The organism is Bradyrhizobium sp. SZCCT0231, from assembly GCF_018130245.1.
GTDB lineage: Bacteria > Pseudomonadota > Alphaproteobacteria > Rhizobiales > Xanthobacteraceae > Bradyrhizobium > Bradyrhizobium japonicum_F.
The window spans coordinates 1-54,486 of sequence record NZ_JAFCKP010000013.1; the positions used below are offsets into that span (position 1 = coordinate 1).

A 54,486-nucleotide genomic window follows, 5' to 3' on the forward strand; every position below is an offset into this window, starting at 1 on the left:
CTGGAATTTGGCGCCGCCGCACGAAAGCCTTCGTCTGGCGCGCACTCGTCTCAAGCTGCTCAGCTCCACCCAGCTGCGCAACCACTCTCGTCCAGTCCTCGTTCAGAAGCGATTCGTCTGCCATGCCCCTTGGAATCACGTGTGATTCCAACACTCAAGAATAAACTTAACGCCTATGCGGTCTTCCCTGCGCCCTCTGTTTCGAGAGGGAGCAAGACGGAAGCAAAGCTCGGGCGACATGCGCCGCGAGGATGCGGAGCTGTGTCTGGCTGTCATTGCGAGCCCAGCGAAGCAATCCAGAGTCTTTCCGCGGAGGGATTCTGGATTGCGTCGCTGCGCTCGCAATGATGATGGAGAGGCAGAGTGGTGCCTAAGACCCGTCATCCTGAGGTGCGAGCCTCTTCGGCGAGCCTCGAAGGACGACGGCCCGGCTGCCGCAGCGCGGGTGTCGAGGCATCTCGGCCGTGCATCCTTCGAGGCTCCCGATGGGGCGCTCCGCGCCCCATCACTCGCGCCTCAGGATGACGGGATTGGGAGTTGCGCCCACCCGCCGCCCTCTCGCCCGACGGAATATTTCCGCGCTTGCCAATCAGCCCGGTGCGGTTCAGAAAAACGGGGCAATAAGAAACGCGAGCGGAGACCTGAAGTTTGACCATCAAGGGCAAGGCCTACATTGCCGGGATCTACGAACACCCGACCCGGCACGCGCCGGACAAATCCACCGCCCAGCTCCATGCCGAGGTCGCCAAGGGCGCGATCGAGGATGCCGGGATCAGCAAGGACGATGTCGACGGCTATTTCTGCGCGGGCGATGCCCCGGGCGGTGCCTGGCCGATGGTCGATTATCTCGGCCTGAACACCAAGAAGCTCCGCCACGTCGATTCCACCGAGACCGGCGGCTGCTCCTACATCATTCATCTCGGCCACGCGGCTGAGGCGATCGCCGCGGGCAAGTGCTCGATCGCGCTTGTCACGCTCGCCGGCAAGCCGCGTACCGGCGCGATGCCGCCGCGCGCGGCCGGCGCCGAGGCCGATTTCGAGTCCGCTTACGGCGCGACCACGCACAATGCCTACGGCATGTGTGCCATGCGCCACATGCACGACTATGGCACCACCTCCGAGCAACTCGCCTGGATCAAGGTCGCGGCCTCGCATCACGCGCAGTACAATTCACATGCGATGCTCAAGGACGTCGTCACCGTCGAGGACGTCCTGAACTCGCCGATGATCTCCGATCCCCTGCATCGCATGGATTGCTGCGTCGTCTCCGACGGTGGTGGCGCGCTGATCGTGACGACGCCGGAGATCGCGAAGAGCCTGAAGAAGCCTCTCGTGCGCCTGATCGGCCATGGCGAGGCCATGAAGGGTCCGCGCGGCGGCAAGGATCTCGACCTCACGTACTCCGCCGGCGTCTGGTCCGGCCCGCGCGCGTTCGAGGAAGCCGGCATCACGCCGAAGGACATCAAATACGCTTCGATCTATGACAGCTTCACCATCACCGTGCTGATGCAGCTCGAGGACCTCGGCTTCTGCAAGAAGGGCGAGGGCGGCAAGTTCGTCGCCGACGGCAATCTGATCTCGGGTGTCGGCAAGCTGCCGTTCAACACCGACGGCGGCGGCCTCTGCAGCAACCATCCGGTCAACCGCGGCGGCATGACCAAGATCATCGAGGCTGTGCGGCAGCTGCGCGGCGAGGCGCATCCGAAGGTGCAGGTCAAGAATTGCGATCTCGCCATCGCCCACGGCACCGGGGGCCTTTTGGGAGTTCGCCACGCCGCCTCGACGGCCATTCTGGAGCGCGTGTGATGAGCGAAGTGAAGAAGTATCCGGCCCCGGTGACGAACCCCGAGACCGCAGCGTTCTGGGATGCGGCGAAAGAGGGCAAGTTCATGATCAAGCGCTGCACCGCGTGCGGCGAGGCGCATTACTTCCCGCGCTCGATCTGCCCGTTCTGCTACTCCGACAAGACGGTGTGGGAGCAGGCCTCCGGTGAGGGCACGATCTACACCTACAGCCTGATGCGGAAATCGCCGACCGGGCCTTATGCGATCGGCTACGTCACGCTGAAGGAAGGCCCGTCGGTGCAGACCAATTTCGTCGACTGCGATTTCGAGAAGCTGAAGATCGGCCAGAAGGTGAAGGTGGTGTTCAAGCCGACCGATGGCGCACCGCTGCCGTTCTTCACGCCGGCTTAGGACGGTCCTCATCCTGAGGAGCTTGCGAAGCAAGCGTCTCGAAGGATGGCCACAACAAAGAAGCGTTTCGGGCATCCTCATGGTTCGAGACGGCGCAAGAGCGCCTCCTCACCATGAGGATGAGAACCAGGGGAACCCAGAAAAATGTCCGCCAGATACGAAGAACTCAAAGCTCTCAAAAACATCTGCCAGAAATATGCCTACACTGACCGCGAGGTGATGCTCTACGCCTACGGTATCGGCCTCGGCGCCGATCCCATGGACGAGAAGGAGCTCGCCTTCGTCAACGAGGGCACGCTGACGCCGCGGCCGCTGAAGGTGGTGCCGACCTTTGCGTCCGTGGCCGCCTGGGGCTCGGGCCCGGGTGAGATGAACCTCAACCGCGTGATGGTGGTGGACGGCGAGCGCGACATCACATTTCACCAGCCGCTGCCGGTGGCCGCGCACATCACCGCCGACTCCTCTGTCCTCGAGGTCTACGACAAGGGCAAGGACAAGGGCGTCGTCATCGTTCACCAGACCGTGCTGAAGAACGAGAAGGGCGAAAAGCTCGCAACGCTCGTTGCTTCGCGCTTCGCTCGCGGCGATGGCGGCTTCGGTGGGCCGAACCTGACCCAGCCCGATCCGCACAAGATCCCCGCGCGCGCGCCCGACAAGACCATCGACATCACCACGCGTCCCGACCAGGCGCTGGTCTATCGGCTCTGCGGCGACCGCAACCCGCTGCACTCCGATCCCGAGTTCGCCAAGAAGGCCGGCTTCCCGCGCCCGATCCTGCACGGCATGTGCACCTACGGCATCACCTGCCGCGGCGTGCTCCAGACCTATGCCGACTACGACGCCAGCGCGTTCCGCCAGCACGTCGCGCGGTTCTCCTCGCCGGTCTATCCCGGCGAGACCGTGACCATGGATCTCTGGAAGGACGGCAACGTGATCTCGTTCGAAGCCAAGGTGAAGGCGCGCGGCGTCACCGTGATCAAGAACGGCAAGACGGTGCTGGGGTGACAGGGCCGCTTGCGCGGCTCTGAGTTATTTCGTCATGCCCGGGCTTGTCCCGGGCATCCACGTTCTTTGGTGCAGTTGGCGATCAAGTTCGTGGATGGCCGGGACAAGCCCGGCCATGACGGAGCAAGAAAACAAGAACAGGGAGAAGCCACCATGGGACTACTCGACGGCAAGGTTGCGCTGATCACCGGCGCGGGCGGCGGGCTCGGCGAGGCCTATGCAAAGCTGTTCGCGCGGGAAGGGGCCTCGGTCGTCGTCAACGACCTCGGCGGCCCCCGTGACGGCTCCGGCGCCGACAAGTCCATGGCGCAGCAGGTGGTGGACGCGATCAAGGCCGAGGGCGGCAAGGCCGTCGCCAACGGCGCCGACATCTCCACCATGGAAGGCGGCCAGTCGGTGTTCGACGATGCCATCAAGCATTTTGGCCGCGCCGACATCCTGGTCAACAACGCCGGCATCCTGCGCGACCAGACCTTCGCCAAGGCCTCCGAGGCCGACTGGGACAAGGTGATCAAGGTCCATCTGAAGGGCACCTTTTGTTGCACCCTGCCGGTGTTTCGCTGGATGCGGGAAAATGGCGGCGGCGTCATCGTCAACACCTCCTCGACCTCGGGCCTGATCGGCAATTTCGGCCAGGCCAATTACGGCGCGGCCAAGGGCGGCATCTGGGGCCTGTCCAACGTGCTGGCGATCGAGGGCCGCAAGTACAACATCCGGATCTGGACGCTGGCCCCGGGCGCCCTGACCCGCATGACCGCAGACCTGCCCCGCTATAAGGAGAACCCCTCGGCGGCGCTCGGGCCGGACGGCATCGCGCCGGCCGTGCTATACATGGTCAGCGATTTGTCGGGCGACCAGACCGGCAAGGTGCTGGGCGTGTCCGGGCCCCGCGGCGTGCGCGAGATGCGGATGATGGAAATGGAAGGCTGGAAACCGCCGCATTCGGGCTGGAAGGCCCAGGACATCGTCGATCACGCCAAGGAGATCTTCTTCTCCGAGGAGCAGATCAAAATGGGGGCGCGGCGATTCTAATTAAAAAGTGCAGAATGGATCGTCCCGGCCGGATCATTGGCTTTCTCGCTTTGGCAGCGCTCGCGATCTTATTCGTACTTTACTGGCGGTCGATTGTTTTTGTGACCATGGTTCTGCTCTATACCGCGTGGCACCGATTGTTTGGCTGACACGGCCAGAGCGGAACTAGGTCACTTGCAAGGAGAGATAGGGAAAGACGATGAAACTCACCGCCGACGCCAAGGGCACCTTCGCAATCGCGCCGACGCCGTTCCACGACGACGGCCGGATCGACGAGCGCTCGATCGACCGCTTGACCGACTTCTACGAGGAGGTCGGCTGCGACGGCGTCACGGTGCTCGGCATCATGGGTGAGGCCCCCAAGCTCGATGCCGCCGAGGCCGAGCAGGTGGCGGTGCGCTTCGTCAAGCGCGCCAAGAAGATGCAGGTGATCGTCGGCGTCTCCGCGCCGGGCTTTGCCACCATGCGCTCGCTGGCGAAGGCCTCGATGGATGCGGGCGCGGCCGGCGTGATGATCGCGCCGCCGCCCTCGCTTCGCACCGACGATCAGATCGTCGGCTATTTCAAGCAGGCGGCGGAAGCGATCGGCCCCGACGTGCCCTGGGTGCTCCAGGATTATCCGCTGACCCTGTCGGTGGTGTTCACGCCTGCCGTGATCCGCAAGATCGTCATGGACAATCCGAACTGCGTGATGCTCAAGCATGAGGACTGGCCGGGCCTGGAGAAGATCTCGGCGCTGCGCAACTTCCAGAAAGACGGCTCGCTGCGACCGCTCTCGATCCTCTGCGGCAATGGCGGGCTCTTTTTGGATTTCGAGATGGAGCGCGGCGCCGATGGTGCCATGACCGGTTACGCCTTCCCCGAGCTTCTGATCGACGTCGTGCGCCTGTCGAAGCAAGGCAAGCGCGATGCCGCGCATGATCTGTTCGACGCGCATCTGCCGCTGATCCGCTACGAGCAGCAGCCCGGCGCCGGCCTTGCCGTGCGCAAATACGTGCTGCAGAAGCGCGGCGTCATCGCCTCCAGCGCCCAGCGCAAGCCCGGCGCGACCATCACCGCGGCGGCGAAGGCCGAGGTCGAGTACCTGCTGTCGCGCGTCGCCCGTGTCGACAAGCGCGCCAATCTCGGCCCGCAATCCAGCGCCGCAGGTTAGTTGCATGGCCGAGACATCAGCATCACGCCCGGCGTCGACGATCCTCCTGCTGCGTGACGGCGCAGCACGGGAGATCGAGGTCTTCATGATGGTTCGCCATCATCAGATCGAGTTCAACTCGGGCGCGCTGGTGTTTCCCGGCGGCAGCGTCGATGCCGACGACAACGAGATCGTCGCCCGCGCCGACCTCTATTCGGGCGGCGCGGCCTTGAGCGAAGCGGACCGCGGCTTTCGGATCGCCGCGATCCGCGAGACCTTTGAGGAAAGCGGCATTTTGCTGGCGCGGTCGAAGGAGACGGGCACGCCAATCGACGCCGGACGCGCCGGCGAGATCGCCGACGCGCACCGCGTTGCGCTCAACGAGCACAAGATCAGCTTCCTCGACATTCTGGCCGACAACGGTCTCCAGCTCGCGCTCGACACGCTCGTGCCCTACGCGCACTGGATTACGCCGGAGGGCATGCCCAAGCGCTTCGACACCTGGTTCTTCCTGGCCGCCGCACCGCCGGACCAGCTCGGCGCGCATGACGGGCGGGAATCCACCGATTCGATCTGGGTCTCGCCGCGCGAGGCGGTGGAGGGCGGCGAGAGCGGTCGCTTCAAGCTGCCGTTCCCGACTACGCGCAATTTGATCCGGCTCGCCAAGCAGGCAAACGTGAGCGCGGCGCTGGCGCACGCCCGCAGTCTGTCGATCGTCACCGTGATGCCGGTCATGACCAAGACCGAAACCGGCCGCCAGCTCCGCATTCCCCGCGAGGCCGGCTATGACGGGGAGGTGTTCGAGGTCGGCGCAGTCGGCTAGTACACTTCGATAGGAAACGAAGTATTTGCGATTGCGAACGCGCTAGATTCCGTCCACCGAGAAGGACGGAATGCGCTTCATGGACAACCGGCAGAACACCAACATCGCCGTCGAGCTGGCGCTGCTGGTTGCGCTCGCAGCGCTCTGGGGCGGCTCCTACACCTTCATCAAGCTCGGCGTTGCCACCATCCCGCCGATCACGCTGATCGCGGCGCGCACTGCGATTGCCGGCCTGCTGCTGCTCGTCGTCATGCGGGCGCGGGGCATCAGGATGCCGACGGATGCCGCAACCTGGCAGCGCTTCGCGTTCCAGGCCGTGCTCAACAGCGTGATCCCCTGGACGCTGATCGCCTGGGGCGAGCGCCATGTCGATGCCGCCCTCGCCACCATCCTCAACTCGGCCGGGCCGATCTTCACCTTCCTGCTCACCGCAATCGTCACCCGCCACGAGGCGACGACACCGCGGAAGCTGTTCGGGGTCGTGGCGGGAATGGCCGGCATCCTGCTGATCGTCGGCGTCGATGCCTTTCATGACGTCGACAGCGGCCTCATTGCCGAGGCCGCCATCGTCGCCGCCACCATCTGCTATGCCTGCGCCGCGATCTTCGGCCGCAGCTTCAAGGGCCTCGATCCCATGGCGCCGGCGGCCGGCTCGCTGCTGGCGGGCGCCGCGGTCCTGATCCCGGCTTCGCTGGTCGTCGAGCAGCCCTGGACGCTGTCGCCTTCGCTGAGCTCCGTGCTGGCACTGGCAGCGCTCGCGGTGTTCTCGACCGCGGCAGCGTTCGCGATCTATTTCCGCCTGATCCAGACCCTGGGCTCGGTCGGCACCACCGCGCAGGCTTACCTGCGCGTCCCCATCGGGGTCGCCATCAGCGTCGCTTTCCTCGGCGAGACCTTGAGCCGGACCGCCTGGACCGGCTTGGCCTGCGTCGTCCTGGGCGTCGCCGCCATGACCATCCCGGCCCGCAGGGCAGCCAGCGTCAAACTGTCGTAAAGCTGAAGCGGGCCGGCAGGTCCCGATATTAACGATATTCCGCGTCCTGAGGCATGTTCCCCCCGGGCGGCAATACGTCGTATATTGGGTCTCCAGCAGCCCGGTCCTCAAGCCACCAATGTCCGCCGAATTGACGCCGCCCCCTGAGAAAAGGCGAACATTCTCGCTCTCCATCGGCCAGCTCACCTTCGGCAGCTTTCTGTTGGTGCTGGCGGTGATCATCGTCACCTCGACCGCGAGCGTGATTGCGATCCGCCATATCGACACGACCTTCGCCGAGTTGCAGCGGCTGCAGAGCGTCGGCGACCTTGCCGAGGACATCGACCGCCGCATGAACGAGCTGCGGCTCGCCGCGCGCGACTTCGTCACAGACCCCGGCGCCGGCATCCAGTTCCAGCAAGTGGGCGAGGCGGCCTCGACCCTGAGTGACATCCTGAAGAAGACCCGCATCGAGCTCGCGCCCGAGCAGCAGGACATGATCGACGGGGTCACCGAGCGGCTTGCGACCTATCGCAGTGGCCTCGAGCGAATCTCCACCCTGATCGACCGCCGCGCCCAGCTGCTCGCCGGCCTGCCGCCGCTGCGCGAACAGTTCGATGCGGCGGTCTCCGGGACCGCAGACCGCGAGCTCGCCTCGCGCCTGTCCGAGGCGCAGAGCCGGATCGCGCTCGGATTGCTCGCGCGCAACCCGTCGGCGGCCGAGCAGGCCGCACAGGGCATGCGTGCGATGGATATCACCGATCCCAAGCTCAAGGTGGCGGTGAATGATTATGCCGAGGCGATCATGGCGGTCGCCGTCCGCGAGCGTCAGATCGCCGACATCGACCGCGAGGTGCTCGGCACCGAGGGCCGGCTGATCGGTCGCGTCACCGAATTGTTGCGCGAGGTCAGCGCCCGCCGCGGGCACGTGCTGTCGCGCGATTTTGCCCGCACGCTGACGGAGGCGCGATGGCAGAGCATCGTGCTCGGTACGGTCGGCGTGCTGATCGGCATCGGCGCTGCGTTGTTCGTGGTGCGCAGGACGGTGCGTCCGCTCGCCCAGATCGCGCGATCCATTCGCGCGCTCGCGGCCGGCCGGAAAGACGCGTCGATTCCGTCCGCCGACCTCGACAACGAGATCGGCGACATCGCGCGGGCGGCCGAAGTGTTCCGCCGCGCGCTGGAGGAGGCCGACACCGCGCGCGAGGCGGCGGTGCGCGCGCTCACCGAGCAGCGGCTCGCCGAGGAGAGCTACCGAAAACTGTTCGAGGGCTCGGTCGACGGCATCTATGTGACGACACCGGCCGGCGATCTCCTCAACGCCAATCCGGCGCTGGCGCGGATGATGGGCTATGACAGCCCGCAGCACCTGATCGACAGCATCAACGACATCGCCCACACGATCTACGTCCATCCCGAGGCGCGCGCCGAATACCAGCGGCTGATGGCGCGCGACGGCATGGTGCGCGAGTTCGAGTATCAGGTGCGCCAGCGCAACGGCAACATCCTCTGGCTCTCCGACAGCGCCACGGGCGTGCGGGACGAGCAGGGCAACATCGTTCGCTACGAGGGCACGCTGCGCGACATCACCGACCAGAAGCGCGCGGAAGACGCCATCGCCGAAGGCCGGCGCCTGCTCCAGCAAGTCATCGACACCGTGCCCGCGGTGATCAACGTCAAGGACCGCAATCTGCGCTACGTGCTGATGAACCGCTACATGGCGGGCATCTTCGGCATCGAGCCCGGCGATGCGCTCGGCCGCACCACGGCCGACCTGATGTCGCGCTATGGCGCGGCCAAGTCCGACGAGAGCGACAAGAGGGTGCTCAAGCTCCGCAAAGGGCTCGGCTTCTACGAGGAGGAGTACAAGGACGCGGCAGGCAACATGCGGCAATGGCTGGTCAACAAGCTGCCGCTGCTCGATGCCGAGGGCGAGATCGAGCGGATCGTGACCGTCGCGCTCGACATCGGCGAGCGCAAGCGCGGCGAGCAGGAGATGCGCAAGGCCAAGGAAGCCGCCGAAACCGCGTTGCGCAATCTGCGCGAAACCCAGGCCTCGCTGATCGAGGCGGAGAAGCTCGCCGCGCTTGGGCGCCTGGTCGCCGGTGTCGCCCATGAGGTCAACAATCCCGTCGGCATCAGCCTCACGGTCGCCTCCGCGCTGGAGCGCAAGACCGCAATGTTCACCGCCGATGTCGAGCGCGGCGAGCTACGCCGCTCCACGCTCAACGACTTCCTCAGTACCAGTCGCGATGCGTCCTCGCAGCTCGTCTCCAATCTCAACCGCGCCGCTGAGCTGATTCAGTCGTTCAAGCAGGTCGCCGCCGACCGCAATTATTCGGATCAGCGTACTTTCGATCTCGGCGACCTCACCGAGCAGGTGGTGATGAGCCTGCGGCCGGGCCTGCGCAAGCACAATCTGACGCTCAACGTCGAGTGCCAGCCGGATCTGACCATGAACAGCTATCCCGGCCCGTACGGCCAGGTGCTGACCAACCTGTTTCTCAATTCGGTGGCGCACGCCTTCCCGGACGGCCGGCCGGGGACCATCGAGATCCAGGCGCGCGAGTCCGGCAAGGACAATGTCGAGATCATCTTCTCTGACAATGGCTGCGGCATGTCGCTCGACGTCCGCCGCCGTGCCTTCGATCCGTTCTTCACGACACGGCGCGACCAGGGCGGCACCGGCCTCGGGCTGCACATCGTCTACAGCATCGTCACCAACCGGCTCGGCGGGCGGCTCGATCTCGATTCCGAACCGGGCGGCGGCACCCGTATCCAGATCATCCTGCCGCGCGTAGCGCCGCTCGAGCAGGCCGCGGAATAGCTAATCGACCTCTGCGAGCTTGTGCAGGGTGGCGCCGAAAATCAGGCTGGCCTTGCCGACCAGCGCTGTGCCCGTCATCTCCGCGCGCGTGTCCGTGTAGGTGCCGCTGACGCCGATGCCGACTGGGGCAGGGCCGCCGAACAGCGGATTGTCATCGCCCCGAGGCGACGTGTGCCGTTGCACCAGCACCTCGCCTTTGAAGGTGTTGTTGTCCTTCACCGTGTAGCTGCCGGTGTAATAGAGGTAGGCATCGCCGCCAAGAATCTTGCCGTCGCGGAAGAGAATCACACCGCTGCCCTTGCCGACTCGACCATCGAGCAGGGTCACGTGGATTGAATAGAGGCCGTTCTTCATAACGTCCCGTAGGCCGGCCGCCATCGCCCAATGGCGTAGCCGGTCCGCTTTTATGCCAAAGCCCATCCCCTCGCGCAACGCGGCAGTTTGCCGGCCGGTCGCGGGAGCCCGCAGTGGCAAGCCGTAGTTGTCCCGGCTTGTGCGTGACGCCGTCATGACGCTCTGATGGTGAGGCGAGGCCCGCCGTTACGAATCAGAGTTGGCCCGCGAAATGCATAATCATCATTGCACTGGCCGCGGGGTGCTGGAGCAAGACGAACGTGACCAACTGGATCGATTCCGGCGGCGATGAGCCGTGTCTGTACAGTGTGCGTCCCACGAATTGCAGAAGCGTACAACGGCGGATTGGCAGTGCGATCCGCCGGCGAAACCTGACAAGGCTGGCGTGCGCCCTGGCCTTGATTGCGTTCGCAGTCCCCTTTGGCCACGCGCGCGACCGCGGGCAGTTTGCCAACACCAATGCCGAATTGAAGGCATGGTTCGACAGTCTGCGCAGCGGCAAGGGGCCTTGCTGCTCCGATGCCGACGGCTCGGCGCTCTCGGACTCCGACTGGGACAGCAAGGACGGGCACTATCGCGTCCGCATCCCGCGCCATGGCTACGTGCTCGATGGGCAGCAGCAGGAGTTCGTCTGGGTCGACGTGCCCGAGGAGGCCGTTATCTCGGAGCCGAACCGGGTGGGGCGCACCATGGTCTGGCCGATCTACGGCTACATGGGCGTCACCATCCGCTGCTTTATGCCCGGTAGCATGACTTAGCCGCACGGGGCGTCACGTCGCCCCGGTGGGATGCCTGAGACGGCCAACGCCGCGTCACGTCAGGTGTATTTCTTGTCGCGCTCGAGCAGCTCGATGGAGATGCCTTCGGGGCCGCGGATGAAGCAGATGCGCACGCCCGGCCGGATGGTCGTCGGCTCGCGCGTGAACGTGACGCCTTTGGCCTTGATCTCGGCGGCGACGGCGTCGATGTCCTTCACCGTCAGGCCGAAATGGTCGAGACCCTGATGCGGGTGCGGGGGCGGCGGGTTGACGGCGCTGTCGCCCTCGAGCGGTGCGATGAAGATCCTCGCGCCGCCGAGGTTCACGTCGATCCGTCCTGGCGCGCGCACGATCTCGCCACCAAGGATGTCCCGCAGCCAGGCCGCCGTGGCCTCCGGATCGGGGCTGCGCAGATGGACGTGATCCCAAGTGACGGCGATTGGCATTTCATATTCTCCCAACGGGGGTCTTTCGATGTTGCGGCGCATGTTAGCGGCCTCGGCGGGTGGTCGCCACCGCCCTTGCCGACTCGCATGAAGCGCGGGAACCTTAGTTCCTCTGCCGGATTAAGGTAAGCAGCGACCGAATCCACCGTTGATGGTGCTTCGGCCGCGATCGGTGATGCAACCATGAATGCCAGGCTCGACCGGATTGGATCGGGGCGCTTCGCCGGGGCCAGCGAACGACTGGCGCGCGCCGTAACGATCGCGAGCGTCTCGTTTGGCCGTAGCCTTCTGTGGCTGCTGGCGGCAATTATCGTCGGCTGCGGCGTCTGGATGCTGCTGCCTTTTACCAAAGGCAATAGTGCTGAGCCGGTGAGGGCGGAGCTGGCGGCTGTTGAGGCGGTTCCCTTGGGCGATGCGTCCGCAGTGGCGTTGCCGGCGTCTGAAGCCCAGGTGCCGGTCGCAGCAGAACTCGGTCGTCTCAGGATTTCATCGCAGACCTGGCGCCGCGGCGGCCTTGGCTCCAAAGCCCTGGTGACGTTTACGCTGCGAAACGACAATGACTATGCCGTAAAAGATGTCGAGATCGTCTGCGCCTTCACGCGGCGCGACGGCAGTCATCTTACCGATCGCAGCCGCGTGCTGGCGGATTCGGTCAGCATGAAGAGCCGCAAGACATTTGCGCATATCCCCGTCGGCTTCGTTAACGTGAATGCCGACCAGGCAAAATGTTCGCTGGTTGCAGCACGCCGCGCTTAAAGACGGCGTGTTCCGGTAGCGGAAAAGTTACTCTCATGGTCCTTGGCCAAAAAACCATGCATCGCCATTTGAACCGAAGGGCTGGGCCAGGAACCAATTGAAAGACCGCCTGTTGAGGCGGAGAGAGCCCATGCGGGGATGCGGGGAGCGCGGCCAATGCCCATCCTTAGGTACTTCATTTTTGTCGGTGGAGCCTTGCTCGCACTGCTGCTTGTGGCGGATTTCGTTTCCCCGGCGGCGCCCGTAGCGCAAGCCGTCGCGACCGCAGGCAACGACCAGCCTCTGATCCGAATCCGGTCCGATCGTCATCTGCCTGAGCGCGTCGTGCTCGATACCAGCCAGCCGACGATTGCCGCACCTGCGGTGAAGACTGCTGCCGTCGTTGCGCCTCAGCCGCCGGTGCAGGACGCAACGTCGGCGGCTCTCGCCGAGATGTCAGCCAAGGCGCGGGTGCGCGAGACGTTCGCCCAGTTCACACCGGGCCCGAAGGCCGATTCCAAGGCTCAGGCGGAGGTACCGGCTGCTTCTCCGACCCGGGTCCAGCCCAAGCGCAAGATAGTCAGGGCGCATCCGGCGCCGCAGTATTATGGTGGGCCGCAGTATGGCCGGCCGATGATGGTGGCACAGCAGCCGCATTTCGGCCTCTTCAATACGACTTGGTGACGGCGTCTTCGACCCGCCTCGATGGGAGGCGGGAAGGGCTTTTTATTGGCCGGCCTCTCTGCTAATTCGAACCGATCCGAACGCCGTCTGGTGTGCTGGTTCGTCGCCAGCGCCGGTCGGGCGAATCTCGGTGGCCCGTTGCCCGGGCCAGGGCGCTCGTAGCTCAGCTGGATAGAGCATCGGATTTCGATTCCGAGGGTCGGAGGTTCGAATCCTTCCGAGCGCGCCAATCCTCCGTTGTTCCAGCTATGTTCCGGAACGGCGCTGACGCCGGGGCGGGGTCGCGAGGGCCTGCGGTGTCAATCAGCCTGCCCGGACACCGCCTTGCCGGCCGCGTGCCAGCGTGTCGGACGGCGCCTCGTGGAAGGTCGCGCGGTAGGCTGCGGCAAATTCACCGAGGTGATGGAAGCCCTGGGCGCGTGCGCAGGTGGCAACGGTGACGCCGCCGCCTTTGAGGAGGCGGACGCGGGTCGCCCACAGCCTCTTCAGGCGAATGTACTGGTGCAGGCTCATGCCACGCACCTTGCTGACGGCGCCGCCGAGGGTCCGGATCGAGACGTCAAACTCGCGGGCGAGATCGGCCGTATAGATCGGAGCGGTCGGATAGGTCGCGACGTAATCGTCGATGCCCTGCACGAGCTTGATTGCGCGCTCGCTCTGGACCGAGGCGCTCCGATCCGACATCGAATCGATCCGAAATAAATCGTCGAGCGCGAGCAGCAGGCCTTCCTGGAGATGGGCCGCAACTTCGGTGGTTTCGAACAGGCGCGGCTGCACTGATGCGGTGCGCAGGATGTCGAGCAGGAGCTGCCGCGTGTGGAGCAGGGCGGGCCGGTTCGCGACGTGGGCCCGCAAATGGTTGGCGTGGTCGAACCAGCCCCGGTCTCCCAGCGCGGGGGAGAAGATGATCATGGCATGATGATTGGTCCGGGGCTCGACGAATTGGCACTCATCGTTGCCGCGGAGCGCAACGAAGAAGCGGGCGTCGAGATCCACTCCCTTGAAACTGGCCTGAAGATCGTCGGTCATCGACAGGATCACCATCCCGCCCGGCATCCGATAGGCGGTGTCGAGGATGCGCGCGAACGATCTCATCACGATGATGCGGCACGCCGGCAGGGAGACGACGGCGCGGGCCGCCGCGAAGTTCGGGATGTCGAGCGGAATGCTTCTCGCATCCTCCATCGTCTCGACCGGCCGAAACGCATCGACGTCGGAAAAGCCGATCAGTTGAAGCGCGGAGGACGGAGCGAGGTTGTCGAACAACATGGTTCTGGCCGGCCGCGGAAATGAGACAATCAAATAAACGTCGATGCATCGCCATCAATGGCGAAACATCGCGTTTCAGTAAACCGGATTCCGGGCCGTAGTATTGCGGACATCATGGCATGAAGTCCGCCGGATCATTGTCACCGTCAACGTTCTCGGCTCATCGGTTCGCCGGACGCGAGAGCAACGAAATACTCTCCGCATGCAGGCAGCCGAAGCACGCAAAGCTCCGTCCCTTCGCTATTGCAGACTGACGGTATCGGCTGATTTCAACTTTGATCTAGATCAGATCTGAAGGGCTCCACGCCAGTGGCGGCCGCGCAAGACACAGAGCTCGCAAAAGCGAAGGGGCCCGAGGGAGGGCCCCTTCAAACCTCACCAGCGGCGATAGCCGTAATGACCATAGTAGCGCGGACCATAGTAGCGCGGACCGTAATAGCGCGGCCCATAATACCGCGGGCCGTAATATGGCCGCGGCCCGTAGTACCCATAGTAGTTCGGGCGCCACCAGCACTGTCCCCAGGCGTTGCAGACCATGCGGACCTGCTCGACGTCGGAGACCTGCGGTGTCGCAGGTGCGGGCGCGATGGGCATGGCGGATGCCGCCGACGACGCCGCGAGGGCGCCGAACAGGGACGCGGCGACGAGGCCAGTCTTGAAATTCATGATGTCTTCCTCCGCTTACGCGACGCAGAATATCGAAGTTGTTCTGCTCAAATTGTGGCGGAACCGAAATGTAATGCTGATGAACAAACCTTCAGCGGACTGGCCGGCCCTGAATCCCAGCCCGCCAACTGGCCTCGGCCGCAGGACGATGCCGTGCCTTGAACCTTGCCTTGGACCTTGATCTTGCGCAATTCGCAAGTTTGCCTTGGCTCCTAGTGTTGCCGACGTGGCAGCGGCGTGGTGCCGGCTGCCGGGTAAGGTGATCTGGATGCGAGTCATTCCAAATCTGTCGATCTCGCCGGAGAAGGTCTTCTTCGTCATCTCGAAATCGCGCCGGTCCGACAGCGAAGCGGCGGGGGGTGGTGTCGTCCTGGACTTCGGCGACGACGACATGAGCTACGGCCGCGGCGGACGCGGCCAGACCACGGACCGTGCGGAGCTCGCGGGCTTCATTCGCGCTCTCAATATCGACGAGCAGATCGATCTTGTGGCGCTGACTTGGCTCGGCCGCGGCGACGGCGATCTCTCCGATTGGCGCGAACTGCGCGCTCAGGCCGCGCAGGCACACAACCAGCGCACTGCCTCCTACCTGATCGGCACGCCGATGCTCGCCGACTATCTGGAAGAGGCTATGACGCAGTTCGGCAAGCCCTTCGAGGAATTCGAAGAACAGCTCTGATGCCGGATGCGGCGTCTGCAAGCGTCAAGGAGAAGTAGTGATGGACAAGATCAGAATGGACAAGGGTGACTGGCTGGTCGTATGTGACGGGCGCAAGGCGCTCATTCTGGAGAACCTCGGCGACGGGATGTTTCCGAATCTCCACACCAGAGAAGTGCACGAGCAGCCCAGCCCCTCGACCGCCGCGCAAGGCAGCGATGCCCCAGGCCGAATGAACCCGGCGGTCGGCGGGTCGCGCAGCTCGGTCGAGCAGACCGATTGGCACGACGAGGCCGAGCGCGCCTTCTTGCGGGGATTGGCCGGCCGGCTCGACGCTGCCGTCAGCTCCGGCGAGACCAAGGCCCTGACCATGGTCGCCTCACCGCGCGCGCTCGGCATGATCCGCGCCGACTATTCGGACGTGGTGCGCAAGGCACTTCAGGGCGAGGTCTGCAAGGACCTCGTCAAGCTGCCGGTCTACGAGATCGAGAAGCAGTTGCTGCTGTCGGGCGCCGCCAAATAGGGACGCCCGCGGGAGGGACGCGCGGCGCCTCAGTAGCAGGGGTGCCGCCGGCCGTCCTGGCCGATATAGGCGGCCGCGCTGCGGTAGCAGTGGTTGGTCGACGGACCGTCATAATAGGCGAAGGTGCCGGGGGTGATGCCGGGGCCGTAATTGTGCAGATAGCTGATCGGGTAGGGCAGCGGGTTGGCGTAGGAGCGGTGGTATCGGTGATGTCCGCGCGCCTCCGCGAGGCCAGGGGCCAGGACCGCCGTCAGGGCCGCAACCGCGGCTACAAGCGTCAACTTGCTCATCTCGATTCTCCGGAATCCGCTCGAATGGGTCGGCCATTTATAGCAATTTCGAGTGGTCAGGCATCGCTCCAGAGGCCCGAAATCATGGCCGATCCCGCAGATTTCCGGGTAGGTGTGACCGAATTGCCGGACATGCGGTTGAAAGCTGCCCATTTTTGGCCTTTTCGGGATGCTTAACGAATTCCCCACACAAGTATGACCAAACAGTATTCGGTTGAGATCCTGTCGCCGGCCCCAGGGATCATTTGAGGGTCCTTCGAGGCTGGTCCATTCCTGAAGGCCATCGCCGTCACCTCGCCATGCGCATCACGCTTCTGAGCCTGCTGTTGCTTTCCGCGGTCTTCGCCACGCCGGCGCGCGCCGAGCTGCACATCACCCGCGACCATGGCGGCTATGTCGAGGAGTACAAGGCCAAGTACAAGCGCGTGCGCGAGAAGGGCGAGCGCGTTATCATCGACGGCATCTGCAATTCGGCCTGCACGCTCGTGCTCGGCATCGTGCCGATGAACAAGATCTGTGTGACGCCGCGCGCCAGCCTCGGCTTCCACCAGGCCTATTACGACAAGGCCTTCACCTTCGGTATCAAGGTCACCAGCACTGAAGGCACCTCCGATCTCATGTCCTACTACCCCGACAAGGTGAAGGACTGGATTCGCCGCAATGGCGGGCTCACGACCGACATGAAGAAGATCAAGAACGGGGTCGAGCTCTGGAAGATCATCGACCCCTGTCCGGAAGAATGGTGAGCGGCTGAGTTAGGCCGCTGTCGTCCGTCGCAGCGCAGCATCGTCCGGACGAAATTCGCATTGCCGCGTGGCCTCCTGTGGGGCAATGAGGGCGGCAATGAACCATAATCAAGAAACCCTGACCGCCCGCGCTGCGCCGATCCTGTTCGTGCTGCTCTGGAGCACCGGCTTCATCGGCACCAAATACGTCGTCAACAACGCCGATCCCTTGACCTATCTCGCCATCCGCATGGCGATCGTGGTTGGCCTGATGGCGATGATCGCAGGCATCGCGCGGCCGAAATGGCCTGATCGCGCCGGCATTGCACACAGCGCGGTCGCAGGCATCCTCGTCCACGGCTTCTATCTCGGCGGCACCGCGATCGCGATCGCGCATTCGATTCCGGCCGGCCTTTCCGCGCTGATTCCAGGTTTGCAGCCGATCCTGACCTCGACCATCGCCAACCGCTGGCTCGGCGAGAAGGTGACGCCGGTGCAATGGGCCGGCCTCGTCCTCGGCCTCGGCGGCGTCGTGCTGATCCTGCACAACCGCCCGATGACCGGCGAAGCCGGCCTCGGCTGGCTGGCCTCGGTGGTCTCGCTGATCAGCATCACGCTCGGCACCCTCTACCAGCGCCGCTACTGCAATCACATCGACTGGCGCGCCGGCAATCTCGTGCAATACGTATCCGTCACCATCTTCTTCGCGATCGGGGCCTTCCTGTTCGAGGACCGCGTGGTGCACTGGACGCGGGAATTCGTGCTCGCGCTCGCCTGGCTCGCCGTGGCGCTCTCGATCGGATCGATCGGGCTGTTGTACTGGCTGATCCGCCACGCCGCGGCAACCTCGGTCGCGAGCCTGTTCTACCTGGTGCCGGCGGTGACGGCCCTGATGGCCTATCTGCTGTTCGGCGAAAAGCTGGACGCAATTGCCATTGCCGGCATGGCGCTCTGCGCCGCAGCAGTCTTTGTGGTCAATCGGCGCTCATAACGGTTTCCAGCGCGCACAGCCCTGACGTGTATTGATCTTTTCGTGCTAGGGGTGATCAAGCAGTTCGGCTCACCGGAAAAGCGGAAGCGCTTCAACGCCGGGGACAGGCGCGGTCATCGCAGTGAATTCCGCGATCCCAAGGGCAAGCATCATCCGGGCCGGCGCGCAGCCAAGCGACGAGGGTAGGCGTCACTGGGGCTGTCTCCGGGCGCGCCCGCACCCGGAGACGTCTCTGACCGTTGCGATCAGCGCTTGGCCTTTTTCGTCTTCTTCGACTTGGTGGATTTCTTGGCGGCCTTCTTCGCAGACTTCTTCGCGGCTTTCTTAGAGGACTTCTTGGCGGCTTTCTTCGTCGTCTTCTTCGCAGCCTTCTTGGCTTTCTTCTTGGCAGTCTTCTTCGGAGCTACTTTCTTGGCGACCTTCTTGGCGGCTTTCTTCACCTGCTTGACGGCGGTGACTGCGGCGTCCTTGGTTGCTTCCGCGGCGGTGGTCATCGTCTCCATCGCCTGTTCGGTGATCGGCTTGTCGTCGTCCATATCGTCCCCCACGGTTTGTATGGAGCGATGACGATAGCGGGTTTCGGAATCGTGTCAAAGCAGCGCTCAACCTCTGCGGATCTTGCGTAGGCGGCGAGCGCGCGCTCGCGTCCCCTGGCATGATCGACGATCGGCTGCGGATAGGTCTCGCCGGTCGTGATGCCCGCGCTGGCAAGCTCGATCGTCGTTGCCTGCCAGGACCGGTGGATCAGCTTGGCCGGCACGTCCTTCAGCTCCGGCACCCAGCGCCGAAGGTGGCGGCTGGGCGAGGGCAGCCTCGTTAACCAACTGGAAAGCATGCCGCGTGCGGCGGTGGGAACCGTCGTTAATGCGACTGTAAGTCAATTGCACGAATATGCAGGAATTACGGGGGTCATTCCATCCATGTTCAATCTTCTAACGGCGAAGTTCCTGCCGCAGTTCAAGCTCGGCACCAAGGCGGTCCTGTGCGCTGTGTTGCTGATCGCCATGAACACGGCGCTGGTGGTCGGCGCCGGCTATTGGTCGCTGACGTCAGCCTTCAACGATCGCGCGCTCCGCGACATCGAGGTCAATCTGCGCACGCTGGCGCTGGCCTTTGCGGAGACCGTTCCCGAAGCCAAGATCACGGTGCGGGATGGCGCGGTGGTACGCGCCGAGATTCCCGGGATGCCCGACCTCAAGGATCACGCCATCGTCGATCGTGCGGTGTCCTATGTCGGCGGCAATGCGACCCTGTTCGTGTTCGACGCGGCGAGCGGGCAATTCGTGCGGCGCACGACCAACGTGAAGAAGGAAAATGGCGACCGCGCCGTCGGCACCCAGCTTGCCGCCGATCATCCGGGGCAGGCCCCGCTGCGCCGTGGCGAGCCCTATAAGGGGCCGGCGACGCTGTTCGGCAAGACGTTCATGACCGCCTATTTCCCGATTCTGGACGCGACCGGCAAGGTCGCCGGCATCCTCTATGTCGGCATCCCCATGGCCCAGTTCGAGAGCATGCTGACCCAGGCGATCGAGAGCATGGCCGCCGCCGCCGGGCTCGCCGCGCTTCTGGTGCTGGTCCTGACCCTGCTGGTCGTCCGCCGCGTCACCCGACCGCTCATCTCGGTCACGCACTCGCTCACCGCGCTTGCCAACGGCCAGAGCGACGTCGCGATCGAATGCGAGGACCGCGCCGACGAGATCGGCGAGATCGCCCGCACGGTTGCGGTGTTCAAGAGCAATTCGCAGGAGCGGGCGCGCCTGCGCAGCGAACAGGTGGCGGCAACGACGGCCGCGGCCGAGCAGCGTAAGGCGGAGCTGCGCAGCTTCGTCGAGGAGTTCCGCGGCAGCGTCGGCGGCATTCTCGACAAGGTGCTCGCATCGTCGGGCGAGTTCGAACGTTCCGCGCGACAACTCACCGACGCCGCGCGCTCCACGGCCGATCTGTCGGCGCAGTCGGCGGGAGCTTCCGAAAGCGCCTCCGAGCACGTGCGTTCGGCTGCGTCGGCCTCTGACGAGCTGTCTCAATCCATCTCCGAGATCACCCGCCGCGTGCAGGAATCCAACGAGATCTCCGCCGAGGCGGTGCGGCAGGCCGAGGCGACCGACCAGCGCATCGCGCAGCTCTCCGAAGCCGGCGCGCGCATCGGCGATGTCGTCAAGCTGATCACCTCGATCGCCGAGCAGACCAATCTGCTGGCGCTGAACGCCACCATCGAGGCTGCGCGCGCAGGCGATGCCGGGCGCGGCTTCGCGGTGGTGGCCCAGGAGGTCAAGACGCTCGCCGGCCAGACCGCGAAAGCGACCGACGAGATCTCGAACCAGATCGAGAGCATGCAGCTCGCGACCGAGGAATCGGTCGCCGCCATCAAGGCGATCAGCCAGACCATCGAGCGCATCAGCGGTATCGCGGGCTCGATCTCGGCTGCGGTCGAGCAGCAGAAAAGTGCGACCCACAACATCGTGGCCAGCGTTCGCGCGGCGGTATCAGGCACGGCCGATGTCGCCGTCAATGTCCGTCATGCAGCCAAGGGCGCCAGCGAGACCGGCGAGACCTCGAGCCGGATGTTTGCTTCCGCCCAGGCACTGTCGGGCGAGAGCCTGCATTTGAAGGCCGAGGTCGACAGCTTCCTCGACCGCGTGCGCGCGGCGTAATTCGACCTCGTCATTCCGGGGCGGCCCGCGGTGGACCGCCCTCGGAATCTCGTAGGTTATTTCGGCTGCGGCACGATGCGGATGTAGGGCTTCGGCTCCTTCCAGCCCTGCGGCCAGATCGTCTTGGCCTCGTCGTTGGAGACCGATCCCGCGATGATGACGTCCTCGCCCTGCTTCCAGTCGGAAGGCGTTGCGACGCGGTGCTTGGCGGTGAGCTGGAGCGAGTCGATGACGCGCAGGATCTCCTGGAAGTTCCGGCCCGTGGTCATCGGATAGACCAGCACAAGCTTGATCTTTTTGTCCGGCCCGATGATGAAGACGTTGCGGACGGTCTGGTTGTCGGCCGGCGTGCGGGTGAGGGGATCGCCCGATGTCGAGGCCGGCAGCATTTCGTAGAGCTTCGAGACGTTGAAGTCGGTGTCGCCGATCATCGGATAGTTCGGAGCCGCGCCCTGCGTCTCCTTGATGTCCTCTGACCATTTGGCATGGCGATCGACCGGATCGACCGAGAGGCCCAGCAGCTTGACGCCGCGCTTGTCGAACTCCGGCTTCAATTTGGCGAGAGCGCCGAGCTCGGTCGTACAAACTGGCGTGAAGTCCTTCGGGTGCGAGAACAGCAGTGCCCAGCTGTTGCCGATCCAGTCGTGGAACTTGATCTTCCCTTCGGTTGTCTCGGCTTCGAAGTCGGGTGCGGTGGTGCCGATCGGAAGTGTCATGGTTCTACCTCATCTCATTGAATTTACTTGAGAATTTATCTTTGGTCGTCGCGGCCATTATAGGGTCTCCGCGACCCCAAGTGAACGTCAAGTGAACCGCTTCAAGTAAAATGTGAATTCTTTCTTTGAGGAGCCGCTTTTCTAGCACCTTTCTGTTACAGCGGCGCCTGCGGCGAAACATCTCCATCGGCGCCGCATGGTCTCGATTGCCGCGATAATGCCTTTTATGACCCTCATCACGCTCGCCCGACGCTCTCCGGAACCGAAATGGTCCTCATGGCGACTAATCGGCAACCATTGAGAAAAGTCGCGATCCCCGTATCGAATCATTAACCACCCCTTTACGCCGGCATGAAAATGCTGGCCGATCAGAAGAAATCTGGAAGTGAACTATGTCTGCCGCAGCGCCTAAGCCTACCGAGTCGTCGTCCCTCGAACCGTCCTGCCGCGATACCGCGGTCCATGCGTTGAGCATCGTGCGCGACGGCGTGATCACGGGCGAAGGCCCCACGACCAAGGGAAGGGTGCATTTCTCCCGTTCGCTGGATGCCGATGACACCGCCTGGTGCATGCGCATCCTGACCGCCACCGCCGTCAACGACCAGCCGGTCAGCCGCACCGAGGCCGAGGTTATGTTCGAGATCAACGAGGCCGCGACCGAGCGCACCGATGGCGGCCGGTTCGACGACCTGCTTGCCAAGGCCGTTGCCCATTATGCCGCCAGCGCCTCGGGCCTAAAGGTGCCGCCGCGCAGCGTCGCGCTGTCGGCCGACACCGAGATCGAGAGCTGGGCGCCGTCCTATGCCTCCAAGGTCAACAGCGAGATGCTGGAGTGGATTGCCGGCCAGATGCGCGGCAAGCGCCAGAACAACCGTCGCCTGATGGCGATGGTGGCTACCTTCCTGGGCGCCACCGCGCTGCCCCTGGCGGGCCAATTGCCGAACGTGTTCGACATTGGGATGTAAGAGACTGGCCATGTGAGTTTGCGCGCCTCAATCGAGGGCGCGATGAAGCGGCGGGGTCATTTCCCCGCCGTTTTTTGTTTGCCGGCGTCAGGCTCGAGCCCCAGCGTGCGGCCTGGAAAGCCGGCGGCATCGAAATAGCGCTGGCTGCCGACGCGCTGGAAGTTCAGCACGGTGATCAGGCCACCCTCGGCGGGCTTCGACTTCACCGTGCCGGCATAGGCCTTCGGCACGATGCCATTGGGCATGGCCTCCGACATCACGCGGCCGATCAGGCCGCCGTTATGCGAGCCGCGCAGGCCCATGAGCCGGGCGGCCGTCATGCCGACGTCGGCATTGCTGACCGGAATCTCGTCGACATAGCCGGCTTTGAAGTCCGGCCCGATGGCGGCCATGAAGTTCATGGTGTCGCCGCGGCTGAAGCTGCCATGCATGCCCTGGCCCTGGCGCAGCACGGTATCGGCGACCTGGACCGAGCAGTTGGTCGGCGCCTCGCCGCAATCGCTGGCATAGGAGCGGAAGTTGACGACGATCGATGGCGTCGGCGTCGCCGACTTGCCGCGCAAATTGATGCTCGACAGCGGCAGCGTCCCGGGGAAGCGGCCGATCGAATCCTCGACGAACAGGCCGGAGACGTAGTCCTGCTCGAGCAGCGCCTTGATGGTCTTCGCGGCGAGCTTCTTGTCCTTGTTCGGCAGATAGATCAGGTCGGAGCCGCCATTGGTGGCAACGACGAGATCGGGCTTGGTGGGATCCTTGCCGAGCACGCCATTGCCCGCCTTGGGATGCTTGTTGCCCTCGATCTTCGCGTTCTTGTCGTTGGGGTCGAACAGGGGCAGATCGAGCGCCTTCGCAAGATCGAGCGCCAGGAAGCCCATCGGCAGGAAGTCCTTGGGCGTGTCGTCATAGCTGACCTTGGCCGAGGGGCTGGTCTTGCTCTCCTTGGAGATGGTCGAGAAGCCGTGGTCTGCGGAGACGATGATGTTGGTGGAGGCGGCGAGCCCGAGATCGTCGAGCGCCTTGCGGAGCTGGGCGAGGTTGGTGTCGGCGTTCCTGATCCCGGCCATCGAGGTCGGGCCGTTGATGCCGGGCTTGATCTGGTTGAGGCTGTCGCCGGTATTGTGCTGGCTGCCATCAGGGTCGCGCGACCAGAACACCAGCACGAAAGGCTTGTTGCGCGCCTTGAACATCGGCAGCACCACCTTGGTGGCGACGTCGGCGAAATAGGCCTGCTGCGCGACGTTGGCGACCGTGGTGCCCGGCGTCTTGGCGTCGCCCGCCTTGGAATTGTCACCGCGCGGCGGCGTGGCGAGGGGAAGGCCGGCCTTGGTCAAAGCGTCCTTCACATCGTCCGACAGCGCAACGCCGTTCTTGCCGCCGGTGGAATCGTCGAACACGACCGAGTGCAGGCCCGCCTTCCCGGGTTTGTCGGTGTGGTCGAACTGATAGGTCGGGCCGACCTTGCCGATCGCTGCGGTGCTCAGCCCCTTGTCGCGGGCCATCTTCAGAATGGTCTCTTCGTTGAGGTAGTCGCCCCTGAAATGCTCGTCGATGTCGCCGAGCACCGCGTCGTTCTCGATGAAGGGGACAACGGTGTCGCCGGCCGGCGCTGAGGTGTAGTTGGTCCAGATCGTGTTGGAGAATACGCCGGTGTCGCCGAGATAGTGGCCGGTCGACATCGCCGAACCGTTGGCCATGGTGAAGGTCGGGAACAGCGAGTGCGGATTCTTGAAGTTGACGCCCTTGTCGCGGACCTCGGCCATCGCCGGCGTCGTTTCCGGTGTGACCTTCAACGCGCGCAGACCGTCGGGAATGAACAGGATCAGGTTGCGGGGCGTGTTGTTCTGGGCCAAGGCAAGTCCGGTGGACAGGACCGTCAGCCCGGCGGACAGCAACAGCAGTGAAGGGCGCATGGAAGTCTCTCCTGCGGTGAGGCAAATGGCCGCGATCGCGGCCCCGGCAATCGTTTAGTTTTGCTGCATGACAGTCTTGTTACAAGCCCCCGTTGTCGATGCAAGAGGGCTGGGAGGGGAGCGTTACTCTCGTGTCCCGGACGCGCTGCAACGCCCTTAGCGTTGCTGCGCAGAGCCGGGACCCAGGAAGCCGCCCAACTCGCTGCAACATGGGCCCCGGCTCTGCAGCGCATCGCACCGGACGATGCTCCGCATCGCCGGGGGCGCTGCGCAGCGTCCGGGGCACGAGACCCTCGTTCAACGATAGACATAGTTCGTCATCCTCGCGGCTCATCTCGCCCGAGCTTTGCTTCCGTCATCTCACCCCCAAATGAAAGAGGGCGCAGGGAACGCCGGGAGCCGGCTGGCACCCGCGGTCCACTGTGCGAAAGGCAGTAGCGAAATCTGCACAGCGGCATACAGGTGGAGCCAGGACATCCCGGCCTTCCCTGCGCAGTGGTTTTACGGCTTATGTCGCGCTCTCCCCGGGGAGCGATGCACTATTGCCCCCGTCGCCGTGCAGATGGCTGATGCGCCTGCCCGGTCGGGCCGCCACACCACCGCAAGACTTGGCGCACAGACCCCGGGCGCCAGGACCACACGATTTCGCCGTACGCCGATCACACCGGTCGTATGCGCGACGGCCCTTGCTCACAGTTGCCTGCCCTGCAAAACCGTTCGCGCCGATGTCACCTGCGTCCACCGCCGCCCGGCCCGCGTTCGTGACGATCGCGATACGCCCCTTTTCCTTGGGCCGGGTCGCGGCGACATATACGTGATTTCCGAATTTCGGTAAAGTGGAATATTTTCGACCGCGCGCGTTGACCCACAACTCGCGTGTTTTGCCCGTCGGGCAACGCAAGGGATTGTGGCCCGAACATTCAATCCGGCGCGGTCTGCGCCCGTGGAGTTTGTGCAAGGGCCTGCGCCGGCTTTGTTGGCGCCGGAAAACGTTCGGCCTTGGCGAGGTCGCCGTGCAGCGACGAGGGCGTCGCGTGCAGCGCAAACGCGATCGCGATCTGCGTTCTGTTCTGAAGCCGGTACTTGCGCATGATGTTGCCGATGTGCGCCCGCACCGTGTTCTCCGAGATCTTGAGCTCGTAGGCGATGTTCTTGTTCTGCATTCCCCTCGCGATCAGCATCATCAGCTCCCGCTCGCGCGGTGTCGCTGCGATCAAATCTTTTGGATCCGAGCTCATGGCTAATGCCTCCCTGGCCTTTGCTTGATGCGAACATCCCAGCATGTTCTCACTCCGTCTTGAGCGCCTCGATCGGGCTCAGCTTGGACGCCTTGTGAGCGGGATAAAAACCAAAGATGAGGCCGGTCGCGATCGAGAAGACGAGAGAGAGGCCGATCGCCTGGCCGTCGATCGAGGTGATCCACCCGGCCATGCGGGCGACCGTCATCGAGAGCGTGACGCCGCCGGCGACGCCGATGGCGCCGCCGAGCAGGCAGAGGACGAGCGCTTCGCAGAGAAACTGGAGACGGATGTCCCGCATCCGCCCGCCGAGCGCGCGGCGGATGCCGATCTCCCGCGTGCGCTCGGTGACCGACACGATCATGACGTTCATGATGCTGATGCCGCCGACGAGCAGCGAGACCGAGGCGATGGCGACGAGCAGCAACGCCACGGTGCGGATCGCGCCCTGCTGCGCTTCCATGGCGGCTGCCGGGTCCTGGACCTTGAAGTCGTCCTCCTGGCCGGCGGGGATGCGGTGGCGCTGCCGCAGCAGGTTCTCGATCTCCGCCCGCGCTCCCGCCATCTGGCCGTCCGCGGCCACCTTGGCGATGATGTAGGCGACCGAGTCGCGGTTGATGTTGCTCGCGCTGCCGAGGAAGCGCAGCTTGGCCGTGGTGAGCGGCACGAACGCGACATCGTCCTGCGCCGGGCCCTTGCGATCGAGCACGCCGACCACCTCGAGCGGCACCTTCATAATCCTGATCTGCGCGCCGATCGGGTCGTCGCCGGACGCGAACAGCTCGCGCGCGACGGTGCTTCCGAGGATCACGACCTTGCCGGCGCCGGACTCCTCGGTGGCGGAGAAAGAGCGCCCGGCCGCAAGCTGCCAGTCGCGCACCAAGAAGTGTCCCGATGTCGTGCCGTTGATCGTCGTATTCCAATTCTTGCCTTCGTGGATGACTTGCGCCGTCCCGGCGATGGAGCCGGCCGCGGCCTGGATTTCCGGAATCTGCTCGAGAATGGCCTGCACGTCGCTCTCGGTCATCGTCAGCTTGCTGCCGTCCTTGAGGCGCACGCCGCCCTGGTAGACTGCGCCCGGTGTGATCATCAGCACATTGGCGCCGATCGAGCGGATCTGTTCCTGCAGGCGAAGCTGTGCGCCGGAGCCGATCGCGAACACGGTGACGATGGAGGCGACGCCGATCACGATGCCGAGCATGGTGAGGAAGCTGCGCAGCGGGTTGAGGCGCAGGGCGTGCAGGGCGATCTGAAACCCCTGGAGCATCGTCATGACGTAGCACTCCGTCTCGGCAGCAGCTGCGTCACCGTCTCGTCGCTGACGAGCTCGCCGTCATGCAGGTGGATCGTGCGCCGGCATTGCGTCGCGATGCCGGGATCATGCGTGATCATCACGACGGTCTGGCCGGTCCGGTTGAGGGCTGCGAACAACGCCAGGATCTCGGCGCCGGTGCGGCTGTCGAGCGCGCCGGTCGGCTCGTCGGCGAGCACGATCAGCGGGGAGGCGATCAGTGCGCGCGCGATGGCAACGCGCTGCTGCTCGCCGCCGGAGAGCTGCCGCGGGAAGTGACGGGCCCGGTGCAGCATGCCGACGGCCTGAAGGCTCGCTTCCGCGCGCGCCAGACGTTCCTTGCGACTGATGCCGCAATAGACCAGCGGCAATGCGACGTTCTCGATCGCGTCGTGGCGCGCAAGCAGGTTGTAGGACTGGAACACGAAGCCGATGCTGCGGGCGCGCAAAGCCGACCGGCGATCTTCCGAGAGATCGGCGACGTCGGCCCCCTGGAGGTAGACCGCGCCCTCGCTCGGCAGGTCGAGCAGCCCGATCATGTTCATCAGCGTCGACTTGCCGGAGCCGGACGGCCCCATCACGGCGACGATCTCGCCTTGCGCGATGTCGAAGCTGACATTGCGCACCGCGGCCACCGCGACTCCCTCGGTGCGATAGGTCCTGCTCACCGACTGGAGGCTGATGAGGGGCGAGGCGGTCATGACCCGAACCTGATTCCGAGAATTTCGATGCCGGACGGACGGATGGCCTGGCCGACGGCGACTTCGCTGCCCTCGACGAGGTCTCCGCTCCGGAGCGCAACCTGCTCGGTGCCGGCGGCGCCGACCGTCACGGCGACGCGCTGGAGCGCGCCGCTTGCGGTGCGCACCCACACGCCGCTGCGTGCCGTAGTATCCGGCCGCGTACCGGCCGGCTGGAAACGCAGCGCGGCGAGCGGCACTTTCAGTACGTCGTCCTGGCGCTCGATGACGACCCTCACCAGGGCGGTCATGCCCGGCAGCAGCGCGCCGTCGAGATTGGAGGTCGCTAGCACCACGGTGTAGGTGACGACGTGCTGCTGGGTCTGCGGCGCCTTGCGCACCTGGCGCACGACCGCCTCGAAGCGGCGGTCCGGATAGGCATCGACGGTGAAATGCGCGCGCTGCCCGGGAGCGATGCGACCGATGTCGGCTTCATCGACCTGCGCATGAATCTCCATGTCTTCGAGGCGGTGGGCGACCACGAAGGTGGTGCGCGATTCCAGCCCGACCGCGAGCGTCTGGCCCTCGTTGACGAACCTGCCGACGACGACCCCGTCGATCGGCGAGCGGATCACGGTGCGGTCGAGATCGGCCTGGGCCGCGGCGAGAACGGCCGCCTTTTCGGGCACTGCCATGCGTGCCTGTTGCAGCTCCGCCTCGATCCGGCGGACGTCGGCCTGAGCGCCGTCGACCGAGTAGGAGTTGAGCGACATCATGACCTCGGCTTCGCGTTCCTGGGCGAGGCGGGCGGTGAACTCGGTCTGCGCGTCGTCGACCGCCGTCGTCGCCACCACGTTCTGCGACTGCAGCGCCAGCTTCCGCTGTAGCGTCTTCTGCGCCGAGGACTTCACCGCCTGCGCGCTTTCGAGCTTGGCGACGAGCACGTCGCGGCTGCCCCGCGCGTTTTGCAGATCGATCCTGGCGCGATCGAGCTTGGCCCTGGCGATGTCGACCAGGGCATTGGCGACGGCGAGCGAGGCCCTGGCTTCGTCGACCTTGGCCGCGAAGCTGCGCGGATCGATCAGGGCGAGCGGCTGATCCTTGGCGACGGTGTCGTTGAAGTCGACATAGACCCGGGCGAGCTGCCCGGACAATTGGGATCCCACCTCGATCGTCTTGACCGGCTGCAGGGCGCCGGTGACGGTGACGGTCTGCTCGATGCTGCCGCGCTGGATCGCGGCATATCGGAACACCGGCGCGTCCGACCCGAAGGTCGATGGCTCGCGGCCGCCGGGCACGAGCAGCCGCCTGGTCTGGTCATAGGCGTGAGCCGCCGTGTCTGCCGCGCTTCCGGCGGCGCCGGCGATGACGGCAGGCCCTGCGGCGTAGATCGCAGCGAGGCCGCATGCAGTTCCGAACAAGGCAATTGCTGGTACAAATCGCATATCAAAACCCGCCTGGTTGAAATGGCTTCGCTGGCGGCAGGAAAAAATGGCAAGCTCGCTATGGTTGTAAATTATCTAAGGTAGTATCGATCATCAGTATGTCGTTCTCGCCGGGGCGACGGTCGGGAGTGCAGCATCATCCAGAAGTAAAGTCCGCGGGTGCGACGTTTCGTGATTTGCCGAAAATGCATACCCGTCGTATCGATACGACGCGCGCGGTATCGAACTCGATAGCTGACTGACCGTCTGGTATGATCCGGCTGAAGCTGCCGGTGGCCGGCGTTCAAGCCGGCACATGGGTAGCAATGCCATGACGCAGTTGGCGACGCTGCGGCCGCGATACCGGATCGTCACATTCGCGATAGCGCCCCTCGCAGTGATGCCGCCTGTGACCAGGCGGGAATCCCTCCAATCACGAAGTCCGATATGTGAACGCCTTCACTCGTCTCCAGCGCGTGTTGGCCCTATGACATCGAACCGGCGGACCGATGCGCCTCGTTCGATCTTCGCGATTCACCCAAGCACCTTGATCTTGCTTGCAAGACGAATGAATAGCTCGTTGCCTTTTCATCGAGCCCCGAGCCGGGGAGCCCGTTGCCATGAGTTCAGGTCAAGCCACAGTTTATGTCGTTGACGACGAAGTCCAGATTCGAACCGCGATCGGAAGTCTCTGCGAGGAGACCGGGCATCAGGTGAAGTTGTTTGCGTCGACCGACGAGTTCCTCGCGGAGACCATTTCCGGCGGGCCGTCGTGCCTCGTGCTCGACGTGCGATTTCCCGGCACGTCACCGAACGGCCTCGAGCTTCAGCGCCGCCTCGCCGAGACGGGCGTGCCCATTCCGATCGTCTTCATCAGCGGCCATTCCGACGTCCGCGTCTCGGTCGAGGCCATGAAGCGCGGCGCGGTCGAGTTTCTGCCGAAACCCTTTCGCGAGCAGGAGATCCTCGACGCGATCAGGCATGGCATCGAGCGCGACCGCAGGCGGCTGGTGCACGAAGATACCGTGCGCGAAGCCCGCCAGCGCGTCGAGACGCTGACGGCGAGAGAGCGCGAGATCATGCTGCTGATGGTCGAAGGGCTCGTCGCCAAGCAGATCGCGGCGAGACTTGGCGTGAGCGAAGTGACGGTGAAGGTTCATCGCGCCAGGATGATGCGAAAGCTGGAGCTGCGTACGCCGATCGAGGTGGTGCGGCTGATCGACAGCATAGGGCGCGGAACGGAGACGACGCGAGCCTGAGCCTTCACGTGCCGGCATTTCGCGCAGCGTCTAGTCCGTCGCGACTAGCATGAACTGCAGTCTGTCGCACCGAGCGCGATCGGTTCAAAGTCATCCCTGCGATGTCGGCCTCTTCCAAGACGGCATCTGAACCTCGTCAGACAACTTTGCTAGAAAGGGATTCTCCATGCGCAAATTGTTTTTTGCTTCCGTTGCCGTGCTTGCCCTGTCCTCCGCAGCGCAGGCTGCCAACACCTCGACCGTTCTGCAGATTGGCGTCGTGAACGGATCTTCGGTGAACCAGCAGGGTACCGTGAATGACTCCTCGACCACCGCCCAGTTCGGTATCCTGAACAACGCCAGCACGATGCAGGGCACGACCACTCCGTCCCTCAACAACGGCAGCTCGGTAATCCAGGTCGGCGCCTCCAACACTGCCACCACCGGCCAGGTCGCCCTCTTCAACAACACGAGCTCGATCACGCAGCAGTCGATCGGCGGTCCGCCGAGCAACAGCGCAGCGGTCGGACAGCTTTCCATCATCTTCGGTGCGAACTCGAGCACCGTCGTTCAGCACTAAGTCAGCCCCGTGTCGGCCCGGGCGCGTCCATCGAGCGGCGCGTCCGGGCGATACTCGACGGCCATGTTCGAAATGACCGCGATCAGGTCGCCTGAAGGGGCGGCAGATCGTTGATACCTTGCGGAGGAAATCACATGCGCATCAAATTTCTCGTCACGACAGTCGTCATGCTGAGCGCGCTGACTGCTGTCGATGCCCAGGCCGCCAACTCGGTGAGCGTGTTGCAGTTCGGCGCGACCAATACGTCCACCACCAGCCAGAGCGGTGCGACCAACAATACCGCGACGGTCCTGCAATTCGGAGCGACCAACCAAGCGACGGCCGTGCAGATGGGCGGGCTTGCCTCTCTCAACTCATTGACGATCGGGCAGGGCGGCACCACGGCAACTGCGTCGAATACGGCGGTCGGCGGCCAGGTCGGCGGTTCCAATACGAGCCTGATCGGGCAGATCGGCGCGAGCAACTCGGCTGCATTGGCTCAGCTCGGAATTCTGAACTCATCTACGATTTTGCAGCAGGCTCCTTGATTGCGGGTCCATTTTGGTAAGCGAGGCAGGTCATGAGATGTTTTTCAGGCGTCGCCATTGGCGCATTTCTCACGCTGTATTGCGCAGGCATCGGATCGGCCGGTGCGCAGACCGCTGATATCAAGACCATCGTGTCGGTCGGCGGCCCTCCGGTGGTATTGAATCAGAACAGCCAGCTCAACATGGCGGGCGTGTTCATGATCGGCGGCAGCACCAGTGCGACCGTCACCCAGAACGGCACCAACAACGCTACCGGAATCCTGCAATTCGGTGGAACGACGACGTCGTTGGTTGGGCAGACGGGCTCAAGCAACCTTGCGTTCGTCGGCCAGGCCGGTCAGTCGGCGAGCAGTGTGTTGTCGCAGCTCGGTGCCATGAATACCGGTGCTATCGCCCAGTTTGGCATGATCAACTCGTCCACGGTTGTTCAACATAGCCCGTAGGACGGCTGCCGGTTCACTGGCGTCGGGCATGCCAAAGGGGGAAGACGATGAGGTATGGCAAGCAGCTCTTGGTGCTGGCAGCGTTGCTCGCCGCGATCGGTGCGGCGAGGCAGGCGTCGGCCGCATCCGTCCACCGCAGCATGACGAACCGGAACGTCAGCATCGAGACGATCGTGCAATTCGGCAGCGACGTTCAGCCTGTCACGATCGAGGAGAACAGCCGGATCAATATCGCCCGGGTGATCCAGATCGGCGGAACGGGAACGGTGGACGCGACCATCATCCAGAACGGCACGCGCAACTATGCCAACGTGATCCAGGTCGGCGGCACCACCAATGCGGCGGTCGGTCAGTCCGGCCTCAGCAACACTGCCGAGATCACCCAGATCGGCAATTCCACCAATGCGCTCCTGCTTCAGATCGGCGACATGAACACGGGAGCAGTAAGGCAGTTCGGACGTTTCAACTGGCTGGCGATCTTCCAATTCGGCAGATGATGGAGGTGTGACATGAGATTGCTCCTACTCGCATCTGGAATAGGAATCATGAGCGTGATCGCAGCGGCGCCGGCCGGTGCTGCCGACGGTCACACCACGGTGGTGCAGGACGAGAACGGGACTTCGGTCATCACGCAGAGCGGCGATCCGGCGCAGGCCGAGGTCAGGGTCGAGAAGGAGCCCGGGCGCACGACGGTCTATCGCCGCAGCGGCGGAAACACCGCCATCGTGACCCAGGGCACCGGAGCTTCGCCGGACATGCTCGAGTGGCTGCGTAAGCAGCTGCAGGAGCATTGACACGGAAAAGGCCCGCCGCCCTCGCAAGGACGACGGGCCTTGTTGCAGGTGAGGCTACCAGCGATATCTGCCGGTCAGCGTGCCGTTGTTGTTGCCGCCAGGGCCGACATCGCCCTGCGTCGAGCTCGGGGTTGGATGGTTGGTGCCGTTGAACGCGCCGTAGGGCCCCGCGACGTCAGGATAGTACGCCCGCGGTTGAACCGGTTCGTAAGGGGCCGTGCGGTCCCAGCCCGCGCGCGGTCCGTTCCAGTCGTAGCCCTGCGCCGAGGCGGCCGCGGTGCCCGCGACGAGCGATGCCGCGATCAGGCAGAGGAGTTTCGACTTGGTCTGCATTGGAGATGCTCCTTGCTTGTGTCGGGGCCAACGGTTGCAATGCGGGAGCGTTCCGGACCCATGGGCCGGCCAGCGATCAACTCCGATCACCTGGATATGAGGCGCGTGCCGCGGAACGAAGTGGCTGGGATGAGACGCGAATTCCGGGCGTTCTGCCGCACCCGGTTCCCAGTTAACCCCGTGCCTTAACCAACAATTAATTATACGTTTGCGGGTGGGCGACAGCCCGGCCTAGCCTCTCGCGGGGAGCCGCTATCGCAAAGCCAAACGAGTGTGGTGCGTATCATGATTGCCAGATCACATGGGGCGTTGTTCGCCTCGCTCAGCGCAGCCGCGCTGCTCCTCAGCTCCGGTGACAGTTTTGCCAGGCCCGCTGGCGCTGCGGCGCACGGCGTCGTGACCGCCGCCGCCCCGCCGGCTGCAGCACGTCCGCCGATCGGTCCGGGCGCCCGGTTCCACCGCCGCAGCGCTCCCTGGGTCTATTGGCCGGGCGGCGGCGGCTTCTTCTACGACGGCGCCGGCAACAGCCAGCCCTTCGTCGATGCCGGCCAGCCGCTCTCCACCGACGTGCGTTACACCTACACCTACGATGTTCCCTGGGACTGGACGCATCGCTATCCGCCGAACGTCGTGCCGTCCGACCGGCCCTATGTGCCGAGCTGCCCGACGGAGCAGGTGACGGTGCCCGGCCGCGGCGGCAGCGAGCACACCGTCAACATCATGCGTTGCTACTGAGCTAACCGAGCTCGAAGCTGGTGACGCCGAAGACGCGGTCGATGCGCAGCGGCGGGATCGGCCCCGTGTACATCCGCGCCGTCTCGAACACCGGCTTGAGGCCGAGCCCCTCGGCGAGCGCGATCGCCGCAGGATTGACGGCGGGGACATCGAGGAAGACCTCGCCGCCGCCCGCGCTTCCGAGCAGGGCCTGCACGACTTCATCCGCGGCTGCGCGATCGTCGGCGACGAGCGGGCCGATCTTGTAGCCCGTCCGGCACGGACGGATCACGCCCCATGCAGCGAGCCTGCCGTCGCGCAGCAATGCGCGGCCAACGTGGCCTTGTGTGTTGATCCAGGCGCGCAGGAAAGCGCTGCGCCGGGCCGGGAAGACGGTTGCATCATCGGCTTCAACAATTGCAAACGGGATCCTATCGAGGGCGACGATCTCGGCAGACGGCCTCGGCGGCACGGTCACGACGCCGCCATAGCGGATATTGGCGTAAGCGAGCTGGAAGCCGGACTTCTTGTAATTGTCCTGCTGCGCCACGACGCCGTCGAGCCCGATGACGCGAGTGCCCGCATGCGCGATCGCCGCGTTCCAGATGCGCAGGCCGTGACCGCTGCCGCGAAAACTCTCGCGCACGATGTAGAAGCCGAGGAAGGCGAAGCGGTCGTCATAATTGACGCAGGAGACGGTCGCGACCGGCTCGCCGTCGATCTCGCCGACGAAGAAGCCTTGCACATCGGGGATCGCGAAGCAGACGGCGTCGGCAAGGCCCGGATTCCAGCCCTCCGCCGCGGCCCAGTCGATGGCGATGGCGATCTCCTCGGGGCGCAGGCTGCGGATCTGCAAATTGCTCATGACGAACGCTCTCGACCATGGACCTGCCGACGGGTCCGGCTGTAGAAGGCCTCATGATAGGCCGAGCCTGCGGCTCGCCTCAACTCAAGGGATGATTGGTCATGGCAGCAGAGAAGGTTGCTCTCGTCACCGCCGGCGGCAGCGGCATGGGGGCGGGGGCTGCGCGGCGGCTGGCAGCGGACGGGTTTCACGTCGCGATTCTGTCGTCCTCGGGCAAGGGCGAGGCGCTGGCTGCCGAGCTCGGCGGGCTCGGCGTCACCGGCTCGAACCAGTCGAACGACGATCTGAAGCGCCTGGTCGATGCTGCGATGGCGAAGTGGGGACGGATCGACGCGCTCGTCAACAGCGCCGGCCACGGGCCGCGCGCGCCGATCACCGAGATCACCGACGAGCAGTGGCACACCGGCCTCGACACTTATCTGCTGAACGTGATCCGTCCGACGCGGCTGGTGACGCCGCTGATGCAGGCGCAGAAGGGCGGCGTCATCATCAACATCTCGACGGCCTGGGCGTTCGAGCCGAGCGCGATGTTCCCGACCTCGGCGGTGTTCCGCGCCGGCCTTGCCGTCTTCACCAAGATCTTCACCGACACTTACGGCGCCGACAACATTCGCATGAACAACGTCCTGCCGGGCTGGATCGACAGCCTGCCGCAGCAGGACGCGCGACGCGACAGCGTGCCGATGAAGCGCTACGGCAAGGTCGAGGAGATCGCAGCGACGATATCGTTCCTCGCCTCCGACGGCGCGGCCTACATCACCGGCCAGAACATCCGCGTCGATGGCGGGCTGACGCGCTCGGTCTGACATACGCAAATTCGAATCAGTGGGCGCGGCCTTGTCGTGATGCGACGCGGGTGTGCGTTGCGTGCCGCTGAAGATGGAGGGCGCGTGGCTCACGAGCCACACTCGTCGTCCGTTTCCATGACGTGGGCGCACATTACGTCACAGTCCGTATGAACTTCGCCGCAGCCCAAGACGTCAGGGGGCCACAGGCATATGCCCGACCTGCGCCGGCTGCCTTCGCCTGCGCGTATTTGAAACGCGCGTTTGTCGCGTGGGCAAGGAGACAGGAATGAAGAAGTTTTTGCTGGCGGTCGCATCGCTTGTGCTCGGCACCGCCTCCGTGCAGGCGGCCGACCTCGCGGCGCGTTACGCCAAGGCGCCGGCGATGGCGCCGGCCTACGACTGGACCGGCTTCTATGTCGGCGCCAACGTCGGCGGGCAGTGGGGCAGCGCCGATCCGACCACCTCGACGGTGTTCTCGCCGACCGGCTATTTCGCCGCCAGCAGCGTGCCGGCCATCAACACGGTCGGCGCCCAGAGCGTCAATAGCTCCAGCGTCACCGGCGGCTTCACCGCCGGCTACAACTGGCAGGTCAACCACGCCGTGCTCGGCCTCGAAGGCGACATCAACTATTTCGGATTCAAGGGCAGTGCGACCGGCTCGGCGCTCTATCCCTGCTGCGCTCCGACGGGCTTTACAGTGTCCTCCTCGGTTTCGGCCGATTGGCTCGCGACCATCCGCGGCCGCATCGGTTTCCTCGCCGCCCCGACCTGGCTGCTCTACGCCACGGGCGGCGCGGCCATTGCCGAGGTGAAGGGCAATTTCAACTTCACGGACACTTTCGCGGCCGCGACAGAATCTGCGGCGATCCGCGATACGCGCGTCGGCTGGACCGCGGGCGTCGGCACCGAATATGCATTCGGCGGCGGCTGGTCGCTCAAGGCCGAGTATCTCCATGTCGATCTCGGCCGCGCCAGCACGACCAGTACGAACCTTGCTTCCTTCGGCGTCGCATTCCCGAGCAATGTCTACACCCACTCGGTAGACATCAAGTCGGACATCGTGCGTGTCGGCGTGAACTACAAGTTCGGCGGAGCTGTCGTCGCCAGGTACTGAGCTTCATCCCGTTCCGGATCAGATACGGAAAGCCCCGGCCAAACCGGGGCTTTCTACTTTTGGCTCAGCCGCCATGCGAGGCGATCAGATGCGCCAGTGCGGGCAGGATCTTGTAGCGCGCAATCTCGTGCGGATATTCGCCGCGATTGGCGAGCAGGACGATGCCGATCCGCCGCGCCGGCATGAGGCCGATATAGCCGGAGGCATTGTTGAGGCCGCCAGGCTTGTCGACGACGGTGACGCCCGGCAGATGCACGGTCTCCCAGGCCATGCCCTGTCCGAACCTGTCGTCGACGCGGAAGGCCTCACGCTGCGTCAGCCGCAGAGCTTCGCGCAAATGCGGATCGATCGCCCGGTCGTCGACGCAGGCCGCTACGAACGTCGCGAGGTCACGCGCCGAGGAAAACATCTGCCCGGTGCCGGGGAAGTCGAAATAGCTCTGCTGGTCGCCGATCGGGCCGATCGCCATGCCCTGATCCGAATAGCCCTGGACGGAGCGCTGCAGCCAGGCCGCGTCCATGATGGCGCGATTGTCTTCACCGCGTTCGGGGACGCAGGTCGCGGTCATGCCGAGCGGCCCAAGGATGCGCTGTTCGAACAGGGTCGCGATCGGCATGCCGTAGCGGCGCTCGAGCACGAGCTGAAGCAGCACGTAGCCGGCATGGGTGTAGACGCGCTGTCGGCGGGGCGCGACGCCGGGGGCCGGCGCGAAGGCGTTCAGCATCCCGATGAACTGCTCGCGATTGTACCGCTCGTTCGGCCACGGCGGATGGTCGGTCGGCAGCAGCAGCCCCGAGGTGTGCGTGACCAGCTCGCCGACAGTGACGCGGCGGATGTACTCGCCGGTCAGCTCGGGAAGGTATTTCGGCAGGCGATCGTCGAGCCGCAATTCGCCGCGCAGCGTACCGAGCGCCACGAGGGTCGCCTCGAACGGCTTTCGCAAGGAGGCGAGATTGAACAGCGTATCCGGCGTCACCGGTCGTTTGGCGGCATCATCGGCGAAACCGTAGCCGAAGAACTCGACATGGCGGCCGGCATAGAGCGCGGCGGCGAGGCCGCCCGCATGGTCCGGTGTCGCAGTCGGCGCCAGCTCGCTGGCGACGATGTCGCGCATCTGCGCGATCATGTCGGAATCCGCCAAGGCGCGGTACGGCACTGCGATCGCCGTCGCGAGCGGAACGAGCGCGGCTCGGGCGAGAGTCCGCCGGGTGAGATATGGTGAGGTGACAACAGGCGGCACGCGTCCCGACTTACGATGATGCGCCCCGGCCTGCTCTTTAACGGCAAGTGCCCCGTATCCCAATTCACAATCGCGCGTTGTGGGTTCCGCGAGCTGGGCCTGTAGCCCGGATCGAGCGCAGCGTAATCCGGGATTCGTGCCGCGGATGAAGCGGCCCCGGATTGCGCGGAGCCTGTCATCGGGCGGCGCTTCGCGCCGACCCGTTGGCTCCATCCGGGCTACGGCGCCATAAAATATAACTTAGCCAGTTGGCTAACAATAATTGACGTTCGCCGCCCTTCGTGTATAGTTAGCTTCATGGCTAACCAATCGTCCCGTCTCGACCAGATCTTCGCAGCGCTTGCCGACCCCACGCGGCGGGCGATCGTGATGCGGCTCTGCGCGGGCGAGGCGTCGGTCGGCGAGCTCGCCGATCCCTTCGACATGGCGCTGCCGAGCTTCATGAAGCACATCCACGTGCTGCAGACGAGCGGGCTCGTGCTGTCGGAGAAATCCGGCCGCGTGCGCACCTGCCGCCTCAGTCCGGATGCGCTCCTCGGCGCGGAGGATTGGTTCCAGCAGCAGCGCGCGATCTGGGAGGCGCGGCTCGACCGGTTCGAGGCCTATGTGATGAAGCTCAAGAAAGAGAAGGAGAGGGCGGGCGCCAAGCGGCCGTCCCGAACAACCAAACGGAAAGGTTCTGAGTGATGACGAGTTCTGCCAATCCCGCTCTGTCGCAATGGTCGCTCGACCGCGAGATCGTGATGTCGCGCGTGATCGACGCGCCGCGCGATCTGGTGTTCGAGGCGTGGTCCGATCCGAAGCATCTGCCGCAATGGTTCGGGCCAAAGGGATTCAAGGTCGAGACCTTCGAGATCGACGTGCGCGTCGGCGGCGTCTGGCGCTTCAACATGATCGGTCCCGACGGCACAGTCTATCCGAACCGGATGCGCTTCCGCCGTATCGAGCGGCCGTCGCTGATGGAGATGGATCATGGCCTCGACCAGGATGACGATCCCGGCATGTTCCGCTTCACCGTCACCTTTGCCGAGCAGAGCAACGGCAAGACCGTGCTGATGATGCGCCAGCTGGCTTCGAGCGCCGAGCAGCGCGATGGCATGATCGGCTTCGGCGCCGTCGAATATGGCTACCAGACGCTGGACAAGCTGGCTGCGTATGTGGCGGGGATGAAGGGATGAAACAAGCGGATCGTTCGGGGAGCGATGCTTCGCGTCATCCCCGAACGACGCAGGGCTATCGCATATGACTTGTTGCGGCGGCCTGCATGCACGCCTCGTCCTTCGAGACGGCGCTTACGCGCCTCCTCAGGATGAGGCTGATCAGCGTCAGTGCCCGTCGAAACTGCAGCCACGCACTCCGTCCTCATCCTGAGGAGCCCGCCTAAAGCGGGCGTCTCGAAGGATGGCCGCAGGGAAAAGCTCTCAAATGCGATAGCCCTGCGGTCCAGTCGCGCGCTCGTGCGGTAGGAACGATCGCTGCCCTCCGGCTTTGGCAGTGATGACGCACGTCCTCTTCAGCGACTACCGCAATCCCGCCGGGGAACAGGCTTACGAGATCGCCTGGGACTTTCTCATGCGTACGGGCGCCATCTGCGACGAATTCGAGGCCTGCGTGTTCCTGGCGCAGCGTATCGCCATGATGGTCGAGGAGGGGCAGACGAACCGGATCCGCATCGCCAACCGCGCGATCTCCGATTACCAGCGCCATGTCGACGAACGCGACGAGTTCATCCGCAGCGGCGGCCGCCGTGCTGGAGGGCATTGAGCGCCAACCGGAGGGCCTCTTGCCGTTTCACTCCTTGGCCTCGTCCGTCACGATGTCGCCAAGCCAGCGCACGCCGTCGAACTGCACCATCTGGAACTGCTTGTTCACGCGATAGTCCGTCGGCGTGGTTGTGACCGAAATCCCCGGGAGCGTCAGGTCGAGCTCGACGTTCTTGAGGTTGGCCGCCTGTCGCATGACGTTGTCGCGGGTGAGATCGTCGCCGCACTGCTGCAGCACCTGCACCAGCAGCTGCGCAGTGATGTAGCCGTAGACGTTCAGGTTCGAATCCTTGTCGCCGTCGGGATAGTACTTGGCCATGAAGGCGAGGTAGCGCTTCATGCCGGGGTCGTCCTTCCATTCTGGGTCGGCGGCGTCCTTGACATAGCCGACGCTGACCACGCCCTTGGCGTTGTCGAGCCCCGCGGGCTTCAGCACGGCGCTGACCGAGGAGGCGTTGATGTCGATGATGTGCAGCGGCTTCCAGCCGATCTCGGCGACTTTCTTGATCGCCTGGGCCGCCTGCTTCGGCGTCGTCGCGCTGAACAGCACGTCGGCACCCGCATCCTTCAACCGCAGGATCTGCGAGTCGATCGTCGGTTCGGTGATCTCGTAGGACGTCTCGGCCACGACCATGTTCGACTTGCCGCCGAGGCCGGCTTTGAGGCCGGCGAGATAATCCTTACCGAGGTCGTCGTTCTGGTAGAGCACGCCGATCCTGGCATTCGGATGTTTCTTCAGGAGGTACTGGCGCGTAAATCCGCCCCTCGACGAGGTAGGAAGGGTTGAAGCCCATGGTCCAGGGAAAGTTCTTCGGATCGGTGAAGCGCGCCGCGCCGGTCGCGGCGAAGAGCTGGGGGATCTTCCTGGCGTTGAGATATTTCTGCACGGCGACGTTCGGCGCGGTGCCGATGATCTGGAACGTCAGCAGCACCTCGTCGCTTTCGATCAGCCGACGGGTCTGCTCCACGGTTTTCGGCGGCGAATAGGCATCGTCGTACTGGATCAGCTCGACCTTGCGGCCGTTCACGCCGCCCTGGTCGTTGATCATCCTCATATAGGCGGCCTGGGTCTTGCCGATCACGGCGTAGGCCGAGGCCGGGCCGCTGAGCGGCACGGTCTGACCAACCTTGATCGCGGTGTCGGACGCGCCGGGGTCGTATTTTTTCTGCGCCTGCGCTGCCGCGCTCGACAGCACCAGGAGCAGCGCGGAAGCTGCGATGCGCTTGAGAAGAATGCTTTTCATGTCCGGTCCCTCCCGCCCGCTATTCGCCCTTGAGACCGGCGTCGCGGATCAGCTTGGTCCACTTCTGCGTCTCGGCATCGATGAACTGGCCGAACTCGGCCGCGGTGCCGGAACGCACTTCGAGGCCTTGAGCGGTCAGCTTGTCCTTGATTGCGGGTTCGGCGAGCGCGCGCAGCACCTCGGCCTGGAGCTTGTCGACGATCGCGCGCGGCGTCGTGGACGGCGCCATGAAGCCGTACCAGCCGGCGGCAGCCACGTTGCGAAAGCCCTGCTCGCGCAGCGTCGGCGCCTGCGGGTAGAGCGCGCTGCGCTCGGCCGAGGCGACGCCGAGCACGGTGAACTTGCCGCTCTGGATGTAGGGCAGGGCGGTCGGCAGCGCCGTCAGCGTGGCATCGACGCGTCCGGCGAGCAGCTCGGTGTAGGAGGCTGCATCGCCGCGGAACGGGATGTTCAGACCCTTGACGCCGGCATCGCGGAACAGAAGCTCTCCGGCAAGATGCGGCTGCGAGCCGGCGCCGGGAGAGGCGAAGGTCAGCCCATCCGGCTTCGATTTGCCGTAGGCGATCAACTCGGGGAGCGTCTTGAACGGCGCGTCCGCACTGATGATGAGGAACAACGGCGCGATCACGACCATCGCGACCGGCTGCAGATCCTTGCGGTCATAGGTCAGCTTGCCGAACAGCGCCTCGGCGGTGGCGTAGGGCGCCGCGACGTACAGGATCGTATAGCCGTCGCCCGGCGCATGGGCGACCATGTCGTTGGCGATGCGCGTGCCGGCGCCCGGCTTGTTCTCGACGATGAACTGCTGACGCAGGCTGCGGCCGAACTCTTCGGCGAGCAGGCGCAGCGAGATGTCGTTGGAGCCGCCGGGCCCGTAGGGCGAGATCAGCCGTACCATGCGCGACGGCCATGCATCCTCGGCCCCTGCCGTCAGGCCCGAGCCGGCGATCAGGCCGCCCGCGATTGTGCCCAGCAGGGTTCGGCGTGTGACCTTGAGCGATGCCACTGTTTTCTTCCTCCCATTTTATTGTTGGTCTTCTTGCGACGTTCAGATCACCTTTCGCTCGGTGAGCCGTTCGATCTCCTGGTCCGAAAGGCCGAGCCAAGTCCGGAACACCTCGTCATTGTCCTGGCCGACATCGCCGGCGGCGTGACGCATTCGCGCGGGGTCGACGGTGAAGCGCGGAACGGCATTGGTCATGGCAACCGTGCCGAAATCCCGGTCGGCAACGCGGGTGATCACCTCGCGCGCCCTCACTTGCGGGTCGTCGGCGATCTGGTCGATCGAATAGATCGGGGCGAGCGTTCCCTGCGCGGCATTGAATCTCGCGAGGACCTCGTCGAGGGGATGCGCCGCACACCAGGCCGCGAAGATGTCGTTGAGCTCGGCGGCGTGATTGACGCGCCGGTCATTGGTGGCGAAGCGCGGATCCTCGACGAGGTGGGGACGTCCGATCGCCCGGCAATTCGCGGCGAAGAGGGCGTTGGTCGAACCTGCGAGCGTCACCCAGTGATCGTCGCTGGTGCGAAACACGGCGGCCGGCGCGGAATAGCCGTTGGCGTTGCCGATGCGGCTGCGAACGGTGCCGAGCTGGTCGTGCTCGATGGCGAGCACGTCGAGCATGCGGAAGGTGGCTTCGGTCAGTGCGAGATCGATCTCCTCGCCGGGAGCGTCGGGGTCGCGTGCCCGTTTCCACAGCGCTGCCAGCACGCCGACGGCGCCGAACAGGCCGCCGATCGAATCCCCGATCGGGTATCCGGGATGGGTCGGTTCGCCGTCGCTCTCGCCGGTGATGTAAGTCAGTCCGCCCATGGCCTCGAAGATGCGGGCGAAGCCGGGACGCTCGCGATAGGGACCGTTCTGCCCGAAGGCGGTGGCGCGCAGAATCACGAGGCGTGGCTGGATCGACCACAGCACCTCCTTAGGAAGGCCCCAGCGATCCAGCGTTCCCGGACGAAAATTCTCGATCAGCACGTCGAACCGCGGAAGAAGCTGCTTGAACAGCGCAAGCCCTTCCGGAGTGCGCAGATCGAGCGTGGCAAACTTCTTGTTGCGGTTGGCGGCCTTCCACCACAGCGGCTTGCCGTTCTTGAACGGCGGAAACGACCGCACGCCGTCGCCGTGCCCGGGCATCTCGATCTTGAGCACGTCCGCGCCGTAGTCGGCCAGCAGCGTGGCAGCGAACGGCGCGGCGATGATCGTCGCGATGTCGAGAACCTTCAATCCTTCGAGCGGTCCAGCCATGTCATTTTCCGGCGCTTGTGATTTTCTTGGTCTTGCGCGGCGGCGTCGTGAGATCGGCCTGCCCGACGATGGCGCGGATGCTGTCGGCGAGCGCCGCGATGCGCGGACCGATCTCGCCCTCGAGCTGCCCTGGCTGGAGCCGGAAGGCGGGGATGCCGCAATTGATCGAGAACGACTGCTTCGATTCGCTCGCATGAAACAGCGGCGCGGCGACGGCATGGATCGAGGCCATGTACTCGCCCCAGCAGGTGCAGAAGCCACGGCTTTTGCATTGCGCGATCCCGGCGCGGTATTTGTCGCGGACTGCCGACCACAGGCCGGCATCCTCGGCGGCGAGATTCCGTTCCAGCCGGTCTGCATCGGCCGGCGGCAAGGTCGCCGCCGCGGCGCGGCCCATGGCGGTCATCACGATGGGAATGGGCATGCCGATGTCGGGCACGTGCGGGCCGACATCGCCGGAGCGCGCGGTCTCGACATAGATCATCGAGGTGGCGTCGAGCAGGCCGATCGACACCGTGCCGCGGACGCTATGCGCCAGCTCCTGCATCATGGGCCGCGCCACTTGGCGGAATTGCATTCCGGCGAGCAGAGGATGCGCCATCCGCAGCGCGCGCGCACCGACGCGGTACTTCGCCCGCTCGGCGTCGTAGCGGAGGTAGCCGAGCTCGGCCAGCGTATGGGTCAGCCTCGCCACCGTCGGCCGCGGGATGCCGGTCAACGTCGACAGCTCCATGTTGCCCAGCAGCGTGCTCCCAGCCCTGAAGGCCTCGAGCACGACGAGCCCCTTTGCCAGCGTCGTGGCGAATGCGGCGTCGTCGGTGCTCTCCGCCAGCACGGCGGCGGCGGAGGAGAGCGGATGTCGCGGTTTGGATGCGTCAGTCGGAGCCATTCCCGAATATCAGACGGGGGCAATCCGAATGTCCAATAGATTCGCCAGAGGCAGAAAAATTGTCCGATATGTGGACATGGTTGCGCGGCGGCGTTTTCCCTGAGGGCAGCCGCAGAACGACCGGGCACGCAGATTTTTGTCGTGATTGCATGCCGTTCTGTGACAGGATTATTACGACGACATGTCAGATCGATAATTTTGCGGAGCGATTCATGTTGCAGTGGCAGGCGCGGTCAAATCCCCTCGCGTGGTGGTGGGGATCCCTCACGCTTGTGAGCAGCGCCAATATTCTCGTCTGGTTCATGCTCTATCGCGAGTTCTACCCGACGCCTTCGGGCAGCCTCAGTGGCGGCTCGGACATCGGGCTGATGTTGCTGCTGTGCGCCGGCTATGTGTTCGGCTGCGCCTTCCGTTCGGTGCTGCCGCGCGCCGACGTGCAGCGCATCTGCCTGTTCGACACCTGGCTCTCCAGCGTCTTCGTCGGACGCTCGGTTGCAACCGTGGCCGAGGTCTGCTTCGCCGCGCAATGGGCGATCATCCTGCATCAGCTCGGCACCATGACCGGCGCCGAGACGGCGGTGAACATCGCGCTCGTGATCGTGCCCATCATCATCATTGCCGAGTGCTTTTCCTGGTACGCGGTCGTCACCACCAATTATCTCTACAACGCGATCGAGAATTCGCTGTGGGCGGTGACGTTTTTCCTCGCCGGCATCGCGCTGTGCCGCCTGATGCCCGAATTCCAAGGCGTGGTGCGCTGGGCGCTGATGTCAGGCATCGTCGGCATCGCCTGCTTCCTCGCCTTCCTCATCACCGTCGACGTGCCGATGTATCTCAGCCGCTGGCGGGCAGGGCACGCCGAGGGCAATACGTTCCTCGGATTCCTCGAAGGCCTCCATGACGTCGCGACGCGCTGGGTGGTGACCCACGACATCGCGCATTGGAAGGGCGAGCTGACCTGGATGTTCCTGTATTTCAGCGCGGCGGTGTGGTCGAGCCTCGCGCTCTGCGCGCTCTACGCGATGGAAGGCTATCTGGCACGTTATCTCGCCTGACGGTCAGATTCTTGTTTGACGCGTTTTCTTGACGCGAACCGGTATCCACTTCGCGTTGAAAACGCTCTATTTGCCGACCAGGCTGCATTTGCTGCGATCGAGCGGGCGGAAGGCCTGGTCGGGCGGGATCGTCGCGACCAGCTTGACGAAGTCCCACGGGCCCCTGGATTCCTCCGGAGTCTTGACCTGCACCAGATAGAGATCGTGCACCATGCGTTGGTCCTCGCGGATGCGGCCGTTGGTGGTGTAGGCGTCCGACACCGGCATCGCCTTCATCTTGGCCATCACGACAGGGCCCTCGTCGGAATCGGTGTCCTTCACGGCTTGCAGATAGTGGCGCACGGCGGAATAGACGCCGGCCTGGATCTGCGACGGCATCGCCTTGCGGCGAGCAAAGAACGCATCGGAGAATTTCCGGGCTGCCGGCGAGACATCCTCGAAGAACGAGGTGACGATGAGATCGCCGCGCGTCGCTTTGAGCCCAACCGCCTCGATGTCGACGTTCTGGAACGACATCGGCACGATCTTCATGCCCTGATCGGCGAGCCCGAATTCCTCGGCCTGCTTGATCGCAGTCGCGTTGTCGCCGGCAACGTTGATGGCCAGGATCTTGGCGCCTGACGACTGCGCCTGGAGCAGGAATGAGCTGTAATCGGGCGTGCCGAGCTGTGCCTTGACGCTGCCGGCGACCTTGCCGCCGAGCGCGGCGATGCGGTCGCGCGCGGTCGCCTCGATCGAATGGCCGAAGGCGTAGTCGCCGGTGATGAAGAACCAGGGCTCCTTGCTGGTCTGCATGATGCCGGAGACCACGGCGGTCGCGGTGGAATAGGCGTCCTGGGTCCATTGCACGCTGGTTGGAGCGCACGCTTCATCAGTCAGCTGGTTCGCGCCGGCGCCGGAGACGAGGAATATCTTGCCGTTGCCGCGCACCAGCTCTTGCACCGCCAGCGCCGCGCCGGAGCTGCCGCCATCGGCGATTGCCTGGACCCCGTCGCTGAACCACTTTCGCGCCAGGGATGCGGCGAGATCCGGCTTGTTCTGGTGATCGGCCTGCAAGATTTCGATCGGCTTGCCGTTGATCTTGCCGCCGAACTCCTCCGCGGCCATCCGCGCCGCCTCGACCGAGCCCGGGCCCATCGCGGTCGCAAACACACCGTTCATGTCGGTGAGGACGCCGATGCGGATGGCGTCGCCCTTGATCTCGGCCCGCGCAGCGGAGCCCGCGAGCGCGAGCGCAGTCAACAGCATGGCGGTGGATGTCGTGCGGAGGGGATTCATGGCGTTTCCTGATTTTATCGTTGATCGGTATGGGCGGTCAGGTCGGTTCGGCGACGACCTCGTTGCGCAAGATGCCGATGCCGGAGATCTCGACCTCGACGGTGTCGCCCGGGCGCATCCACAGGGGCGGTGTGCGCTTGGCGCCGACGCCGCCGGGTGTGCCGGTGACGATCACATCGCCGGGGACGAGCGGGCAGATGGTCGAGATGTAGGCGATCAGCTCTGGGATGGCGGTGATCAGCAGATCCGTCGTCGTATTCTGCACGACGGTGCCGTTCAGGCGCGTCTGCAAGGTGAGTTTCGACGGATCGGGAATTTCATCAGCCGTTACCAGCCACGGGCCGAAGCTGCCGCTCTCCGCAAAAGTCTTACCGGCGAGGAACTGGCTGGTGTGGCGCTGCCAGTCGCGAATGCTGCCCTCGTTGTAGCAGGCATAGCCGGCGATATGGTCGAGCGCACGGCTCGCGGGAATGTGCCGCCCGTCCTTGCCGATGACGAGCGCGAGTTCGCCCTCATAGTCGAAATCGTCGCTCACCTTCGGCTTCACAATGGGCTGGAGATGGCCGACCTGGCTGCAGGGGAAGCGGACGAACAGCGCCGGCTTCTCGGTGACGGTGCGACCGGTTTCGGCGACGTGGTCGCGGTAGTTGAGGCCGACGCAGATGATCTTGCCGGGATCGGGGATGACGGGGGCGAAGGCGATCTCGTCGAGCGGATGATCGGGGTTGGCGGATGCGACGATCTTCGCCGCCTCGGCGAGGCGACCGGCTTCGAGCAGCTGCCGCAGCGTGGCGCAGGGCGCCATGCGCGTGCCGAGATCGACGACGCCATTGTCCTTGAGGGCCCCGAAGGAGGCGCGTCCGCCGGCGACGAATGAGAGTAGCTTCATGAGGTGTCCTTGAAAGTGGGTTCGATCAGGCCGCGGACGGCGCTTGGGCTGGAGGGATTTGGGTTGCAGGAATGACGGCGGCGACGAGCCGCTCGAGCTCGGTCTCGTTGCGGGCGGTGCCGCGGATGTAGCGGTCGGGACGAGCCAGTGCGGCGACGATGCCGTGCTCGCGCAGCCAGGGCCCAAGGCCGTGGGCATCGTCGCTGGTCAGGATATTGATCCCTGCCTGTGAAAGCGCGAGACGCGATGAGAGTGCGGCCGCGGTCTCGACGAGCAGCACATGATGATAGCCGGTCCGGTCGTCGCTGCGGCGTCCGTCGCTCAGCATGAATTGCGGTGCGAGATGTCCGGCGAGTGGCAGGTCGCCGAACGCGAGTCCAGGGCCGAGCAGGGGCTTCTTCACTTCCAGCCTGACCGGCGCGTTCTCGCGCGCTTCGCCGGCAGCAAGGCCGGCCTCGATCGCTTTGGTGTTGATGACACCGCCGAGGCGAATGGCGAGCTCGATGAACTCGCGCACGTGCGGCAGCCGTTCGCTCTGATAGGTGTCGAGGAGATCGGCGCTGGCGCCGCCGCGAATGACGCCGGCCAGCTTCCAGGCGAGATTGGCGGCATCGCGGATCCCGGCGCACATGCCCTGGCCGAGGAAGGGCGGGGTCTGGTGCGCGGAATCGCCCGCAAGCAGCAGCCGACCGCTCCGCCATTGCCGTGCGATCGCCGAATGAAAGGTGTAGACCGCGGCGCGCTCGATCTCGGCATCGTCGGGGGTGACCCAGCGCGACAGCAGCTCCCAGACCTTTGCCGGCTGCGCGACCTCCTGCGAATCCTCATGCGGGAGCACCGTGATCTCCCAGCGCCGCCGCGTGCCGGTGCCACGCACGTAGGTCGCCGGCCGTCTCGGATCGCAATGCTGGAGGCTGTAGTCGCCGAGGTCGTCGCGCGCGCGCTTGAGCAGGACGTCGATCACCAGCCAGCGCTCGTGGAAGCCGAGGTCGTCCATCCCGGAGCCGATGAAGCGGCGCACCAGAGAACGGGCGCCGTCGCAGCCGATCACGTGGCCGGCGCGGACCTCGCTGAGCTTGCCGTTCGAAAGGTCCTCATAGCGAACGCGGACGCCGTCTTCGTCCTGGTCGAGCGCGAACACATCGCAGCGGTTGCGCAAGGTGACGTGCGGCCAGCGCGAAAGACCGGCAATCAGAACGTCCTCAAGATCCGGCTGGTGGAAGCGGTAGCTGAGATGCCAGCCCATCGGCGTCAGCGTCTGCGGGCGCGACCAATCCAGCAACATTTTGCCGTGGGCGTCGAGGAAGAGCATGCCGGGGCTGAGGATCACCTGCGGCAGGATCGCGTCGGCGAGGCCGATGGTCTGGAACACGCGCATGCATTCGTCGTCGAAATGCACCGCGCGCGGCAGGTGATAGGTCCGCGCCTCGCGCTCCAGCACCAGCGTCCGCACGCCGCAGAGGCCGAGCAGATTGGCGAGCGTCGCGCCGACCGGGCCGCGGCCGACGATGACAACATCGAATTCCGAAATGGCGGATTTATCTTGCATGGGGCCATCTTTGTGCTCAGGCGGGCCGCGGCATCAACGCTGCCGCGCCGAGTGTCCGTCCAGCGGACAGATGGGCTCCGGGTGCGGACGTCTCGGCTGGGTAAGGCCCTCCCATGCTTAGCCCTTGCAATGCGCGCACAACCGCGTATATGTACATCTGAACATATATGCAGGTGATCGTGGCGAAAACCAGAAGGAAGACCGCTGTGCCGTCGCGCCCGCGCGGGCGTCGTAGCAAGGATATGCCGGATGGCCGCGAGGCGCTTTTGGCGGCGGCCACCCATGCCTTTGCCTGCCATGGTTTCGATGGCGCCGATCTGCGCAGCGTTGCTGCGGCGGCCAATGTCAGCGCCAACCTTGTTCGCGTTCATTTCGGCAACAAGGCTGCGCTCTGGGAGGCGTGCCTCGATCGAGTCGTCGCGATCGGGCTTCCGGCCATGGCGGGCGTCCAGCAGATCGCCTGCGATTCCGAGCGCCCGCTGAGTGAGCGGCTTTGCGGCGTGATCTCCGAGATCGCCGCCTTCTATGCTGCGCATCCGGATGTCAGGGATTTCGTCGTTCGGCATGCCACGGAAGTGCCGGAGCGGGCCATGCTGGTGTCGGATCGGCTGCTGCGTCCGGCCTACGCGGCGGTTCGTGAGCTTTTTTCCGCCGGTATTGAAGCAGGCATCATTCGAAGTCGCCATCCGGCGCTGTTTTTTGCGCTTCTCAACGCTGCGCTGAATCAGCCGCCGGCTTTTCCGATGCTGCTGAATCGGATTGCTCCCGAGATCGACCCGGAAGCGTCTCGCGATCTGCTCGTCGAGACGACGATCGCGACGTTTCTTCACCTGCCACGATGACGCTGGATGACATCGCCAGCCTTGCTAAACGCCAACGCGAGAGAGTGAGTATTCCCATGCAATTTCGTCTTGTTCTTGCCTTGCTGAGCGCAACGATCACGCCGGCCCTGGCTCAGTCCGGCCCGAGCGAGGCCGACCAGCGGCAAGCCTGCATGGGAGACGCTCTTCGGCTTTGCGCCGCTTACGTACCCGACCGGGACCAGATCAGGAGCTGCATGGCCGCCCAGCGAGATCAGCTCAGCCCACAATGCCGTGCCGTCTTTGATGCGTCCTCCCAGGCCTTGAACTCGCAACGGCGTGCCGGGTCCAGAGCGCCCTAGGACTCGATCGGGATGGCGGCTGCCGTTGCGCGTAGCGGTGCGACGAACCCCGCGACAGCTTCGTCGCGTGAAAGCGCCGACCGTATCCAGATGATCGAGATGCAGCCGAACACAACTTCAGCGCGGATGATCGGCACGGCGATCGAAGCCGTCTTGGGATTGTATTCGCCCTCGCTGCGGATCGCGTAGCCGCGCGCTTGCGTCTCGGCAATCATCTGATCGAGGTAGCTTTGGTCGAGGAAGGGGCGGTCGTCGGCCTCGTCGATCCGGCGGAGATGGCTGACAATGAGGTCGCGCTCGCGTGCCGGGCAGGCGGCGAGATAGGCGCGGCCCGCCGACGTCCGCAGCATCGGCAGGCGCTTGCCGATCATGCCGCGGTCGATCGAGAGCGGGCTGCGCGAATGCGTGGTTTCCTGCACCACCATCGCGGCGTTCTCGTAGGTCGAGAGATCGACCGGCCAGACCAGGGTCTTGCTGAGTTCGGCGAGATAGGGCGCGGCCGCCTGGCAGATCACCACGCCGGGGTCGTAGCCGTCGCCGAGGCTCAGGGCGAGCCGGGTCACGCGAAAACGATCATCGCTGGCGCTGCGGGCGACATAGCCGAGTTCCTCCAGCGTCTCGAGCAGGCGATAGACGGTTGGTCGGGGCAGGTCGAGCGCGCGGGCGACATCGCCGGCGCGGATGCCGCCGGAGCGGTTGACCTCCTGCAGCACGTCCAGCCCGCGCTTGAAGGCGCGGACGCCCTCCGACTGCCGCGGCTGTCCGTTCCGCGTCCGCTCCTTGGACACTTCGTATTTCCTCCCTTGTGGCGCACGGCTGCGCGATTATCGTCTTTGCGAACGCGAAGCGATCGCGGGACGTTACCGTAGGATCGCGCGCGGCCGGTATCAAGCTCGCCGCAGTACGGCGATCACGATGCCTTCGGGAGGACGTTGATGGAAATCGCAGCGCTCGGCTATATCGGAATCGGTTCATCCCAGCTCGACCAGTGGAGCCAGATGGCGACCGGGCTGCTCGGCATGCAGCAGGTCGATCGCGGCGGCAAGATGCGCGCCTTCCGCATGGACGACCGCAAGCAGCGGCTGATCGTCGACGGCAGCAGCGATGCCGGCCTTGCGGTGATGGGATGGGAAGTTCCTTCGACTGCCGAACTGGACAAGTTGGCAGGACGGCTGGAAAGCCATGGCATCAAGGTGGTCCGAGGCTCGCGCGCGCTCGCTGACGAGCGGCATGTCGCCGAGCTGATCGCGTTTGCCGATCCCGCCGGCAACCGGCTGGAAGCCTTTTGCAAGCCGGAGCTTGCGAGCGAGCCGTTCAAGCCGGGCCGCCCGATCTCGGGCTTCCGCACCGGGGCGCTCGGCATGGGGCATGTCGTGCTCAATGTGGAGGATGTCGAGCCGCTGTTGCCGTTCTATCGCGACGTGCTCGGCTTTCACGTCTCCGATTTTGGGCTGAAGCCTTACGGGCTTTATTTTTTCCACGTCAATGGCCGCCACCACTCCTTTGCGATGGTCGGCTCGGGGCGGAAGGCGATGCATCACTTCATGGTCGAGCTCGGCAGCCTCGACGATGTCGGGCAGGGCTACGACCTCGCGCAGATGGACGAGGGGCGCATCGCCTACACGCTGGGCCGGCACACCAACGACCACATGACCTCGTTCTACGTAAATACGCCGTCCGGCTTCTTCATCGAATACGGCTGGGGCGGACGCGTCATCAATCCCGAGACCTGGCAGCCGCACGAGACCTTTGATGGGCCCTCACTGTGGGGCCACGAGCGGCTTCATATGCCCGAAGAGCAGCGCAAGCGATTGCGCGACATGCGACTCGACGCGGCTGCCCGCGGCGTCCGCGTCGCCGATCCGCGCGTGCCGCCGCTCAACTGTGCGTGGTTGGACCAGGTGGTCGCGCGCGAATGACCCGCCGTCGATAATCCAACACTCAGGACAGGAAAACATGCTCAAAACCCTCATGCGCGCGGGCCTTGTGCTGCTCGCGTTCACCACGGTCGTCTGCGCCGAACCGATGAAGGTCACGCTGCTCGGCACCGGCGTGCCGACGCCGCGGCCCACCAGTTTCAGCGCGTCGACGCTGGTGGAGGCGGGGAGCGAAAGGCTGTTGTTTGATCTCGGCCGCGGCGCGACCATCCAGCTCTACAAGCTGAAGATTCCGCTCGGCGCGGTCACCGCGAGCTTCATCACGCACCTGCATTCGGACCACATCGTCGGCCTTCCCGACATGTGGCTGACAGGGTGGCTCGCCACGCCCTGGGCTTCGCGTAAGGGGCCGATGAAGCTCTATGGCCCGAAGGGGACCGTCGCAATGACGGAACACCTCGCCAAAGCTTTTGCCGACGACGTCCGCATCCGGATCGATGACGAGCATCTCGATCCCGTAGCAGTCACGTTTGCGGCAAAGGATATCGAAGCCGGTCCGGTCTATGAGAACAACGGCGTAAAGGTCAGCGCGATCGAGGTGAACCACGGCGAAAAGATCAAGCCGTCGTTCGGTTACATCGTCGAATATGGCGGCCACAAGGTCGTGTTGTCGGGCGACACCAAGTACGATGAGCGCATCGCGAAGGCGGCCGAGGGCGCCGACTTACTGATCCACGAGGTCGCGGTCATCGAGCCGGAGCTGCTGGTCAAGAATCCCGTCTACAAGGACATCCAGGCTCACCACACCTCGCCCGAGGAGGCCGGCCAGATCTTTGCGTCCGCCAAGCCAAAGCTCGCCGTCTACTCCCATATCGTGTTCGGCACGGTGAAGCCCGCGCCCGACATTCCCGAGGAGCCGCTGATCCTACGCACGCGCACGGCGTACAAGGGGCCGTTACTGGTCGGCCGGGACCTGATGTCGTTCAGGATCGGCGAGTCGGTGGAGGCGTTCTCGCCCGACGGAGCGAAGTTGGAGCCGTAAGGCCGGGGCACTCAAACTTCCGTCAGCAGGCCCTGGCGCAGCGCCAGCCGGACCAGCTCGATGTCGGAGCCGACACCGAGCTTGTCCTTGATCAGGGAATGCAGGTTTGCCACCGTCTTCGGGCTGACATGGAGCGTCTCGGCGATCTCCTCCGTGGTGTTCTCGGCGAGCAGCAGCCGCAGCACCTCGAATTCGCGCGGCGTCAGCACGTCGGCGGCCGAGGTCTCGCCGCTGATGCGGCTGAGCGCAAGCTCGTGGTCGATGTCGGGGCTGATGGCGATCTTGCCGGCGAGCACGTCCTTCACCGCGCGCACCAAGGTCTCGGGCGGACTGGTCTTGGTGACGTAACCCCTCGCGCCGGCGCGGATCGCCTGCACGGCAAAGCCGGCATTCTCGTGCATGGTGAAGACGAGGATTCGTGCCGCCTTGTCCCACTGCCTGATCCGCCTGACGGTCTCGATGCCGCCGATGCCGGGCAAGCTGAGGTCCATGATGACGAGATCGGGCGCCTCGGATTTGTACAGACGATAGGCCTCCTCACCGTCGGCCGCCTCGGCGATGACGCGCAGGCCCGGCTGCTTCTGGAGCACGGAGCGATAGCCCTCGCGGACGACGGAATGGTCGTCGACCAGCAAGATGGTCGCATCCGTCGCGCTCATGCCGCGTGCTCCAGCCCCTGCCGATCGGCGGCCGCGAGCGGAATGAACACGCGCAGCGCCGAACCATGAGGGCCGGTCTCAAAGCTCAGCCGGCCGCGGAGCGCGGCGACGCGCTCGCGCATGCCGAGCAGGCCCATGCCGGATTTGACGGCAGCCTCGTTCGGCCGGCCATCGTCCTCGATCGCGAGCACGATCTCGCTCTCGGCCATCGTCAGATGCAGGCTGACCCTCGTGGCGCCGGCGTGCTTGGCCGCGTTGGTGAGCGCCTCCTGCACGATCCGGTAGAGATTGGCGCTGACGGAGGCAGGCACGCTCTCGAAGGCACCGTCGAACCGGATATCGAAGCGGGTCTGGCCACGGCTGCGGCCGTTCCACCCCGACACCAGGCCTTCGAGGCTGGCGACCAGGCCGAGCTCGTCGACATCGGGCGGCCGCAACCGGAACAGCGCGCCGCGCAGCGTCTCCATCATGCCGGTCGCGGTGCGGGCAATGCTGTCGCATTCGCCCAGCAAGCCGGGACAGTCCTGCGCCGCAGTCTGGCGGGCGGATGCGGCAAGCGCGCGGATCGCGGCGAGCGACTGGCCGAACTCGTCATGCAGCTCGCGCGCGAGATGACGGCGCTCCTCGTCCTGGAGCGCGATCAGCTTCCGCGTCAGCTCGCTGCGCTCGGCAAGCGCGGTGTCGAGGCTTTCGGCGAGGTGGTTGAAGACGTCCCGGATGGCGGAGAGCTCGGCGAGATCGAACGGCGGCAACCGCGTCGTGAGGTCGCCGGCGGCGATGCGCTCGAGGCCGTTGCCGATCATGCGGGTAGGGCGGAGGGCGCGGGCCAGTGCGGCATAGACCAGCGCGCAGAGCAGCGGCAGCGCGATCGCGAGCGCGATCATCAAGCGGCCGGCTTCGTGCCAGGCCTCGGCCGTCTGCACGGCCGGATCGACCGAGACCACGGTCTCGCCGAGCTTGGTTCCGCGCACGATCACGGGCCGTGCCGCCTCGCGGCCGGGGTCGAACAGGCTGCGATAGAACGCGGCGAAGGCTTGCGGCGGCGGGCTCGCCGGGGCAGGCGCGCCACTACAGAAACGCTGCAGCATGTCGCCGCTCGCGCTACGGAAGCCAAGACACAGGCCCGGCGTCATCACATGGGCCGAAACCGGGTCAAGGTTCGGAAAGTCCGAGCGGGGGCTCGCCACCCATTGGACCTTGCCCTGTTGCAGCTCCAGTGTCTTCGCCACGATGGCGG

The 54,486-nt window shown here is 64.8% G+C and carries 57 protein-coding genes, 1 tRNA gene and 2 pseudogenes (1 of these 60 only partly in view); 34 read left to right on the forward strand and 26 right to left on the reverse strand.

Features of this window, described 5'->3' with window-relative positions:
* The first annotated feature begins 648 nt into the window (after positions 1-648).
* The 8 genes from JQ566_RS24860 (at position 649) to JQ566_RS24895 (ending at position 9,987) form a co-directional block, all read left to right on the forward strand.
* On the forward strand, positions 649-1,806 hold the full coding sequence (locus JQ566_RS24860; RefSeq protein WP_212376964.1) for a thiolase domain-containing protein: 1,158 nt from the start codon (positions 649-651) through the stop codon (positions 1,804-1,806).
* The gene (locus JQ566_RS24865) at positions 1,806-2,195 is read left to right on the forward strand and encodes a Zn-ribbon domain-containing OB-fold protein (RefSeq protein ID WP_212376967.1); all 390 of its coding nucleotides are present in this window, start codon (positions 1,806-1,808) and stop codon (positions 2,193-2,195) included. The genes JQ566_RS24860 and JQ566_RS24865 overlap by 1 nt, the downstream gene beginning before the upstream one ends.
* A 144-nt stretch (positions 2,196-2,339) precedes the next feature.
* Positions 2,340-3,200, forward strand: coding sequence for a MaoC family dehydratase (locus JQ566_RS24870; protein ID WP_212376970.1), 861 nt, complete (start codon positions 2,340-2,342; stop codon positions 3,198-3,200).
* 153 nt (positions 3,201-3,353) lie between these two features.
* Positions 3,354-4,232, forward strand: a complete 879-nt coding sequence (locus tag JQ566_RS24875) for an SDR family oxidoreductase (protein WP_212376973.1) — start codon at positions 3,354-3,356, stop codon at positions 4,230-4,232.
* 199 nt (positions 4,233-4,431) lie between these two features.
* Positions 4,432-5,385 (forward strand): dihydrodipicolinate synthase family protein, encoded by a 954-nt coding sequence (locus tag JQ566_RS24880; protein WP_212376976.1) that lies wholly within the window; start codon positions 4,432-4,434, stop codon positions 5,383-5,385.
* 4 nt (positions 5,386-5,389) lie between these two features.
* Positions 5,390-6,187 (forward strand): NUDIX hydrolase, encoded by a 798-nt coding sequence (locus JQ566_RS24885; RefSeq protein ID WP_212376979.1) that lies wholly within the window; start codon positions 5,390-5,392, stop codon positions 6,185-6,187.
* A 79-nt stretch (positions 6,188-6,266) separates the two neighbouring features.
* Positions 6,267-7,181, forward strand: a complete 915-nt coding sequence (locus tag JQ566_RS24890) for a DMT family transporter (RefSeq protein ID WP_212377555.1) — start codon at positions 6,267-6,269, stop codon at positions 7,179-7,181.
* A 118-nt stretch (positions 7,182-7,299) separates the two neighbouring features.
* Positions 7,300-9,987, forward strand: a complete 2,688-nt coding sequence (locus JQ566_RS24895) for a PAS domain S-box protein (protein ID WP_212376981.1) — start codon at positions 7,300-7,302, stop codon at positions 9,985-9,987.
* Here the strand turns inward: JQ566_RS24895 and JQ566_RS24900 are convergent, their stop codons facing one another.
* Complete coding sequence (locus tag JQ566_RS24900; protein WP_167406888.1) at positions 9,988-10,341, reverse strand: GrlR family regulatory protein; 354 nt, start codon at positions 10,339-10,341, stop codon at positions 9,988-9,990. It abuts the gene before it with no gap.
* A gap of 260 nt (positions 10,342-10,601) precedes the next feature.
* Here JQ566_RS24900 and JQ566_RS24905 point away from each other — a divergent pair, with 260 nt between their 5' ends.
* Positions 10,602-11,099: a hypothetical protein gene (locus tag JQ566_RS24905; protein ID WP_212376984.1), complete on the forward strand. Its 498-nt coding sequence runs from the start codon at positions 10,602-10,604 to the stop codon at positions 11,097-11,099.
* A gap of 59 nt (positions 11,100-11,158) precedes the next feature.
* Here the strand turns inward: JQ566_RS24905 and JQ566_RS24910 are convergent, their stop codons facing one another.
* Entirely contained in the window at positions 11,159-11,545 is a 387-nt protein-coding gene (locus JQ566_RS24910; protein WP_028178613.1) for a VOC family protein, read from the reverse strand.
* A 183-nt stretch (positions 11,546-11,728) separates the two neighbouring features.
* Here JQ566_RS24910 and JQ566_RS24915 point away from each other — a divergent pair, with 183 nt between their 5' ends.
* The 3 genes from JQ566_RS24915 to JQ566_RS24925 all read left to right on the forward strand — a co-directional run bounded on the left by JQ566_RS24915 (position 11,729) and on the right by JQ566_RS24925 (position 13,193).
* Complete coding sequence (locus JQ566_RS24915; RefSeq protein ID WP_212376987.1) at positions 11,729-12,301, forward strand: hypothetical protein; 573 nt, start codon at positions 11,729-11,731, stop codon at positions 12,299-12,301.
* 156 nt (positions 12,302-12,457) lie between these two features.
* Complete coding sequence (locus JQ566_RS24920) at positions 12,458-12,964, forward strand: hypothetical protein (RefSeq protein ID WP_212376989.1); 507 nt, start codon at positions 12,458-12,460, stop codon at positions 12,962-12,964.
* 152 nt (positions 12,965-13,116) lie between these two features.
* Positions 13,117-13,193 (forward strand) — tRNA-Arg (locus tag JQ566_RS24925).
* Between the two features lie 74 nt (positions 13,194-13,267).
* Here the strand turns inward: JQ566_RS24925 and JQ566_RS24930 are convergent.
* Both JQ566_RS24930 and JQ566_RS24935 read right to left on the reverse strand, forming a co-directional pair.
* On the reverse strand, positions 13,268-14,233 hold the full coding sequence (locus tag JQ566_RS24930) for an AraC family transcriptional regulator (protein ID WP_212376992.1): 966 nt from the start codon (positions 14,231-14,233) through the stop codon (positions 13,268-13,270).
* Positions 14,234-14,608: 375 nt separating this feature from the next.
* Complete coding sequence (locus tag JQ566_RS24935) at positions 14,609-14,899, reverse strand: hypothetical protein (protein ID WP_212376995.1); 291 nt, start codon at positions 14,897-14,899, stop codon at positions 14,609-14,611.
* 268 nt (positions 14,900-15,167) lie between these two features.
* Between JQ566_RS24935 and JQ566_RS24940 the strand changes: the two genes are divergently transcribed.
* Together JQ566_RS24940 and JQ566_RS24945 are read left to right on the forward strand one after the other, a co-directional pair.
* On the forward strand, positions 15,168-15,578 hold the full coding sequence (locus JQ566_RS24940; RefSeq protein ID WP_212376997.1) for a DUF3775 domain-containing protein: 411 nt from the start codon (positions 15,168-15,170) through the stop codon (positions 15,576-15,578).
* A gap of 40 nt (positions 15,579-15,618) precedes the next feature.
* Positions 15,619-16,080: a host attachment protein gene (locus JQ566_RS24945; RefSeq protein ID WP_212377000.1), complete on the forward strand. Its 462-nt coding sequence runs from the start codon at positions 15,619-15,621 to the stop codon at positions 16,078-16,080.
* 29 nt (positions 16,081-16,109) lie between these two features.
* Here JQ566_RS24945 and JQ566_RS24950 read toward each other — a convergent pair whose 3' ends face one another.
* The gene (locus JQ566_RS24950; protein ID WP_212377003.1) at positions 16,110-16,370 is read right to left on the reverse strand and encodes a hypothetical protein; all 261 of its coding nucleotides are present in this window, start codon (positions 16,368-16,370) and stop codon (positions 16,110-16,112) included.
* Between the two features lie 299 nt (positions 16,371-16,669).
* Between JQ566_RS24950 and JQ566_RS24955 the strand changes: the two genes are divergently transcribed.
* Both JQ566_RS24955 and JQ566_RS24960 read left to right on the forward strand, forming a co-directional pair.
* A complete protein-coding gene (locus tag JQ566_RS24955; RefSeq protein ID WP_212377006.1) occupies positions 16,670-17,116 on the forward strand; it encodes a hypothetical protein in 447 nt (148 codons plus the stop codon).
* Between the two features lie 97 nt (positions 17,117-17,213).
* Positions 17,214-18,086, forward strand: a complete 873-nt coding sequence (locus tag JQ566_RS24960; RefSeq protein ID WP_212377009.1) for a DMT family transporter — start codon at positions 17,214-17,216, stop codon at positions 18,084-18,086.
* A 245-nt stretch (positions 18,087-18,331) separates the two neighbouring features.
* Here JQ566_RS24960 and JQ566_RS24965 read toward each other — a convergent pair whose 3' ends face one another.
* Together JQ566_RS24965 and JQ566_RS34695 are read right to left on the reverse strand one after the other, a co-directional pair.
* The gene (locus JQ566_RS24965) at positions 18,332-18,622 is read right to left on the reverse strand and encodes a histone (protein ID WP_212377012.1); all 291 of its coding nucleotides are present in this window, start codon (positions 18,620-18,622) and stop codon (positions 18,332-18,334) included.
* An 80-nt stretch (positions 18,623-18,702) separates the two neighbouring features.
* Positions 18,703-18,879: pseudogene (locus tag JQ566_RS34695) on the reverse strand (FAD-binding domain-containing protein); the annotation flags it as partial.
* Positions 18,880-19,006: 127 nt separating this feature from the next.
* Between JQ566_RS34695 and JQ566_RS24975 the strand changes: the two are divergent.
* Complete coding sequence (locus JQ566_RS24975; protein ID WP_212377015.1) at positions 19,007-20,737, forward strand: methyl-accepting chemotaxis protein; 1,731 nt, start codon at positions 19,007-19,009, stop codon at positions 20,735-20,737.
* A gap of 56 nt (positions 20,738-20,793) precedes the next feature.
* On the opposite strand, the gene JQ566_RS24980 is transcribed toward JQ566_RS24975, so the two are convergent.
* Positions 20,794-21,453: a peroxiredoxin gene (locus JQ566_RS24980; protein ID WP_212377018.1), complete on the reverse strand. Its 660-nt coding sequence runs from the start codon at positions 21,451-21,453 to the stop codon at positions 20,794-20,796.
* Between the two features lie 392 nt (positions 21,454-21,845).
* Here JQ566_RS24980 and JQ566_RS24985 point away from each other — a divergent pair, with 392 nt between their 5' ends.
* Positions 21,846-22,418: a hypothetical protein gene (locus JQ566_RS24985; RefSeq protein ID WP_212377021.1), complete on the forward strand. Its 573-nt coding sequence runs from the start codon at positions 21,846-21,848 to the stop codon at positions 22,416-22,418.
* Positions 22,419-22,474: 56 nt separating this feature from the next.
* Here JQ566_RS24985 and JQ566_RS24990 read toward each other — a convergent pair whose 3' ends face one another.
* The 5 genes from JQ566_RS24990 to JQ566_RS25010 form a co-directional block, all read right to left on the reverse strand.
* Positions 22,475-24,328: an alkaline phosphatase family protein gene (locus JQ566_RS24990; RefSeq protein WP_212377025.1), complete on the reverse strand. Its 1,854-nt coding sequence runs from the start codon at positions 24,326-24,328 to the stop codon at positions 22,475-22,477.
* Between the two features lie 920 nt (positions 24,329-25,248).
* Positions 25,249-25,566 (reverse strand): response regulator transcription factor, encoded by a 318-nt coding sequence (locus tag JQ566_RS24995; protein ID WP_212377027.1) that lies wholly within the window; start codon positions 25,564-25,566, stop codon positions 25,249-25,251.
* A 49-nt stretch (positions 25,567-25,615) separates the two neighbouring features.
* Entirely contained in the window at positions 25,616-26,839 is a 1,224-nt protein-coding gene (locus tag JQ566_RS25000) for an ABC transporter permease (protein WP_212377030.1), read from the reverse strand.
* Positions 26,836-27,558, reverse strand: a complete 723-nt coding sequence (locus tag JQ566_RS25005) for an ABC transporter ATP-binding protein (RefSeq protein WP_212377033.1) — start codon at positions 27,556-27,558, stop codon at positions 26,836-26,838. The genes JQ566_RS25000 and JQ566_RS25005 overlap by 4 nt, the downstream gene beginning before the upstream one ends.
* Positions 27,555-28,982: an efflux RND transporter periplasmic adaptor subunit gene (locus tag JQ566_RS25010; RefSeq protein ID WP_212377037.1), complete on the reverse strand. Its 1,428-nt coding sequence runs from the start codon at positions 28,980-28,982 to the stop codon at positions 27,555-27,557. The genes JQ566_RS25005 and JQ566_RS25010 overlap by 4 nt, the downstream gene beginning before the upstream one ends.
* A 599-nt stretch (positions 28,983-29,581) precedes the next feature.
* Here JQ566_RS25010 and JQ566_RS25015 point away from each other — a divergent pair.
* The 6 genes from JQ566_RS25015 to JQ566_RS25040 all read left to right on the forward strand — a co-directional run bounded on the left by JQ566_RS25015 (position 29,582) and on the right by JQ566_RS25040 (position 32,543).
* Positions 29,582-30,220, forward strand: coding sequence for a response regulator transcription factor (locus JQ566_RS25015; RefSeq protein WP_212377040.1), 639 nt, complete (start codon positions 29,582-29,584; stop codon positions 30,218-30,220).
* Between the two features lie 166 nt (positions 30,221-30,386).
* Positions 30,387-30,779, forward strand: coding sequence for a curlin subunit CsgB (locus JQ566_RS25020; protein ID WP_212377043.1), 393 nt, complete (start codon positions 30,387-30,389; stop codon positions 30,777-30,779).
* Between the two features lie 134 nt (positions 30,780-30,913).
* Positions 30,914-31,306 (forward strand): curlin, encoded by a 393-nt coding sequence (locus JQ566_RS25025; protein ID WP_212377047.1) that lies wholly within the window; start codon positions 30,914-30,916, stop codon positions 31,304-31,306.
* Positions 31,307-31,338: 32 nt separating this feature from the next.
* Complete coding sequence (locus JQ566_RS25030; protein WP_212377050.1) at positions 31,339-31,749, forward strand: curlin; 411 nt, start codon at positions 31,339-31,341, stop codon at positions 31,747-31,749.
* Between the two features lie 47 nt (positions 31,750-31,796).
* A complete protein-coding gene (locus JQ566_RS25035) occupies positions 31,797-32,246 on the forward strand; it encodes a curlin (protein ID WP_212377053.1) in 450 nt (149 codons plus the stop codon).
* 48 nt (positions 32,247-32,294) lie between these two features.
* On the forward strand, positions 32,295-32,543 hold the full coding sequence (locus JQ566_RS25040; RefSeq protein WP_434057842.1) for a hypothetical protein: 249 nt from the start codon (positions 32,295-32,297) through the stop codon (positions 32,541-32,543).
* A 54-nt stretch (positions 32,544-32,597) separates the two neighbouring features.
* Here JQ566_RS25040 and JQ566_RS25045 read toward each other — a convergent pair whose 3' ends face one another.
* Positions 32,598-32,876, reverse strand: coding sequence for a hypothetical protein (locus tag JQ566_RS25045; protein WP_212377058.1), 279 nt, complete (start codon positions 32,874-32,876; stop codon positions 32,598-32,600).
* Between the two features lie 285 nt (positions 32,877-33,161).
* Here JQ566_RS25045 and JQ566_RS25050 point away from each other — a divergent pair, with 285 nt between their 5' ends.
* The gene (locus JQ566_RS25050) at positions 33,162-33,611 is read left to right on the forward strand and encodes a hypothetical protein (RefSeq protein ID WP_212377061.1); all 450 of its coding nucleotides are present in this window, start codon (positions 33,162-33,164) and stop codon (positions 33,609-33,611) included.
* Position 33,612: 1 nt separating this feature from the next.
* On the opposite strand, the gene JQ566_RS25055 is transcribed toward JQ566_RS25050, so the two are convergent.
* Positions 33,613-34,455 carry a GNAT family N-acetyltransferase gene (locus tag JQ566_RS25055; protein WP_212377064.1) on the reverse strand — a complete coding sequence of 281 codons (843 nt, stop codon included), beginning with the start codon at positions 34,453-34,455 and terminating at the stop codon, positions 33,613-33,615.
* 101 nt (positions 34,456-34,556) lie between these two features.
* Between JQ566_RS25055 and JQ566_RS25060 the strand changes: the two genes are divergently transcribed.
* Entirely contained in the window at positions 34,557-35,261 is a 705-nt protein-coding gene (locus JQ566_RS25060) for an SDR family oxidoreductase (protein WP_212377067.1), read from the forward strand.
* A gap of 268 nt (positions 35,262-35,529) precedes the next feature.
* Entirely contained in the window at positions 35,530-36,357 is an 828-nt protein-coding gene (locus JQ566_RS25065) for an outer membrane protein (protein WP_212377069.1), read from the forward strand.
* Between the two features lie 64 nt (positions 36,358-36,421).
* Here the strand turns inward: JQ566_RS25065 and JQ566_RS25070 are convergent, their stop codons facing one another.
* Positions 36,422-37,597, reverse strand: coding sequence for a serine hydrolase (locus tag JQ566_RS25070; protein WP_479683932.1), 1,176 nt, complete (start codon positions 37,595-37,597; stop codon positions 36,422-36,424).
* Between the two features lie 297 nt (positions 37,598-37,894).
* Between JQ566_RS25070 and JQ566_RS25075 the strand changes: the two genes are divergently transcribed.
* The 3 genes from JQ566_RS25075 to JQ566_RS25085 all read left to right on the forward strand — a co-directional run bounded on the left by JQ566_RS25075 (position 37,895) and on the right by JQ566_RS25085 (position 39,361).
* On the forward strand, positions 37,895-38,284 hold the full coding sequence (locus tag JQ566_RS25075) for an ArsR/SmtB family transcription factor (RefSeq protein WP_212377072.1): 390 nt from the start codon (positions 37,895-37,897) through the stop codon (positions 38,282-38,284).
* Positions 38,284-38,775 carry an SRPBCC family protein gene (locus JQ566_RS25080; protein WP_212377075.1) on the forward strand — a complete coding sequence of 164 codons (492 nt, stop codon included), beginning with the start codon at positions 38,284-38,286 and terminating at the stop codon, positions 38,773-38,775. The genes JQ566_RS25075 and JQ566_RS25080 overlap by 1 nt, the downstream gene beginning before the upstream one ends.
* Positions 38,776-39,094: 319 nt before the next feature.
* Positions 39,095-39,361 carry a hypothetical protein gene (locus JQ566_RS25085; RefSeq protein WP_212377078.1) on the forward strand — a complete coding sequence of 89 codons (267 nt, stop codon included), beginning with the start codon at positions 39,095-39,097 and terminating at the stop codon, positions 39,359-39,361.
* Positions 39,362-39,388: 27 nt separating this feature from the next.
* Here JQ566_RS25085 and JQ566_RS25090 read toward each other — a convergent pair.
* From JQ566_RS25090 to JQ566_RS25105, 4 genes and pseudogenes are all read right to left on the reverse strand, one after another.
* Positions 39,389-40,604, reverse strand: a pseudogene (locus tag JQ566_RS25090) (ABC transporter substrate-binding protein).
* 19 nt (positions 40,605-40,623) lie between these two features.
* The gene (locus tag JQ566_RS25095; protein WP_212377081.1) at positions 40,624-41,610 is read right to left on the reverse strand and encodes a Bug family tripartite tricarboxylate transporter substrate binding protein; all 987 of its coding nucleotides are present in this window, start codon (positions 41,608-41,610) and stop codon (positions 40,624-40,626) included.
* Between the two features lie 42 nt (positions 41,611-41,652).
* A complete protein-coding gene (locus JQ566_RS25100; protein ID WP_212377083.1) occupies positions 41,653-42,849 on the reverse strand; it encodes a CaiB/BaiF CoA transferase family protein in 1,197 nt (398 codons plus the stop codon).
* A gap of 1 nt (position 42,850) precedes the next feature.
* The gene (locus tag JQ566_RS25105; protein WP_212377085.1) at positions 42,851-43,738 is read right to left on the reverse strand and encodes an IclR family transcriptional regulator; all 888 of its coding nucleotides are present in this window, start codon (positions 43,736-43,738) and stop codon (positions 42,851-42,853) included.
* Positions 43,739-43,950: 212 nt separating this feature from the next.
* Between JQ566_RS25105 and JQ566_RS25110 the strand changes: the two genes are divergently transcribed.
* Positions 43,951-44,793: a hypothetical protein gene (locus tag JQ566_RS25110; protein ID WP_212377088.1), complete on the forward strand. Its 843-nt coding sequence runs from the start codon at positions 43,951-43,953 to the stop codon at positions 44,791-44,793.
* A gap of 66 nt (positions 44,794-44,859) precedes the next feature.
* On the opposite strand, the gene JQ566_RS25115 is transcribed toward JQ566_RS25110, so the two are convergent.
* Genes JQ566_RS25115 through mhpA form a run of 3 tightly spaced genes read right to left on the reverse strand, consistent with a single transcriptional unit; the run spans position 44,860 to position 48,509 of the window.
* A complete protein-coding gene (locus JQ566_RS25115; protein WP_212377091.1) occupies positions 44,860-46,071 on the reverse strand; it encodes an ABC transporter substrate-binding protein in 1,212 nt (403 codons plus the stop codon).
* Positions 46,072-46,108: 37 nt separating this feature from the next.
* Positions 46,109-46,960, reverse strand: a complete 852-nt coding sequence (locus JQ566_RS25120) for a fumarylacetoacetate hydrolase family protein (protein WP_212377094.1) — start codon at positions 46,958-46,960, stop codon at positions 46,109-46,111.
* A gap of 25 nt (positions 46,961-46,985) precedes the next feature.
* On the reverse strand, positions 46,986-48,509 hold the full coding sequence (mhpA, locus tag JQ566_RS25125; protein ID WP_212377097.1) for a bifunctional 3-(3-hydroxy-phenyl)propionate/3-hydroxycinnamic acid hydroxylase MhpA: 1,524 nt from the start codon (positions 48,507-48,509) through the stop codon (positions 46,986-46,988).
* A gap of 167 nt (positions 48,510-48,676) precedes the next feature.
* Here mhpA and JQ566_RS25130 point away from each other — a divergent pair, with 167 nt between their 5' ends.
* On the forward strand, positions 48,677-49,351 hold the full coding sequence (locus JQ566_RS25130; RefSeq protein ID WP_249139783.1) for a TetR/AcrR family transcriptional regulator: 675 nt from the start codon (positions 48,677-48,679) through the stop codon (positions 49,349-49,351).
* 316 nt (positions 49,352-49,667) lie between these two features.
* Here JQ566_RS25130 and JQ566_RS25135 read toward each other — a convergent pair whose 3' ends face one another.
* Positions 49,668-50,459, reverse strand: coding sequence for a DNA-binding transcriptional regulator (locus JQ566_RS25135; protein WP_212377100.1), 792 nt, complete (start codon positions 50,457-50,459; stop codon positions 49,668-49,670).
* 147 nt (positions 50,460-50,606) lie between these two features.
* Between JQ566_RS25135 and JQ566_RS25140 the strand changes: the two genes are divergently transcribed.
* Together JQ566_RS25140 and JQ566_RS25145 are read left to right on the forward strand one after the other, a co-directional pair.
* On the forward strand, positions 50,607-51,590 hold the full coding sequence (locus JQ566_RS25140) for a VOC family protein (protein ID WP_212377103.1): 984 nt from the start codon (positions 50,607-50,609) through the stop codon (positions 51,588-51,590).
* A 37-nt stretch (positions 51,591-51,627) separates the two neighbouring features.
* Positions 51,628-52,590, forward strand: a complete 963-nt coding sequence (locus tag JQ566_RS25145) for an MBL fold metallo-hydrolase (RefSeq protein ID WP_212377106.1) — start codon at positions 51,628-51,630, stop codon at positions 52,588-52,590.
* An 11-nt stretch (positions 52,591-52,601) separates the two neighbouring features.
* Here the strand turns inward: JQ566_RS25145 and JQ566_RS25150 are convergent, their stop codons facing one another.
* Positions 52,602-53,249, reverse strand: a complete 648-nt coding sequence (locus tag JQ566_RS25150; protein ID WP_212377109.1) for a response regulator — start codon at positions 53,247-53,249, stop codon at positions 52,602-52,604.
* Positions 53,246-54,486, reverse strand: partial view of a sensor histidine kinase gene (locus tag JQ566_RS25155; protein ID WP_212377112.1) — the 3' portion only. 142 nt of this gene lie beyond the right edge of the window; 1,241 of the gene's 1,383 nt are visible here — the last part of the coding sequence; its start codon lies beyond the right edge, outside the window; the stop codon is at positions 53,246-53,248. The genes JQ566_RS25150 and JQ566_RS25155 overlap by 4 nt, the downstream gene beginning before the upstream one ends.

Coding starts and splice junctions, on each gene's coding strand:
- JQ566_RS25110 (WP_212377088.1), top strand. CDS start 43,951: ATGTTGCAGTGGCAGGCGCGGTCAAATCCCCTCGCGTGGTGGTGGGGA.
- JQ566_RS25000 (WP_212377030.1), bottom strand. CDS start 26,839: ATGACGATGCTCCAGGGGTTTCAGATCGCCCTGCACGCCCTGCGCCTC.
- JQ566_RS24880 (WP_212376976.1), top strand. CDS start 4,432: ATGAAACTCACCGCCGACGCCAAGGGCACCTTCGCAATCGCGCCGACG.
- JQ566_RS24995 (WP_212377027.1), bottom strand. CDS start 25,566: ATGAGCTCGGATCCAAAAGATTTGATCGCAGCGACACCGCGCGAGCGG.
- JQ566_RS25035 (WP_212377053.1), top strand. CDS start 31,797: ATGAGGTATGGCAAGCAGCTCTTGGTGCTGGCAGCGTTGCTCGCCGCG.
- JQ566_RS25085 (WP_212377078.1), top strand. CDS start 39,095: ATGACGCACGTCCTCTTCAGCGACTACCGCAATCCCGCCGGGGAACAG.
- JQ566_RS24870 (WP_212376970.1), top strand. CDS start 2,340: ATGTCCGCCAGATACGAAGAACTCAAAGCTCTCAAAAACATCTGCCAG.
- JQ566_RS24990 (WP_212377025.1), bottom strand. CDS start 24,328: ATGCGCCCTTCACTGCTGTTGCTGTCCGCCGGGCTGACGGTCCTGTCC.
- JQ566_RS25105 (WP_212377085.1), bottom strand. CDS start 43,738: ATGGCTCCGACTGACGCATCCAAACCGCGACATCCGCTCTCCTCCGCC.
- JQ566_RS25080 (WP_212377075.1), top strand. CDS start 38,284: ATGACGAGTTCTGCCAATCCCGCTCTGTCGCAATGGTCGCTCGACCGC.
- JQ566_RS24960 (WP_212377009.1), top strand. CDS start 17,214: ATGAACCATAATCAAGAAACCCTGACCGCCCGCGCTGCGCCGATCCTG.
- JQ566_RS24965 (WP_212377012.1), bottom strand. CDS start 18,622: ATGGACGACGACAAGCCGATCACCGAACAGGCGATGGAGACGATGACC.
- JQ566_RS25040 (WP_434057842.1), top strand. CDS start 32,295: ATGAGCGTGATCGCAGCGGCGCCGGCCGGTGCTGCCGACGGTCACACC.
- JQ566_RS25130 (WP_249139783.1), top strand. CDS start 48,677: ATGCAGGTGATCGTGGCGAAAACCAGAAGGAAGACCGCTGTGCCGTCG.
- JQ566_RS24975 (WP_212377015.1), top strand. CDS start 19,007: ATGTTCAATCTTCTAACGGCGAAGTTCCTGCCGCAGTTCAAGCTCGGC.
- JQ566_RS25075 (WP_212377072.1), top strand. CDS start 37,895: ATGGCTAACCAATCGTCCCGTCTCGACCAGATCTTCGCAGCGCTTGCC.
- JQ566_RS25060 (WP_212377067.1), top strand. CDS start 34,557: ATGGCAGCAGAGAAGGTTGCTCTCGTCACCGCCGGCGGCAGCGGCATG.
- JQ566_RS24945 (WP_212377000.1), top strand. CDS start 15,619: ATGGACAAGATCAGAATGGACAAGGGTGACTGGCTGGTCGTATGTGAC.
- JQ566_RS24890 (WP_212377555.1), top strand. CDS start 6,267: ATGGACAACCGGCAGAACACCAACATCGCCGTCGAGCTGGCGCTGCTG.
- JQ566_RS24920 (WP_212376989.1), top strand. CDS start 12,458: ATGCCCATCCTTAGGTACTTCATTTTTGTCGGTGGAGCCTTGCTCGCA.
- JQ566_RS24900 (WP_167406888.1), bottom strand. CDS start 10,341: ATGAAGAACGGCCTCTATTCAATCCACGTGACCCTGCTCGATGGTCGA.
- JQ566_RS25150 (WP_212377109.1), bottom strand. CDS start 53,249: ATGAGCGCGACGGATGCGACCATCTTGCTGGTCGACGACCATTCCGTC.
- JQ566_RS24940 (WP_212376997.1), top strand. CDS start 15,168: ATGCGAGTCATTCCAAATCTGTCGATCTCGCCGGAGAAGGTCTTCTTC.
- JQ566_RS24910 (WP_028178613.1), bottom strand. CDS start 11,545: ATGCCAATCGCCGTCACTTGGGATCACGTCCATCTGCGCAGCCCCGAT.
- JQ566_RS24885 (WP_212376979.1), top strand. CDS start 5,390: ATGGCCGAGACATCAGCATCACGCCCGGCGTCGACGATCCTCCTGCTG.
- JQ566_RS24950 (WP_212377003.1), bottom strand. CDS start 16,370: ATGAGCAAGTTGACGCTTGTAGCCGCGGTTGCGGCCCTGACGGCGGTC.
- JQ566_RS25050 (WP_212377061.1), top strand. CDS start 33,162: ATGATTGCCAGATCACATGGGGCGTTGTTCGCCTCGCTCAGCGCAGCC.
- JQ566_RS24865 (WP_212376967.1), top strand. CDS start 1,806: ATGAGCGAAGTGAAGAAGTATCCGGCCCCGGTGACGAACCCCGAGACC.
- JQ566_RS25055 (WP_212377064.1), bottom strand. CDS start 34,455: ATGAGCAATTTGCAGATCCGCAGCCTGCGCCCCGAGGAGATCGCCATC.
- JQ566_RS25030 (WP_212377050.1), top strand. CDS start 31,339: ATGAGATGTTTTTCAGGCGTCGCCATTGGCGCATTTCTCACGCTGTAT.
- JQ566_RS25015 (WP_212377040.1), top strand. CDS start 29,582: ATGAGTTCAGGTCAAGCCACAGTTTATGTCGTTGACGACGAAGTCCAG.
- JQ566_RS24915 (WP_212376987.1), top strand. CDS start 11,729: ATGAATGCCAGGCTCGACCGGATTGGATCGGGGCGCTTCGCCGGGGCC.
- JQ566_RS24930 (WP_212376992.1), bottom strand. CDS start 14,233: ATGTTGTTCGACAACCTCGCTCCGTCCTCCGCGCTTCAACTGATCGGC.
- JQ566_RS25120 (WP_212377094.1), bottom strand. CDS start 46,960: ATGAAGCTACTCTCATTCGTCGCCGGCGGACGCGCCTCCTTCGGGGCC.
- JQ566_RS25020 (WP_212377043.1), top strand. CDS start 30,387: ATGCGCAAATTGTTTTTTGCTTCCGTTGCCGTGCTTGCCCTGTCCTCC.
- JQ566_RS25045 (WP_212377058.1), bottom strand. CDS start 32,876: ATGCAGACCAAGTCGAAACTCCTCTGCCTGATCGCGGCATCGCTCGTC.
- JQ566_RS25005 (WP_212377033.1), bottom strand. CDS start 27,558: ATGACCGCCTCGCCCCTCATCAGCCTCCAGTCGGTGAGCAGGACCTAT.
- JQ566_RS25100 (WP_212377083.1), bottom strand. CDS start 42,849: ATGGCTGGACCGCTCGAAGGATTGAAGGTTCTCGACATCGCGACGATC.
- JQ566_RS25065 (WP_212377069.1), top strand. CDS start 35,530: ATGAAGAAGTTTTTGCTGGCGGTCGCATCGCTTGTGCTCGGCACCGCC.
- JQ566_RS24875 (WP_212376973.1), top strand. CDS start 3,354: ATGGGACTACTCGACGGCAAGGTTGCGCTGATCACCGGCGCGGGCGGC.
- JQ566_RS25025 (WP_212377047.1), top strand. CDS start 30,914: ATGCGCATCAAATTTCTCGTCACGACAGTCGTCATGCTGAGCGCGCTG.
- JQ566_RS24985 (WP_212377021.1), top strand. CDS start 21,846: ATGTCTGCCGCAGCGCCTAAGCCTACCGAGTCGTCGTCCCTCGAACCG.
- mhpA (WP_212377097.1), bottom strand. CDS start 48,509: ATGCAAGATAAATCCGCCATTTCGGAATTCGATGTTGTCATCGTCGGC.
- JQ566_RS25140 (WP_212377103.1), top strand. CDS start 50,607: ATGGAAATCGCAGCGCTCGGCTATATCGGAATCGGTTCATCCCAGCTC.
- JQ566_RS24955 (WP_212377006.1), top strand. CDS start 16,670: ATGCGCATCACGCTTCTGAGCCTGCTGTTGCTTTCCGCGGTCTTCGCC.
- JQ566_RS25145 (WP_212377106.1), top strand. CDS start 51,628: ATGCTCAAAACCCTCATGCGCGCGGGCCTTGTGCTGCTCGCGTTCACC.
- JQ566_RS24935 (WP_212376995.1), bottom strand. CDS start 14,899: ATGAATTTCAAGACTGGCCTCGTCGCCGCGTCCCTGTTCGGCGCCCTC.
- JQ566_RS25010 (WP_212377037.1), bottom strand. CDS start 28,982: ATGCGATTTGTACCAGCAATTGCCTTGTTCGGAACTGCATGCGGCCTC.
- JQ566_RS24895 (WP_212376981.1), top strand. CDS start 7,300: ATGTCCGCCGAATTGACGCCGCCCCCTGAGAAAAGGCGAACATTCTCG.
- JQ566_RS24980 (WP_212377018.1), bottom strand. CDS start 21,453: ATGACACTTCCGATCGGCACCACCGCACCCGACTTCGAAGCCGAGACA.
- JQ566_RS25115 (WP_212377091.1), bottom strand. CDS start 46,071: ATGAATCCCCTCCGCACGACATCCACCGCCATGCTGTTGACTGCGCTC.